General features: G+C 61.7%; 49 protein-coding genes and 1 other RNA gene (1 of these 50 running past the window's edge). 24 read left to right on the top strand and 26 right to left on the bottom strand.

What is annotated here, in order from left to right; translation table 11 throughout:
* Window positions 1-52 precede the first annotated feature (52 nt).
* From AB5Y51_RS17985 to AB5Y51_RS17950, 8 genes are all read left to right on the top strand, one after another.
* Window positions 53-1,203, top strand: a protein-coding gene (locus tag AB5Y51_RS17985) for an IS3 family transposase (protein WP_319903933.1) whose coding sequence is annotated in 2 segments (ribosomal slippage) — window positions 53-290 and window positions 290-1,203 — 1,152 coding nt in all. Because the reading frame shifts where the segments join, the coding sequence is not laid out codon by codon here.
* A 234-nt stretch (window positions 1,204-1,437) separates the two neighbouring features.
* On the top strand, window positions 1,438-2,538 hold the full coding sequence (locus tag AB5Y51_RS17980; protein WP_368178883.1) for a type II toxin-antitoxin system RnlA family toxin: 1,101 nt from the start codon (window positions 1,438-1,440) through the stop codon (window positions 2,536-2,538).
* 5 nt (window positions 2,539-2,543) lie between these two features.
* The gene (locus AB5Y51_RS17975; RefSeq protein ID WP_201880890.1) at window positions 2,544-2,846 is read left to right on the top strand and encodes a type II toxin-antitoxin system RnlB family antitoxin; all 303 of its coding nucleotides are present in this window, start codon (window positions 2,544-2,546) and stop codon (window positions 2,844-2,846) included.
* A gap of 462 nt (window positions 2,847-3,308) precedes the next feature.
* Window positions 3,309-3,866 carry a recombinase family protein gene (locus tag AB5Y51_RS17970; protein ID WP_101346770.1) on the top strand — a complete coding sequence of 186 codons (558 nt, stop codon included), beginning with the start codon at window positions 3,309-3,311 and terminating at the stop codon, window positions 3,864-3,866.
* A gap of 154 nt (window positions 3,867-4,020) precedes the next feature.
* A complete protein-coding gene (locus AB5Y51_RS17965) occupies window positions 4,021-4,326 on the top strand; it encodes a hypothetical protein (RefSeq protein WP_368178880.1) in 306 nt (101 codons plus the stop codon).
* Window positions 4,323-4,814, top strand: a complete 492-nt coding sequence (locus AB5Y51_RS17960) for a hypothetical protein (RefSeq protein WP_368178879.1) — start codon at window positions 4,323-4,325, stop codon at window positions 4,812-4,814. The genes AB5Y51_RS17965 and AB5Y51_RS17960 overlap by 4 nt, the downstream gene beginning before the upstream one ends.
* 168 nt (window positions 4,815-4,982) lie before the next feature.
* Window positions 4,983-5,507 (top strand): helix-turn-helix domain-containing protein, encoded by a 525-nt coding sequence (locus AB5Y51_RS17955; protein WP_368178877.1) that lies wholly within the window; start codon window positions 4,983-4,985, stop codon window positions 5,505-5,507.
* Window positions 5,508-5,779: 272 nt separating this feature from the next.
* Window positions 5,780-6,970: a hypothetical protein gene (locus AB5Y51_RS17950; protein ID WP_368178875.1), complete on the top strand. Its 1,191-nt coding sequence runs from the start codon at window positions 5,780-5,782 to the stop codon at window positions 6,968-6,970.
* Window positions 6,971-7,318: 348 nt separating this feature from the next.
* On the opposite strand, the gene AB5Y51_RS17945 is transcribed toward AB5Y51_RS17950, so the two are convergent.
* The 4 genes from AB5Y51_RS17945 to smpB form a co-directional block, all read right to left on the bottom strand.
* Window positions 7,319-7,675 (bottom strand): hypothetical protein, encoded by a 357-nt coding sequence (locus AB5Y51_RS17945; RefSeq protein ID WP_368178873.1) that lies wholly within the window; start codon window positions 7,673-7,675, stop codon window positions 7,319-7,321.
* On the bottom strand, window positions 7,672-9,405 hold the full coding sequence (locus tag AB5Y51_RS17940; protein ID WP_368178871.1) for a tyrosine-type recombinase/integrase: 1,734 nt from the start codon (window positions 9,403-9,405) through the stop codon (window positions 7,672-7,674). Before AB5Y51_RS17940 ends, AB5Y51_RS17945 begins: the two co-directional genes overlap by 4 nt.
* Window positions 9,406-9,478: 73 nt before the next feature.
* Window positions 9,479-9,838, bottom strand: a transfer-messenger RNA (tmRNA) gene (gene ssrA / locus AB5Y51_RS17935).
* Between the two features lie 122 nt (window positions 9,839-9,960).
* The gene (gene smpB / locus AB5Y51_RS17930; protein WP_010673973.1) at window positions 9,961-10,449 is read right to left on the bottom strand and encodes an SsrA-binding protein SmpB; all 489 of its coding nucleotides are present in this window, start codon (window positions 10,447-10,449) and stop codon (window positions 9,961-9,963) included.
* 248 nt (window positions 10,450-10,697) lie between these two features.
* Here smpB and AB5Y51_RS17925 point away from each other — a divergent pair, with 248 nt between their 5' ends.
* Complete coding sequence (locus tag AB5Y51_RS17925; RefSeq protein ID WP_010673974.1) at window positions 10,698-11,132, top strand: SRPBCC family protein; 435 nt, start codon at window positions 10,698-10,700, stop codon at window positions 11,130-11,132.
* On the top strand, window positions 11,125-11,481 hold the full coding sequence (locus AB5Y51_RS17920; RefSeq protein WP_039039886.1) for an RnfH family protein: 357 nt from the start codon (window positions 11,125-11,127) through the stop codon (window positions 11,479-11,481). Before AB5Y51_RS17925 ends, AB5Y51_RS17920 begins: the two co-directional genes overlap by 8 nt.
* A gap of 67 nt (window positions 11,482-11,548) precedes the next feature.
* Here the strand turns inward: AB5Y51_RS17920 and AB5Y51_RS17915 are convergent, their stop codons facing one another.
* From AB5Y51_RS17915 to yiaY, 3 genes are all read right to left on the bottom strand, one after another.
* Window positions 11,549-12,184 (bottom strand): NAD-dependent epimerase/dehydratase family protein, encoded by a 636-nt coding sequence (locus AB5Y51_RS17915; protein ID WP_263309224.1) that lies wholly within the window; start codon window positions 12,182-12,184, stop codon window positions 11,549-11,551.
* A gap of 100 nt (window positions 12,185-12,284) precedes the next feature.
* Window positions 12,285-12,623 carry an outer membrane protein assembly factor BamE gene (locus tag AB5Y51_RS17910; RefSeq protein ID WP_029314185.1) on the bottom strand — a complete coding sequence of 113 codons (339 nt, stop codon included), beginning with the start codon at window positions 12,621-12,623 and terminating at the stop codon, window positions 12,285-12,287.
* A gap of 133 nt (window positions 12,624-12,756) precedes the next feature.
* Window positions 12,757-13,908 carry an L-threonine dehydrogenase gene (gene yiaY / locus AB5Y51_RS17905; protein WP_277856746.1) on the bottom strand — a complete coding sequence of 384 codons (1,152 nt, stop codon included), beginning with the start codon at window positions 13,906-13,908 and terminating at the stop codon, window positions 12,757-12,759.
* Between the two features lie 392 nt (window positions 13,909-14,300).
* Between yiaY and udp the strand changes: the two genes are divergently transcribed.
* On the top strand, window positions 14,301-15,056 hold the full coding sequence (udp, locus tag AB5Y51_RS17900) for a uridine phosphorylase (RefSeq protein ID WP_010674037.1): 756 nt from the start codon (window positions 14,301-14,303) through the stop codon (window positions 15,054-15,056).
* 107 nt (window positions 15,057-15,163) lie between these two features.
* Here udp and AB5Y51_RS17895 read toward each other — a convergent pair whose 3' ends face one another.
* A complete protein-coding gene (locus tag AB5Y51_RS17895) occupies window positions 15,164-15,928 on the bottom strand; it encodes an RluA family pseudouridine synthase (protein ID WP_236276447.1) in 765 nt (254 codons plus the stop codon).
* A 161-nt stretch (window positions 15,929-16,089) separates the two neighbouring features.
* On the opposite strand from AB5Y51_RS17895, the gene rihA reads away from it, so the two are divergent.
* Window positions 16,090-17,025, top strand: coding sequence for a pyrimidine-specific ribonucleoside hydrolase RihA (gene rihA / locus AB5Y51_RS17890; protein WP_368178869.1), 936 nt, complete (start codon window positions 16,090-16,092; stop codon window positions 17,023-17,025).
* 29 nt (window positions 17,026-17,054) lie between these two features.
* On the top strand, window positions 17,055-17,531 hold the full coding sequence (locus tag AB5Y51_RS17885) for a hypothetical protein (protein WP_167824847.1): 477 nt from the start codon (window positions 17,055-17,057) through the stop codon (window positions 17,529-17,531).
* Between the two features lie 97 nt (window positions 17,532-17,628).
* Here the strand turns inward: AB5Y51_RS17885 and AB5Y51_RS17880 are convergent, their stop codons facing one another.
* The 3 genes from AB5Y51_RS17880 to AB5Y51_RS17870 all read right to left on the bottom strand — a co-directional run bounded on the left by AB5Y51_RS17880 (window position 17,629) and on the right by AB5Y51_RS17870 (window position 20,253).
* Complete coding sequence (locus AB5Y51_RS17880) at window positions 17,629-17,925, bottom strand: helix-turn-helix domain-containing protein (RefSeq protein ID WP_039039881.1); 297 nt, start codon at window positions 17,923-17,925, stop codon at window positions 17,629-17,631.
* Complete coding sequence (locus AB5Y51_RS17875) at window positions 17,922-18,452, bottom strand: DUF1523 family protein (protein ID WP_039039880.1); 531 nt, start codon at window positions 18,450-18,452, stop codon at window positions 17,922-17,924. The genes AB5Y51_RS17880 and AB5Y51_RS17875 overlap by 4 nt, the downstream gene beginning before the upstream one ends.
* A gap of 178 nt (window positions 18,453-18,630) precedes the next feature.
* The gene (locus tag AB5Y51_RS17870; protein ID WP_368178867.1) at window positions 18,631-20,253 is read right to left on the bottom strand and encodes a methyl-accepting chemotaxis protein; all 1,623 of its coding nucleotides are present in this window, start codon (window positions 20,251-20,253) and stop codon (window positions 18,631-18,633) included.
* A gap of 164 nt (window positions 20,254-20,417) precedes the next feature.
* On the opposite strand from AB5Y51_RS17870, the gene AB5Y51_RS17865 reads away from it, so the two are divergent.
* The gene (locus AB5Y51_RS17865; RefSeq protein ID WP_039039878.1) at window positions 20,418-21,050 is read left to right on the top strand and encodes a LysE family translocator; all 633 of its coding nucleotides are present in this window, start codon (window positions 20,418-20,420) and stop codon (window positions 21,048-21,050) included.
* 126 nt (window positions 21,051-21,176) lie between these two features.
* Here AB5Y51_RS17865 and AB5Y51_RS17860 read toward each other — a convergent pair whose 3' ends face one another.
* The 7 genes from AB5Y51_RS17860 to AB5Y51_RS17830 form a co-directional block, all read right to left on the bottom strand.
* Window positions 21,177-22,280, bottom strand: a complete 1,104-nt coding sequence (locus AB5Y51_RS17860; protein WP_266141521.1) for a beta-N-acetylglucosaminidase domain-containing protein — start codon at window positions 22,278-22,280, stop codon at window positions 21,177-21,179.
* Between the two features lie 45 nt (window positions 22,281-22,325).
* Window positions 22,326-24,053, bottom strand: a complete 1,728-nt coding sequence (locus AB5Y51_RS17855; RefSeq protein ID WP_201894913.1) for a potassium/proton antiporter — start codon at window positions 24,051-24,053, stop codon at window positions 22,326-22,328.
* 267 nt (window positions 24,054-24,320) lie between these two features.
* On the bottom strand, window positions 24,321-24,467 hold the full coding sequence (locus AB5Y51_RS17850; protein WP_010674048.1) for a hypothetical protein: 147 nt from the start codon (window positions 24,465-24,467) through the stop codon (window positions 24,321-24,323).
* On the bottom strand, window positions 24,467-25,153 hold the full coding sequence (locus AB5Y51_RS17845) for a M15 family metallopeptidase (RefSeq protein WP_039039936.1): 687 nt from the start codon (window positions 25,151-25,153) through the stop codon (window positions 24,467-24,469). Before AB5Y51_RS17845 ends, AB5Y51_RS17850 begins: the two co-directional genes overlap by 1 nt.
* A gap of 29 nt (window positions 25,154-25,182) precedes the next feature.
* Window positions 25,183-26,310, bottom strand: a complete 1,128-nt coding sequence (gene dapE / locus AB5Y51_RS17840; protein ID WP_042016356.1) for a succinyl-diaminopimelate desuccinylase — start codon at window positions 26,308-26,310, stop codon at window positions 25,183-25,185.
* Between the two features lie 22 nt (window positions 26,311-26,332).
* Window positions 26,333-26,683 carry an ArsC family reductase gene (locus AB5Y51_RS17835; RefSeq protein WP_039039874.1) on the bottom strand — a complete coding sequence of 117 codons (351 nt, stop codon included), beginning with the start codon at window positions 26,681-26,683 and terminating at the stop codon, window positions 26,333-26,335.
* Between the two features lie 363 nt (window positions 26,684-27,046).
* On the bottom strand, window positions 27,047-27,361 hold the full coding sequence (locus AB5Y51_RS17830) for a hypothetical protein (protein WP_010674057.1): 315 nt from the start codon (window positions 27,359-27,361) through the stop codon (window positions 27,047-27,049).
* A 285-nt stretch (window positions 27,362-27,646) separates the two neighbouring features.
* On the opposite strand from AB5Y51_RS17830, the gene dcuC reads away from it, so the two are divergent.
* Window positions 27,647-29,023, top strand: coding sequence for a C4-dicarboxylate transporter DcuC (dcuC, locus tag AB5Y51_RS17825; protein ID WP_368178864.1), 1,377 nt, complete (start codon window positions 27,647-27,649; stop codon window positions 29,021-29,023).
* Between the two features lie 137 nt (window positions 29,024-29,160).
* Window positions 29,161-30,300, top strand: coding sequence for a M20 family metallopeptidase (locus AB5Y51_RS17820; protein ID WP_368178862.1), 1,140 nt, complete (start codon window positions 29,161-29,163; stop codon window positions 30,298-30,300).
* A 70-nt stretch (window positions 30,301-30,370) separates the two neighbouring features.
* On the opposite strand, the gene AB5Y51_RS17815 is transcribed toward AB5Y51_RS17820, so the two are convergent.
* The 3 genes from AB5Y51_RS17815 to asnS all read right to left on the bottom strand — a co-directional run bounded on the left by AB5Y51_RS17815 (window position 30,371) and on the right by asnS (window position 34,250).
* Window positions 30,371-31,027, bottom strand: coding sequence for a hypothetical protein (locus AB5Y51_RS17815; protein ID WP_324046836.1), 657 nt, complete (start codon window positions 31,025-31,027; stop codon window positions 30,371-30,373).
* A 126-nt stretch (window positions 31,028-31,153) separates the two neighbouring features.
* Window positions 31,154-32,497 carry an anaerobic C4-dicarboxylate transporter gene (locus AB5Y51_RS17810; RefSeq protein WP_041215561.1) on the bottom strand — a complete coding sequence of 448 codons (1,344 nt, stop codon included), beginning with the start codon at window positions 32,495-32,497 and terminating at the stop codon, window positions 31,154-31,156.
* A gap of 352 nt (window positions 32,498-32,849) precedes the next feature.
* Window positions 32,850-34,250 carry an asparagine--tRNA ligase gene (asnS, locus tag AB5Y51_RS17805; protein WP_039039869.1) on the bottom strand — a complete coding sequence of 467 codons (1,401 nt, stop codon included), beginning with the start codon at window positions 34,248-34,250 and terminating at the stop codon, window positions 32,850-32,852.
* A 198-nt stretch (window positions 34,251-34,448) separates the two neighbouring features.
* Between asnS and AB5Y51_RS17800 the strand changes: the two genes are divergently transcribed.
* On the top strand, window positions 34,449-34,793 hold the full coding sequence (locus tag AB5Y51_RS17800) for a hypothetical protein (protein ID WP_042016383.1): 345 nt from the start codon (window positions 34,449-34,451) through the stop codon (window positions 34,791-34,793).
* On the opposite strand, the gene AB5Y51_RS17795 is transcribed toward AB5Y51_RS17800, so the two are convergent.
* Entirely contained in the window at window positions 34,781-35,602 is an 822-nt protein-coding gene (locus AB5Y51_RS17795) for a HAMP domain-containing protein (RefSeq protein ID WP_368178860.1), read from the bottom strand. The genes AB5Y51_RS17800 and AB5Y51_RS17795 overlap by 13 nt on opposite strands.
* A gap of 135 nt (window positions 35,603-35,737) precedes the next feature.
* On the bottom strand, window positions 35,738-37,012 hold the full coding sequence (gene bioA / locus AB5Y51_RS17790) for an adenosylmethionine--8-amino-7-oxononanoate transaminase (RefSeq protein ID WP_368178858.1): 1,275 nt from the start codon (window positions 37,010-37,012) through the stop codon (window positions 35,738-35,740).
* A gap of 193 nt (window positions 37,013-37,205) precedes the next feature.
* On the opposite strand from bioA, the gene bioB reads away from it, so the two are divergent.
* The 5 genes from bioB to htpX all read left to right on the top strand — a co-directional run bounded on the left by bioB (window position 37,206) and on the right by htpX (window position 42,055).
* On the top strand, window positions 37,206-38,294 hold the full coding sequence (bioB, locus tag AB5Y51_RS17785) for a biotin synthase BioB (protein ID WP_053288634.1): 1,089 nt from the start codon (window positions 37,206-37,208) through the stop codon (window positions 38,292-38,294).
* On the top strand, window positions 38,291-39,487 hold the full coding sequence (bioF, locus tag AB5Y51_RS17780) for an 8-amino-7-oxononanoate synthase (RefSeq protein WP_368178856.1): 1,197 nt from the start codon (window positions 38,291-38,293) through the stop codon (window positions 39,485-39,487). Before bioB ends, bioF begins: the two co-directional genes overlap by 4 nt.
* Window positions 39,477-40,280 (top strand): malonyl-ACP O-methyltransferase BioC, encoded by an 804-nt coding sequence (gene bioC, locus AB5Y51_RS17775; RefSeq protein ID WP_368178855.1) that lies wholly within the window; start codon window positions 39,477-39,479, stop codon window positions 40,278-40,280. The genes bioF and bioC overlap by 11 nt, the downstream gene beginning before the upstream one ends.
* A 108-nt stretch (window positions 40,281-40,388) precedes the next feature.
* Window positions 40,389-41,069 carry a dethiobiotin synthase gene (gene bioD, locus AB5Y51_RS17770; protein ID WP_319892887.1) on the top strand — a complete coding sequence of 227 codons (681 nt, stop codon included), beginning with the start codon at window positions 40,389-40,391 and terminating at the stop codon, window positions 41,067-41,069.
* A 113-nt stretch (window positions 41,070-41,182) separates the two neighbouring features.
* Window positions 41,183-42,055, top strand: a complete 873-nt coding sequence (gene htpX, locus AB5Y51_RS17765) for a protease HtpX (protein WP_010674070.1) — start codon at window positions 41,183-41,185, stop codon at window positions 42,053-42,055.
* Window positions 42,056-42,135: 80 nt separating this feature from the next.
* Here htpX and AB5Y51_RS17760 read toward each other — a convergent pair whose 3' ends face one another.
* Window positions 42,136-43,938 (bottom strand): MOSC N-terminal beta barrel domain-containing protein, encoded by a 1,803-nt coding sequence (locus AB5Y51_RS17760; protein WP_368178854.1) that lies wholly within the window; start codon window positions 43,936-43,938, stop codon window positions 42,136-42,138.
* A gap of 350 nt (window positions 43,939-44,288) precedes the next feature.
* Here AB5Y51_RS17760 and AB5Y51_RS17755 point away from each other — a divergent pair, with 350 nt between their 5' ends.
* Complete coding sequence (locus AB5Y51_RS17755; RefSeq protein WP_368178852.1) at window positions 44,289-45,935, top strand: NAD(P)-binding protein; 1,647 nt, start codon at window positions 44,289-44,291, stop codon at window positions 45,933-45,935.
* Complete coding sequence (gene nifJ / locus AB5Y51_RS17750; protein ID WP_368178850.1) at window positions 45,932-49,507, top strand: pyruvate:ferredoxin (flavodoxin) oxidoreductase; 3,576 nt, start codon at window positions 45,932-45,934, stop codon at window positions 49,505-49,507. Before AB5Y51_RS17755 ends, nifJ begins: the two co-directional genes overlap by 4 nt.
* Before the next feature lie 160 nt (window positions 49,508-49,667).
* Here nifJ and AB5Y51_RS17745 read toward each other — a convergent pair whose 3' ends face one another.
* Window positions 49,668-49,883, bottom strand: a complete 216-nt coding sequence (locus AB5Y51_RS17745; protein ID WP_005313020.1) for a YdcH family protein — start codon at window positions 49,881-49,883, stop codon at window positions 49,668-49,670.
* A gap of 276 nt (window positions 49,884-50,159) precedes the next feature.
* Window positions 50,160-50,355, bottom strand: partial view of a hypothetical protein gene (locus tag AB5Y51_RS17740; RefSeq protein WP_039039859.1) — the 3' portion only. 395 nt of this gene lie beyond the right edge of the window; 196 of the gene's 591 nt are visible here — the last part of the coding sequence; the start codon falls outside the window, past its right edge; it ends in the stop codon at window positions 50,160-50,162.

The raw sequence follows: 50,355 nt of genomic DNA, 5'->3' as shown, positions 1-50,355 counted from the left end.
CAGTTCCCTAGACACCTCACAGCCTTAAAATGAGGCAACTATTGGAGGTGTTATGACCCGTCAGCGTTATCCAGAAACATTCAAAATCGAAGCCGTTAAACAAATCACCGAGCGCGGGCGGCCGGTGGCTGACGTTGCACGTGCCATCGGGGTATCCAGCCACAGCCTGTATGCATGGCTCAAGCAGTACGGTAAGCCTGCTGACCAGCAAATAGAAGAGTCTGCCTTGCAAGCCGAGATCCGCCGCCTGAAAACTGAACTGCGCCAGGTCACCGAGGAGCGCAATATTCTAAAGGAGGCCGCCGCGTACTTTGCCAGCGAGTCAAGGAAAGGTACGCGTTCATAACCTCCCGACTCGACCGGTACAGTGTCGTTACCCTGTGCCAAACCCTGGGGGTTCACCGAAGTGGCTTCTACGCGTGGTTGAAACAGCCCACATCGCCACGACAGCAGGAGGACGAACGACTGACCGGATTGGTCAAGCAATCCTGGCTGGAAAGTGGTGCTGTCTACGGTTATCGCAAGATCCATCGCGACCTTCGTGACGCAGGGGAAGCCTGCGGCAAGCACCGTGTGGCCAAATTAATGAAGCGGGAGGGACTGCGTTCGCAAACGGGCTATCAACGCCGCAAGGGGCATTATGGAGGCAAGAGCACGCAAGCTGCCCCAAACACGCTGGCACGTCAGTTTAAGGTGCCAGCCCCCAACATCACCTGGGTGACTGACATTACCTACATTCGCACTCAAGAAGGGTGGCTGTACCTGGCGGTGGTGCTCGACCTGTTCTCTCGCCAGATCGTCGGCTGGGCGATGAAGTCACGCATGACGGCAGACTTGGCGGTTGATGCGTTATTGATGGCCGTCTGGCGGCGTAAACCCAAGCAGCCGGTACTGGTGCATTCGGATCAGGGCAGCCAGTTTACCGGTGGTGAATGGCAGGACTTTCTGAAGGCCCACAACCTGCGTTGCAGCATGAGCCGACGGGGTAACTGTCACGACAACGCGGTCGCCGAGAGCTTCTTTCAGTTGCTCAAACGGGAGCGGATCAAGCGCAGGATTTACGCGACAAGAGACGAAGCCCGCAGCGATGTGTTTGATTATATCGAGATGTTTTACAACCCAATCAGGCGTCATGGTTCCAATGATGGGCTGTCGCCGGTAGAGTTTGAAAGGCAGTTTATTTTTCAGCAACAAAGTGTCTAGAAAACCAGGGGCGATTCAGAACATTATTTGGTGGAGCTGGGGGGAGGTGACAACCAATCTTTAGTTTATCATTTCAGATCAATCGGTTAGATGACCTGTTCCAGCGAATCATTTCTGTGACCCTTCACCATGACACCAAATTTTGGACGCCGGTTCAATTCCCATTTTAGTGTTCTTGTCATCACTTGGAACTCACTGATAGCATACAAAAGGTATTTGAATGGGGGATTTACGGTGGCAGAAAGGCAAGAAGAGTATCGCGATTTAAACCTCGACCGGACTTGCATACGGCGTGTGGTTGACGAGTTCATTGAGAAACGTAACCTCAACCTCAGAGGAGTGACGGAACGGCAAAATGGGCAGACAACAATCCAGCTCTACGAGTTTGGACAACCTGGTATTGATAATGCGAAGCTTGAAATTTATCTGAACACTAACGGTACGACTACGCTTCATTATCGTTTGGGTCAGAACAGAGATCTTGGGCATCAGCTTGCACAATGTTTGTTTGAAACGATACACCCGGATGAGTTCAAACAAGTGAATATGGCAATCAAGGGAATAGCAAGTGACCAGATCAACGCAATCATTGATGAGATAACAGGTGATAAACCTGCAAAGTTTACTTCTGATATTCGTCGTAATGATGAGCTTCAAAGTCAGTGGTGCCTTACATCTGTTGAACATAATGACCACATTGTTGTTGTTCATCATAAGACTACGCTTAAGCTTCAGATTCAAGGGAGGCCATTGTCAACATATAGGCATCTCATTTACCTGCTATCAGAATTGTTAGATATGGCGGGGCTAGAGAATGTCCTGAATCGCACCGAAGATGGCAAGAACACTGAGATTGTTCGGACAGAGGTTGCTCTTGACTATCTCAGGACGAAGCTGCCTAAGTCTATCGATACCATACCTGATGGCACTAAAAGATTACTTCTGTCAAGCCTATGTGTTAAGCTTTCGGTCCCTCAGCTTCCTGACTATTCCATGCTTTTATACCCTGAGCTCAGGTCTCTTGAAGGGGCGATCAAATCCGTAATGGCTGATAAAGGCTTCGATGTGGACTCGAATGATGTTGGTTCGTTTTACTACTGCCTAGATATCGGACGAGGAGACTTCGTACTACGACGCGAGCATGAAGGCAAAGTACCTTTAGTACCTGAACGTTCCCTGCTTTCTGATGCGTACTCTTTCTTTCGACGACACCGCCACGGTTTGTTTCATATGAATAGCTTGGTTAACTCAAGCCGATTTGTTAGTGATCTTAATGAAGTTAACAAACTCTCCACAAAGATCTATTCTTTAGTGGATGAGCTACACAGTGTGTGAGGAATATGTACTCAATTAGGACAACTGATGATAAACACTTTGCAGCAGTAATTGTTGCGATGGGTTATCAGAGTCCCCTAGAGCATCTCCCTTCAATTGTGAAGGAGTTGCACGAGAAGAGTATCTCTGGTGAGGTACTCTTCGATTTGTTGTGCTCAAATGGTTATGAATGGAATCGCTTTGCTTCAATGAGATTTAACGGTCAAAATTTTGAACGAAAAACTTTTCAAGTAATTGATTCCAATAAAGTATCATGCTCCCTTGCTAGGGAGCATGAAGTGCTTGTCGGGAACCAATGTCCCGTTTAATTTTTCCTCGTATTTTCGGGTGATAACCCCGATCGGTTGATATGTTATGTTAGATTCTTTTGAGGCTTAGGCCTTCATGGTGTCTATAACTGTTCACTGTTTTCATTGCTAGCTAGACCGCTTATATATCCATGTCTATCCATGGTAAGGCTCCTGCTGGTCACGTTTGCTATCGCTGCCCTGTCTGCCCCCGCAGAGTCATAAACGCTCTAAAAACTTGCCCGAAGGCAAGTAACCTCCGAAAGTATGTTGTTTCCTATACCTTTGGTCCGCGCAACGTTGAACATTGTGTGTGGTTGTTGTTAATCCGAGACTAATCCCTTTCTTGCTTTGGCTCAAAATGTGTACCTTTTGAGCCACCTAAACCCCCCACTGAAAATGATGGCTCAAAAGTGTTGATTTCAATATGAGCTACCACTATATTGCGAGCTATAGTTTTTGAGCTACCTGTGGGGAATTGTTATGGCGGTCATCGGGTATTTGAGGGTAAGCACTGGCGAGCAGAGCGTAGAGGCCCAGCGCCACAGCATTGAGCAGATCCACAAGGTGGAAACGTGGTTTGCAGACGAGGGTATATCTGGTGCAGTGAAGGCATTAGAGCGCCCGGAATTCTCCGAGCTGTTCAAGTTTGTGCGGAAGGGGGATACGCTAATTGTTCCCGCCGTTGACCGTCTTGGGCGTGACACCATCGACGTGTTGAACACGGTTGAGGCGCTGCAATCCAAGGGCGTGTCGATTATCAGCTTGCGGGAGGGGTTTGACCTATCCACACCAATTGGTAAGGCAATGCTGACCATGCTGGCCGCTGTCGCAGAGCTGGAACGCTCAAATATCAAGGCCCGTCAGATGGCCGGGATCGCCAAGGCCAAGGCAGAGGGCAAAGCATTAGGGCGTGAGAAGACCATCGACGATACCGCCGTTGCTATCTGGCGGAAGGAAAACAGCGCAAGCATCCAGGCGACCGCCGAACATTTTGGGATTTCACCCGCCAGTGTGAAGCGAGCCTGCAAAGCAGCGTAATGACGACCCAAACAGCACGCGAATAAAGCAACAACATACCGGCCAAGCGCCGGTATTTTTTTGTCTTGAATATGGTGATCGGTCATCCATTTGTGTAACATGCAATCATTGTAACTTATTGAGATTTATAGGCTTATACATGAAGGTTTCAATATTGAAGCGTCAGCTCGCAGAGCGGATGGGTGAGGATGCGCACTATCTGGAAGGTAGGGACAAAGCGTTTTTAGCAGAGCTTGCCGGTATACCGGTTGAGCAGATTGAAGACGACGAGATCATCACTGGTGAAGAGGAAACCGGCTGGATTGAAGAGCATGAGACCCATCTAGATTTGGCGGACAGGATGCGCATGGAGGTTAAGGAGGAAATCGAGAAGCAGCGTCAGCGCACTATTGAGCGTGGAAGCCTTGGCGGCTCGTATCGTATAGCGGCGGCATTGGCCCGCAATGGAGGTAAAGCATGATCCCGGAAACGCGTTTCGAACAGGCACACGGTGTGACAGCAGGCAAGCTTTCATACGCCCTGGAACTGATGGACAAGGGAGACATGGTGGCGGCCCGCGATGTAATTCGTGAAGTTCAGAAGACCAATGAAGAACAGGCCCGAGTTATTGATGCCCGGCTATATGGGGCTGTCCGCAATCTATGTGAAGCTAGGCGGTTGGATAGCCGGAGATTTTTCGCATTGCAGCAGGTGCTAGGGTTGCGCGAGATCGTCCGCTCCTTGCTCGTATCACCTGCGGGGGTGGATCTGATCTCTATGCATGTGCCAGTAGAAAATGATTTCTTCGTCTCCATGCTGTCTAGGATCCCACAATCGGCGGCAGTAGCCCCCATAGCCAATGACAATGAGCGGGCGGCAACCCTGACATATCAAAATGGGAATGCGCGTTTATGGACGATGTTCTGCGAACAGCAGCAGGGTTTGGAGCATGGAGAGGGGAAAGCATGAAGCCGCAAAAAACAGTCCAAGTAATACGGTTATCCCGTCCAGTCGCGGAACGTGTTGCGATATGGGCCAGTGCTCTGAATATGTCGCCTACGCAAATTGTGGAGCTGGCAATCACCCGGTGGGAGCAATTGACCCCGTGTGATGCGCTCGGAATAGAGGGGGGCCGCGATGCGTCGCACCTCCCCCGCCCTTGAAGCGCAGGTTGCCGCAGCTCTCGCGGCAGGATGGCCGATTGTTGCTATCGCCGAGCAGACGGGAATCAGCCTATCCACAGTGAAACGGATCCGGGGGCGTTCAGGTGTTCGCCCAGACTCGATGCGGGAGGAGTTGATAGAGGAGGCCCGCGCCGGATTGCGGGCCTCATTGTCTTCTGAGTTCGCAGCCTCGGAGGGGGCTCGCCTTGTCCAGTCACAAGTTGCACTTTGCAGCCAAATCCACACCAAGACAGCCGAGCTGTTGGAGAGCCTGACAATTGATAGTGAATGTGACAGGCACCAAGCGGCCAAGATCCTTTCAGCGTGTGCCACAGCCAGCAAGCTAGCCGCTGATGGGTTGCGCCGGGTTCTCACACTGGCAGCGGAGCCGGAAATCGTTGAAGCACTGCCGGAGCTAATTGTTAGGGATTACACCGACGAGGAAATGTTAGCTATCAGGGCCGAGCGCGATGGCTGGAGCGATGCGCCATCAAGGTGATGCAGGTTGACGGCGACCCTGCCCATGCTGCAAAGTAACCCTGTTATTTTAGCCGATGAGTCGGCCCTACCTCTTCGCTAACGCCCATTTCGCGGCGTCCTTTCGCTGGAATCCCTATGAGAATTGACACTGGCCCTAACCGGTCAGGTCGTTGCTGTACGCGCTTCACAGGCGTTCAGGGGGATGAGGTGAACGAGATTTGAAAGAGGGCTTGCCGTTGGCAAGCAGGTAAAAAAGAGCCGCCCAATGAGGCGGCACAAAAGGTTTTAACTATGAAAAGAGTATCATCAGAGAGCTCGGCGCTCAATGACCGGTCATCAAAATTAACGCAGCCTAATGAGTTTGCGCTTGCCCGTCGCAACCTACACTGCGACGACTCCCCATCCCGAGACGAGCGGATTGCTAAGATGCAGATCGCCAGAATCAGGGATGCACTCAAGGGGGGGGTGAGCGTTGATAAAAGTATCCGGCGAGCCACTCACAGAGCTGTATCCAGCATCAGTGAAACAGCCCGCTGGACGCTTTGGCGAGCAAGGTTTCCAAATACAAAAACCGCCGCAAGAACTCTCAAGGTTATGGTGCGTCAAAGCCTTGTCCTGTCTGGCTTAGCGTCCCGACGCGACTACGAGAAAATGATCTCGTCTGTAGTAAATATGTATGATCACTCCTTTGTCCTTATCTCAACACCCAACTGGAAGAAGGAACCCCTTCGGCCCTGGAAAGACTTATCAGACTTGGAAAAGTACGCTTGGATTACATCCGGCATGATGTATGAGAGGTGTAGCAAGCGGTACGTGGCCTTTTCCCTGAATTTATCCATGGAGGACGCAGCTAAGAGCCCCGCTGAACTAAAAGACCCCATCAGGAAGCGTCTGGGTCGTGCGCTAGGACGCGAGGTCGAGCACATGACCATGTTCTGTATAGAGAGAGACAGCGAGGGCCGATCCCACTGTCATGGTATCTACTTCGGAAGCCTCATCGCAGAGCAGAAAAAGAGGCTCAAGAGTGCGGGCGGTGAATGGGATGGTTCAGACTCGCGCCGCCAGCGTCGTACCACTGAGCGCTATGGCATGGGAGAGGCTATCGGATGGGGCTGGTATATACACAAGGACATAGGCAAAGACGCCGAGTTCTACATCCCCCACGAGCTGACGCGCCTAGGGCAAGCCCACTATGGGAGAATGACAGCCCTCCTTCTCCCTCACTTCATTGCCGAACGGGATTCCACGGTCAGCCACAAGGCTACCAGCCCCACACAAACCAAAGTCCTAGAAAAACCAGCTCCCTACTCATCCCCCAGTGAGAACGTCAGCACTGCAATTTTGAAAATTGAGGCCAATGGCTGTGCAGCCACACCCGGACACGCTCATGAAGGCCCACAGGACGCGCCAGAATCAATTTCAAACCCAAAAGCACAAGGGGCAGCACAAGCACCAACAAAGCGGCTAAAAGCGATTATGTGAGCTTTGGCGACATAGAGGATCAACAAGTCCACCAGCCCCGGCTACCTGAAGACAGTGCCCTTGATGCCATGCTCGTAGAGTTGGACAAGTGGGCAGCCACTCACTTCGGAAGGGAAGAGATGCAAGGAGAGCTGACCCGGTAATGGACGGTTAATGACCCGGCATGGAAGCAGAGGTGCGGTGCGTGTCAGGTGTAAGGGGGAGCGTAAACGTGTGAGACAGTACTGGAACGATTTAGAAAACCGCCTAAGAGCTCTTTAGATACCATCCGGCAACCCCACGGCCAATGGCATAGCGACAAAAACGCACTGGGGGCGTTCCAGACCCCCAGAATCAAACCTTTCGCAGCTACGCCACCACCTGACGAGTAACTCCCAGAACATCACGCCCCAGCATCAGGCTCAGATTGAAATCGGCAGCAGACACCGGGAGCGTCCCGTTGTCGCCCTCGTCGAGGTATTCCAGCACGTCAGCGGGTGAAACGTGCTGGATGTCATCGAAGCCACTCTGGAGGAGTAGCGTCCAGAGCGCCCTTTTCCCTGCCTGTGATAATTCGCGCTCGCTCCATTGAAACCACTCACACACGCCTTCGCAGTGATGGATATGGCGACCGTTAGACAAGCGGCACCCACAGGGCAGCGACACGCACAATACCCTAGCCTGTATGGACAGCAGGACGTCCTCGAAGCTGATGTCGGATCTCATTTCAAATTCCCCATTTTCTTGGCTCTTCGCCAGTTCAACCAATTAACCCCGGTCAGGTCACAGCCGAAATCGACACTGTCTATGACGTTGCGCAGCGCTTCACAAGCCTCCTGCATCCGTGGGCTATAATTGACACCCGGTTTGATGTAGGGGGCGGATGACCCCTTGTCTTTAGTAGCTGGCAGGCCGTAGGTCTTGCGCAGGTCTGGTCCGTGGCCGACGATCATCTGCATTGGCTTAAGCTTGATGTCAGTATGATGAGCGGCTGTGATGAAGGTGTGGCGCAGACTATGGAAACTTACCTTGGCATTCTCCTGCCAGATGCCCCGTTTTGAAATAAATCCCTTTCCATCTTCATAGTTGAACCACCTTCCTAGTTTGTTGGAGTAAGTAGGTGTTTTTTTGCCTCCGCTTACAAGCCAATCTGGGAATAGCCGTGAGTTGTCGCCAGCACGTCCAGCCCAATCAACCAGAGCCATGAAACCTGCATTCAAGACTACAAGCGGGAGTGGGATTAGTCGGTCGGCGTTGTTGGTTTTGGTGCCCGGTACGTTGAGCATGACGATTCCGCCCACGTTAACTACGTGAGCTACGGTAAGCCGTCCGATCTCATCGCCACGCATACCCGTTGTCAGGGCAAGTAGGGGAGCCCAGAAATGCCAGTCTTTTGGCTGTTCATGGGGATGTTTGGCATTAGCAAGCCACAGCTCATTAACGAGTTTCTCCAGTTGCTCATTAGTGAAGGGCTGTCCTCCCTCTTCATAGTCGGCATCGTTCTTGATGGGGGTCAGCATGTCGCTGAAATCCTCGGCGACATACCGCTCGGCCTTAAGCCATTTAAGAAAGGGCTTAACGTCATGGAAGTGGGTCATCTGTCCCTGCTCGGATAGGGAGGGCAGGCCCCGCTTGCCTAAGCAGAGATACCAGTTACGCCGCAGCACGGGATCCTCAGGGCGCTCCTTCCAGTTTGCCTTTTTCGGGAGATTCTTGGGGAACGTGCGGATCACCTCCCGGTAGTGAGCAATATCGGCGGCACCAAGCGCCGCGCTGTCCAGCGGGCCGAGAACATCGAGAAAACGTGCAAGATTGCTCTGGCGTTGGCTCAGGGTCTTGGGTGCGTGCTTTTTTACGTGTTCGCTGTGCTCGTTGAATCGGGCCACCAGCCATTCCAACGATTGACCGGGCGCAGAAGGGGCAACCAAGGCACTACCGACGGGTACAGGCTTGGCGTTGATCGTTGTTGGCAACGTGGCGAGAGCGTCAGCCATCCTACGGGATTCTATGAGCTGGCCTTGTGTCCGTTGGGCAATGCCAACTGCTGTACGGGCCAGCTCCTTTGCCTTCTGAGTCACAGCCTGAGCTGTCGCCAGCTCCTTGCGAGAGCGCAGTGCTTCAAGGCGCTGCTCGTTAATCTGGTCTTGCAGTGCGGCCAATTGTTCCCCGAGCCGGATTTGTTCTCTTTTCGCGGCGATCTTCGCCTTCATGATTTCTGAGATTTCAGCCATGTCTACTTCCTGATCGACTTCCTGAACTAATGCCAATAATTCGTCGAGCAGGAGCCTGCCAAGTTGGAAAGCATGGATCCACAATTCTCCCGTTTTAGCGCGACTTTTTGTGCCAAGTGAGAAACGGGTCTCACGAGGAGCGCCGTACTGGCGGAGGGAAGGGGGGAAGATCAGGCGGTAGCAGTAGACACCACAGCGGTTTTTGATGAGACCGGGATAGAGCATATGTGACACCTCAGTGTGTCACTCCCTGACCAGTCATAAAGAAAAAGCCCTGACGAATCAGGGCTTTAGAAGGTGGTGGAGCTGGGGGGATTTGAACCCCCGTCCAAAATTACTACATCCTCGGTACTACATGCTTAGTCACTCTTTACATTCGCCAACACGCTGCGGAGAGACACGCCACGCATTGACTAGCTCGATTGGTTTTAATGCTTCCGCCCCGAGCAGGACTTCCACACGATCCTGTGAAGGATGACCTTCCATTTCCCTAGGACACAGGCAAGCTAGGGGAGAAGGGCTCAGCGCAGGTTATTAAGCTGCGAGTGCGTAGTTTTCGTCGTTTGCGACTATTTTTTTGCGGTTTATTAACGAGGCCTACCGCACCTCGGCATGCACCTTGGGTTTCGTGAATCTTGTCGAATCCAGAATCAGCCCCAAGTTGTCAAAAGGGATTGTACGCAAAAATCCTGTCATGGCAAGGCGTTGATGGCAATCGACCGGCCTTGGCCGGTCGATTGCTGGTTTATTGGTCGCCGCATGGGGGCCGGCGGCGCACAATCAACCGCGGTGCTTGTTCTTCATGATGCGGGCCTTCTCACGGTCCCATTCCCGTGCCTTGGTGTCTTCCCGCTTGTCGTGCTCTTTCTTGCCTTTCACCAGGCCGATCTCGACCTTGACCCAGCACGCTTTCCAGTAGAGGGCCAGCGGCACTATGGTGTAGCCCTGACGAGCGGTCAGGCTCTCGAGCTTGTCGAGTTCACGGCGACTGAGCAGCAATTTGCGGGTGCGGGTCGGATCGCATACCACGTGGCTGGAGGCGGCGTTCAGCGGCAGGAAGCTGGAGCCGAACAGGAAGGCTTCACCCTGCATGAAGATGACATAGGCTTCGCTGATGTTGGCCTTGCCCGCCCGCAGGGACTTCACTTCCCACCCTTGCAGGGACAGGCCGGCTTCCACGCGCTCTTCGATGAAGTACTCGTGACGGGCGGTTCTGTTGAGTGCAATGGTGCTGGACCCGGCTTTGTTTTTACTGTTCTTTTTGCTCATGACGGGGGCCTTAGGCAATGTTTAGGAAGGCGCATTATACGTGGGTGGCGGCGGCTGTAAAACGCACAGCGCTCCGAGTGGCGGCTTTGTGAGCAGTTCGATGACGATTTTGAGGGAAGGGCGGGGCGAGAGCAGGCCACACTGGCCGGAAAGTGTGCGATTGCCCTGCTTGGTGACCCGCGAACAGTTTCGGCGGTGATTTTGGCTGACAAGGTGATAAAATCGGGCCGATTGGATGAGGAAAACCCATGCCCCGTATTACTCGCAGTGCCCTGGTGATGTTCAGCGCGGAACAGATGTTCCGGCTGGTCAATGATGTTGATGCCTATCCTGAGTTCCTGCCTGGCTGTGTCGGCAGCCGTGTTCACGAGTCGGGTGAAGACTACATGATGGCCTCGGTCGATGTGGCCAAGGCAGGTATCGCCAAGACCTTTACCACGCGCAACCAGCTCGATGCCAATCGCACCATCAAGATGGAGCTGGTGGAGGGGCCTTTCAGCAAGCTGGCGGGATGGTGGACCTTCACACCCCTGGACGTGGATGCCTGCAAGGTGGAGTTCGATCTCGACTTCGAGTTCACCTCCAAGCTCATTGAGCTGGCCTTTGGCCAGATCTTCCGCGAGCTGGTGAGCTCCATGGTGCTTGCCTTCTCCAATCGTGCCAAGGTGGTTTACGGTGTCTGAGCTCCTCAATATCGAAGTGGCCTATGCCCTGCCCGAGCGGCAGACGGTGCTGTGCATCCGGGTCGCGCCCGAGACCAGCGTGCTGGCGGCCATCGAACAGTCCGGCATCCTGCAAAAGCACCCGGAGATCGACCTGTCGGTCAACAAGTTCGGTATCTACAGCCGTCCGGTCAAGGGCACAGAGTCGGTGCAGGAGGGGGATCGCATCGAGATCTACCGCCCTCTCATCGCCGACCCCAAGGAGATGCGCAAGAAGCGGGCGGAGAAAGCCAAGGAAGAGGGGCGCGCCGATGTGGTCACCGGCGGGCGACCCGATGTGCACCGCAAGCGAGACGATGCCGGCACCTGACGGGTGATGTGCTGTGACAAGGGGCGCCGTGGCGCCCCTTTGTGATCGTCTCGCCCGGCACGGGGCATCACAGGGTGAGCAGGCGCTCGTTTTCCACCGTCTCTATCCCGCTCTCCTGGATGGCAAGGCGCGCCATGGCGTGCGCCACCTGACTGGCCTCGATGGCACGCCAGCGGCGCAGCGACCCGCGCAGCAGGGGCTTTACCAGCGGATAGATGGCCTGGATGATCTGCTCCGAACGGCGCGCAGGTTCGCGATGGCCGAGCAGCATGGCCGGGCGCAGGATGACGAGCCGCTGCCACTCCTGGGCCAGCAGAGCCTGCTCCATCTCGCCCTTGGTGCGGGGATAGAGGGCAGGAGAACCCGGGTTGGCGCCCAGACTGGAGATCACCAGCAGGCGGCGGCAGCCGTGGCGACGGGCGAGCGCGGCAAAGGCCAGCACATAGTCGAGATCGACCCGGCGAAATGCCTCGGCCGAGCCGGCATCCTTGCGGGTGGTGCCAAGGCAGCAGAAGGCAATGTCCACAGGGGAGGGCAGCGTCAATCTGTCCAGCGCGTCGAACGAGGTGGGTAGCCAGGTGCGTCCCGGAGCGGGGTCGCCCGGTTTGCGGCAGAGCAGGAGGAGGTCGTGCTCCGTCCCCAGCTCGCGCAGCAAGGCTTTGCCAATCAGACCGGTGGCGCCGGCAATCAGGAATCGACTCATGATGATCTCCTCGGGGCAATGAGGCATCCAGAGTGTTGCCCGGCGACATCACCGGGGCCAGAGAGAACAAAACCGGCAGAAGCCGGTTTTGTGATGTCATCTAGAGCGGTGTGGTGAAGGCGGCAGGGAGAGGGAAATCACCGGTCACGGTGGCCAGTCTGTCACCCACGAAGTTGAGGGTCAGCTCCTTGCGCTCCTTGTCGCCCCGACCGGGCTGGAACTCATAGAGGTAGTACCAGGTGTTGGGGTCAAAGCTGTCGCGCAACATGGGAGAACCCAGCACGAACTCGACCTGTTCGCGGGTCATGCCCTGGCGCAGCTTGTCGACCTGCTTTTGTTCCACATAGTTGCCCTGGGGAATATCGATGCGATAGACCAGGCTGCAACCGGACAGGGTGAGGGCGGTCAGGGCCGCGGCAATCAGGTGTTTCATCCGCATATCGGGTTCAGATCATCCATACAGTCTTTTTAGCTCGGCAAATCATACCCACTCCCCGTGCGGAAGTAAAAAGCCATTGATCCATCAGCCAATAAAAAGGGCCGCGTGGCGGCCCCTGGCAGATCTTGCCCCCTTACATGGCGGCGCGGAAGATGGCGACGATCTCCGCGTGAGTCGCCTGCCTGGGGTTGGTGAGACCACAGGCATCCTTGAGCGCATTGGTGGCCAGCACGTCTAGGTCGTCGGCCCTGACCCCGAGCTGCTCCAGACCGGTGGGGATCTTGACGTCGCGAGCCAGTTGCCGGATGGCGTCAATGGCTGCCGCCGCACCCTGCTCATCGCTCATGGCGCTCACATCCACCCCCATATGACGGGCTACATCCTTGAGCCGACCGGCGCACACCCGGGCGTTATAGGCCTGGACATGGGGCAGCAGCACCGCATTGCACACCCCGTGGGGCAGGTCGTAGAAGCCGCCGAGCTGGTGAGCCATGGCGTGCACATAGCCCAGGCTTGCGTTGTTGAAGGCCATGCCGGCCAGGAACTGGGCATAGGCCATCTGCTCGCGGGCATGGAGATCCTCCCCCTGATGCACGGCGGTGCGAAGGTGTTCGGCAATCAGTGCGATGGCCATCACGGCGCTGGCATCGGTGACCGGGGTGGCGGCGGTGGAGACATAGGCCTCGATGGCGTGGGTCAGGGCATCCATGCCGGTGGCGGCGGTGAGGCCGGCGGGCTTGGCCAGCATCAGTTCCGGGTCGTTGACCGACATCAGCGGCGTGACGTGCTTGTCGATGATGGCCATTTTCACCTGACGGGATTCGTCGGTAATGATGCAAAAACGGGTCATCTCGGAGGCGGTGCCGGCGGTGGTATTGATGGCGATGAGCGGCAACTGCGGCTTGGTGGAGCGATCCACCCCCTCGTAATCCTTGATGCTGCCCCCATTGGCGGCCACCAGGGCGATGCCCTTGGCGCAGTCGTGGGGTGAGCCGCCGCCGAGCGAAATGACGCAGTCGCAGCCGTGGGCCCGGATCATCGCAAGACCCGCCTCGACGTTGGCCACTGTGGGATTGGGTCTGGTCTCGTCGAACACCACGGCACCGATGCCGTGCTCGGCCAGGAGGGCGGCAAGCCGGCCCACCACGCCAATCTGGCCCAGGATCTTGTCGGTGACGATGAGCGCCTTGCGATAGCCATGTCCCTGGATATCCGCTGCCGCTTCCTGCAGGCAGCCCGCCCCCATCAGGTTGATTGCGGGAATGTAGAACTTGAATGTCGCCATGATGGACTCCGTATGATTAGCCATTAAGTGGTATGCGGGCGCCAACATAACAGCGTCGGAGGGGATGAGAAGGGGTCAATGGTATCTCGTTTGCAACTTTGTGGACTCGATCGCGCTCTTTAAATGGAGGGTTGATCAAGGCTTGACAAGGGATGGGAGAGCAAAAGGAGCGTAAAAACGTTTTTCAAGAAATTCATCATCTTAGCAAACGTTTCGCGCCATTTTTGTCAGCTTTGAAGCGCAGAAGTGTGAGGCGCATCAAGGAATTGGAAAGCGCTTTCGACCATAGTTGGCGCCTCCCCGGATGAGGGGACACCGGCTTGAAAGTACCGTAAAGAATCACCTTAACTGCACTCGGCTGCCATGCGGCGGGGCGCAACCAGGAGTCCACTATGTCTGATGTATTTCACTTGGGTTTGAAAAAAGCGGATCTGCAAGGCGCCACCCTGGCGATCGTCCCCGGTGACCCCGAGCGCGTGAAGCGCATCGCAGAGCTGTTGGACAACCCGGTGCACCTGGCCAGCCATCGTGAATTCACCACCTGGCGCGGCGAGATGGACGGCAAGGCCGTGATCATCTGCTCCACCGGTATTGGTGGCCCGTCCACCTCCATCGCGGTGGAAGAGCTGGCCCAGCTGGGTATCCGTACCTTCCTGCGCATCGGCACCACCGGCGCCATCCAGCCGCACCTGAACGTGGGCGACGTGATCGTCACCACCGGCTCCGTGCGCCTCGACGGTGCCAGCCTGCACTTCGCGCCGATGGAGTTCCCGGCCGTGGCCGACTTCGACTGCACCACCGCCCTGGTGAACACCGCCAAGGAGCTGGGCTCCAAGCTGCATGTGGGCGTCACTGCTTCTTCTGATACCTTCTACCCGGGTCAGGAGCGTTACGACACCGTATCCGGCCGCGTGGTACAACGTTTCCAGGGTTCCATGAAAGAGTGGCAAGCCATGGGCGTGCTGAACTACGAGATGGAGTCCGCGACCCTGCTGACCATGTGTACCAGCCAGGGCCTGCGTGCGGGCATGGTGGCCGGTGTCATCGTGAACCGTACCCAGCAGGAAATCCCGAACGCCGAAACCATGGCGAAAACCGAATCTGATGCCATCAAGATCGTGCTGGGCGCCGCCCGCAAGCTGATCTGATAGCACCACACCGAGTGGGGGGTGGGGGCCGTTGCGAAAGCGCGGCCCCTATCTTTATCCGCCGTTTGCCCCTTTTGCCTTCCTGGCCCTGCTTTCCCCCTTCTTCGTTACCCCTGTTGCCCCGTCATGGCCGCCAGTGCCTGCGCAAAGGGCGCTTCACAGCGGATCTGTACCGCTTCGCCGCTCACCGGGTGCACAAAACCGAGTTCACTGGCGTGCAGCATCAGTCTGGGGGCCCGTTCGCAGCCGGGCGGGAGCAGGCCGCCATAGAGATCGCATCCCAGGATGGGGTGGCCCAGCCACTGGCTGTGGATGCGCAGCTGGTGGGTGCGCCCGGTCTCCGGTACCAGCCTGACCCGGGTCAATGGCACCGGCTGGCCTGCCCCCTCCAGGGTGAGCCGCTCCATCACCCGATAGCGTGAGCGGGCGGGTTTGCCGCTGGCGGCGCAGATGCTCATCAGCGGGAACAGCGCAGGATCCTTGGCAATGGATGCGTCGATGACGCCCTCATCCGCCGCTAGATGGCCGCAGAGCAGTGCCTCGTAAGCCTTGCTCACGGTGCGCTGGCTGAACTGGTGGCAGAGCAGGGCGTTGATGCTCTTGTTTCTGGCCACCACCATGACGCCCGAGGTGCCAAAGTCGAGGCGGTGCACCAGGGTGCAGCCGGGGTAATCCTGTACCAGCCGGTAATGGACCGAATCGAGGTTCTGCGGATTCTTGCCCGAGAGGCTCAGCAGGCCGCTCGGCTTGTTGATGAGCAGCAGATGCGCATCCTCAAACAGGATCTCGATGGTGGCGGCGCAGAGCGGAGCAACAAAGGTGTCGATGATGGCGGACATGGGGCAACCGGACGATGAAGGGGGAGGGATCATACCCGAACGATGGCGGCGCGGCGAATCTGGGTGTCCGCTCCCAAGGCCTGTCGCCAAGTACTTGATCTCGTTGGTTGAGGCGTTTTGTGACTCCCTCCTGAGTTCATCTGGCCATCTCTTGCTAAGGTATGGCTCCCTGTCATGTTGTAAGGAGTCTGTCCATGGCGTTGCCCGTTATTCTCGATTGCGATCCCGGCCACGATGATGCCATCGCCCTCATTCTGGCGCTGGCGAGCCCCGAGCTGAAGGTGCTGGCGGTCACCACCAGCGCGGGCAACCAGACCCCGGACAAGACCCTCAACAATGCCCTGCGCATCCTGACCCTGCTCGGCCGCGACGACATCCCGGTGGCGGCGGGGGCTGACAAGCCCCTGGCCCGTGAGCTCATCATCGCCGACAACGTCCACGGCGAATCGGGGCTGGACGGCCCAGAGCTGCCGGATCCCGCCTTTGCTCCCCGGGCGATGAGCGCCCTTGAACTGATGGCAAGGTGTCTGCGCGAGAGCCCGGAGCCGGTCACCCTGGTGCCGACCGGGCCGCTTACCAACATTGCCCTCTTGCTGGCGGCCCACCCCGAGCTCAAGCAGAAGATCGCCCGCATTGTGCTGATGGGGGGCGCCGCCGGTGCGGGCAACTGGACCCCCGCGGCGGAATTCAATATTTATGTGGATCCCGAAGCGGCCGATATGGTCTTCAAGTCGGGGCTGCCCATCACCATGTGCGGGCTGGACGTGACCCACGAGGCCCAGGTGATGGACGAGGATATCGAGCGGGTACGCGCCATTCCCAACCCGGTGGCGCAGTGCGTGGCACAGCTGCTCGACTTTTTCATGATCTATCATCGGGATCCCAAGTGGGGATTTGCTGGCGCGCCGCTCCATGACCCCTGTACCATCGCCTGGCTGCTGGCGCCCTCCCTGTTTCACGGGGTGGAGTGCCGGGTCGATATCGAAACCGGCGGAACCCATACCCTGGGCATGACGGTGGTGGATCGCTACGACCTGACCGGCAAACCGGCCAATGCCCTGGTGCTGCTGGGGCTCGACAGGGTCGGTTTCATCGAGTTGCTGGTGCAGCGACTGCGCTCATTTGGTTGACATCCTGGACATCGGATAAGGGGTTGGGAATGTGGAAAGGGACGTTGGCGCTGCTGACATGCATGCAACTGACGGGTTGCGCGACCCCGTTCGAGAAGATGTGGCAGGGGCTGGCGACCTGCGAGCTGGACACCCTTCATCTCGACATCGAGACCGGGCGCCCGGCCAATCCGCAGCTCGCCATGTATACCCCTGACAAGGTGAGCGAGGGCTTTGCCTGGTACAAGGTCCATCAGGAGCTGCACGGCCTGCCCATCGTCGGCTTCCTGGTGCCGGCCTCCACCTTCGAGGTACATGCCCTCTTCGTGGATACCCCCATCGCCAATGCCCGCAGGCTGACCCACAACGCCTATGGCAGCGAATTTTCCGACGAGAGGCTGCATGACGAGGGGATGGCCCCCCTGTTGCTGCGCGACCCCAACAATCCCAAGCGCTCCATCATCGACTGTACCCGGGGTGAGTCGGCGGAGCCGCTGCCGGAAGCGTCTTTCGACGAAGGGGAGTGAGTCCGGGGGAGGGCAACGGGATATCAGGCCAGACAAGAAAGGGGACAGCCGCAAGGCTGGCCCCTTCTCTATGGGAGGCAGAGCAGGGCCCGGGGTGTCAGGGATACCCCAGGGTCTGCCTGATAACGGGAAGCTGCGCGGCAATCCAGGCCGGATTGATGGGCCCCCAGTCACTGATGCGGTAGTGCCCCTGCAGATGGCGAGCCCCCTCGGTCTGCTCGAAGGCGCACTGGATGTCGAGCTCTGCCAGGGCGCTGAGGGTGTCCTGGGCGGTGCGGCGCGGCATGCCGGTTGCCTCCATGATGGCGGGCACGGTGTCCGTGCCCTGACTGATGAGGTGAGCCACGTAGAGCCGGCGATAGAAGCTGGTGCGGGTCTTGCTCGGCTCGCTCATATCTCGTCCTCGAGGCGATCGAAGTAGCGCCAGGTGGCGATGGCCGCCTTGCCCATCACCAGGGCCCAGACACCGAACCAGAACCAGCGGAAGAAGCTCCAGGTGGAGGCATCGGGCTCGGTGCTCGCGATCTTGGTGACGTTGGGGAACATGGAGAACATGTTCACGCGCCAGCCGTAGGAGGTGATGATGGCCAGGCGTTTTTCGAACTCCATGGACTTGGCCTTGGCCTGGACGTCGGCGGCGTTGAATTTGAAGTAGAAGGGCCAGCCCCATTCGGTGTCTTCATTGCGAAACACCCGGATCTTCTCGCCGGGGCGCTCGGTGTAGATGTAATAAACGTCGGTGGTGGGGCCGTCAGCCGGGTTCTTCTGGCTGATGGGGCCATCCTTGTCGGTGCGCTTCACCTCCACCCCGGTGATGGTGGCGATGGTGTGTTCCGGCAGATAGAAATCGAGCCAGAGTGCGGAGAGCAGGGCGATGAGGCCGAGCGTGATAAAAGCGGGTTTCTTGAACTTCAGGCTCATGATGATCTCTCGATGAGGGGGAGTGACGTGCCTCTACCATACCCACATTTGCGAATGCAGCCCAGCCCCCAATGACACCTTGATGGCAAAAACCCGTTTTAAACAGGAGGCGTGAAGGGGGAGGGGCAAGTGCGGGGCCTGCGCCGGGCCCCGCGGTATCGAAGAGACCCTCTCGGGATCAGAGCTGGAACTGGGCGAGCTGCCTGCGCTGCTGCTCGGCGAGCTGTGACAGTTCGTGACTGGCGGCGGCACTCTGGCTGATGCCGGCGGCGTTCTGGTTCACGATCTCGTGGATGTTGGTGAGGTTGCGGCTGATGTCGGCGGTGACGCAGGATTGTTGTTCTGCCGCGGTCGCCACCTGGGCGTTGGCACCGTTGATCTGGTTGACCGCGTCCGTGATGCCCCCCAGCAAGGCCTGTACCTCGGCGGAGAGCTGCCGGTTGTGGCCGAGGATCTCCAGGGTCTGCTGCACGCCGCTGTTGGCGGAGAGGGACTGGCTCTGCAACTGCTCGATGATGGCCTGGATCTCCTTGGTGGAGTCCTGGGTACGGGCGGCCAGCAGGCGCACTTCGTCGGCCACCACCGCAAAGCCGCGGCCGCTTTCACCGGCGCGGGCCGCCTCGATGGCAGCGTTGAGGGCCAGCAGGTTGGTCTGCTCCGAAATGCTCTGAATGACTTCGATCACCTTGCCGATCTGCTCGGACTGGGACTTGAGCCTGGCCACCACAGTCGCGGCATTCTCCAGACTGCCCGCCATGCGGCCGTTGGCCTCGATGCTTTCGGCAAACAGGGTCAGCCCCTGCTCGACCCGACTGTTGGCATCCCGGGCCAGCTCGTCGGCCAGGGCGGCATTGTGGTTGACGTTGTCGGCGGTGCTGGCCAGCTCGGTGACGGCGGAGGCCACCTGTTCGGTCTCACCGCGCTGCTGCTGGGCGTTGACCTCTGCCTGGGTCATCACAGCGGCAAGCTCGGTGGCGGCGGAGGCCACATTGCCGCTGATGCCGGTCAGGGTCTGGATGGTGTTGGCAAGCTGGCTCAGGGTCCGGTTGATATCCCTGGCGAGCTGGCCCAGCTCGTTGTTGCCTTCGGCATTGGCACGCACGTTGAAGCGGCCGAGGGCGACGGCGTGCATCACCTCCTGCAACTGGCCGATGGGCTGCACGATGCGCCCGGAGATCCACCAGCCACCCAGCAGGGCCGCGAGCAGGGTGCCCCCCATCAGCAGCAGGGTGCGCAGCAGGGTCGCGCGGTAGTGGGCCTGCTCCTCGGCAATCTCAGTCTGGGTCAGCTGATTGATGTGGACGGACATGGCATCGATCTGCTTGATGAGCGCCTCCCCCAGATCGCGAAAGTGCAGGCGGGCCTGCTCATAGGCGGCGGGATCGCCACTGCCTTGGTACTTGGCGGTCAGCAGGGGCAGCATGCTGCTGCGGGTATGGCCGAGGTAGGCCTGCAGGGCGGCCGCGACCTGACGGTTGTCCTGCTCGGCTCCGGTGACAACCAGTCTGGTCAAGATGGCGCCAATCTCCAGTTCGGCGGCGGAGAGCTGGGCCGGCAACTGGGCGAAGAGGGCCTCATCGTAGAGGCCGTAGATGGCGTTGGTGCGCAACCGGTAGGTGGCGTGGATCAGGGCCGCGATGTCGTCCTTGTGGCGGGTGACGCTGGCGGTGGTTTCATTCATGTCCTGAATGGCACCGTCGATTTCCTGTTTGCTGATCACGGCCATCAGCAGCATCAACAGGCTGGCGAGCAGGAGAGGGATAAGCACTTGAAGACGAATGGACAGATTATTCAATGACATGAAAGATCCTAACCCGAAAGAGGAGTGAGGCGGCATCTTACACAGGCGCGACAATCCTTGTCACAGGGTTTTTAATGCTGAATTCTTGCTGAATGAAAAGGTTTTTCTTGTGTTAAAAGAGTGTGATAGGCAAGATCATCTGCTTGTTACCCTGGAGGTGTAGTGTGTCCGACTGGATTGATCCCGCCATCTTGGCGCTCTTTATTCCCACGTTCTTTTTTGTCTCAGTAACCCCCGGTATGTGCATGACCCTGGCGATGACCCTGGGCATGAGTCTGGGGGTGCGCCGTACCCTGCACATGATGTGGGGGGAGCTTGTCGGCGTCGGCCTGGTTTCCGTGCTGTCGGTGGTCGGGGTGGCGGCAGTCATGCTCAACTACCCGGCCCTGTTCTCTGCATTCAAATATGTAGGTGGCGCCTACCTGGTCTGGCTCGGCATCCAGATGTGGCAGGCCAAGGGCAAGATGGCCATCCCGGCGGATCTCTCGGCGGGTCAGCAGACCAGCCCCATGGGACTGGCCGTGCAGGGGTTCGTGACCGCCATCGCCAACCCCAAGGGGTGGGCCTTCATGGTCTCCCTGCTGCCCCCCTTCATCAATGCGGCCAAGCCGATGGCACCCCAGATAGGGGCCCTGGTCGCGCTCATCCTGGTCATCGAGTTCTCCTGCCTGATGCTCTATGCCAGCGGTGGCCGCACCTTGCGCCATTTCCTCGCCAAGAGCGGGAATGTCACTCTGATGAACCGGATCGCGGGCTCTCTCATGCTGTTTGTCGGGGTCTGGCTGGCCTTCGGCTAGACACCCGCTCAATCTGCCGCCCTATGTGACGCCATGGGGCACCTGAAGAGAGATCATGCAAAAAGGCCACCTCCCTGCCCGGGAGGTGGCCTTTTACATGGGCCCGTTTTTCATGGACTCATGGGGTCAGTCGGTCAGGCAGTCCGGATCGAACACGTACTCCCCGGCCAGCCAGCGCAGGATCTCGTTCACGCAGGCCTGATCCTGGAACGGCAGGTAGCGGCTCTTGAGGTGGATGACCTGCTCGGGGGTGAGCTGGGCCAGACCGATGTCCTGGAAGAGCGGCAGGTCGGCCTGGATCATGGCGGAGATCTGCGGTCCGCAGGTGGCGTTGAGGGAGGCGTGCAGCGCCTTGTCAGGATCGTACTGCTTGCCGAGCTTGTAGCTCATGGGCAGGGTGGCGAGCGGCAGGGCCGAGAGGGCCGCCTGCTTCATGGGATTGACCGCATGGCCGCTCACGAGATCCGCCAGCTCTGCCGGACGGTTTTCGAAGGCGCGCAGGTGCAGGAAGCTGCTCGCCTTGCTGCCGTCGTTGACCGGATAGTTGTCCCACAGGAAGGGCTTGCGATGGAGCCAGTCGGCGGCCTGTTTGAGGTGGGCAGCCGGATACTCGGTGGAGCAGACTTTGGGGCCGGTCCAGAAGACATCGATGCGCTTGTCGAGCCCCTGACCCAGATCCTGCAGATAGTGGGGGGGCATGGCACCGAACACCTTCTCCAGCACCGGATCCGTGCTGTAGTAGCTGGGGCAGAACAGCAGGCGGCCTGCGTCGGTGTGGGCCGCGATATCGTGGGCGATGGTGAGCTGCCAGTGGGCGAGATCCGGGGTGTCCCCCTTCATGTCGTCAAACAGGATCGCCAGGATATCGGGCTTGAGCGCCTCCTCGATGAGCTTCACTTTCTCCAGCAGGGCGGGTCGCTGGCGTGCATAGTCGTGATGAGCCCCCATGGGGCTCAGGCCCACCCCGAAGGCCAGACCGTTCTCCCGGCACTGGCGGGCGAGCTGGCACAGGGCTTCAAGCTGTTCGGCGGGCCAGGGCGTGGCCCAGTGCTTGCGTAGGTAGCCGTCTTCCTTGGGGGCGTAGAGGTAGAAGCCATAGCCGTGGCGGGGCAGCCACTGGGCGTAGCGGGCACGGGCTTCCCAGCTCCAGCCCTTGCCAAAGAAACCCTCGATGAGGCCCAGCTTGGGCGAGGGAGGATACAGACCGGACAACAGGGTTTGATAAGGCATGGTTCACTCCCTTCTCACACAAATGCGGGCTACGATGGCCGGCGCCTAGACGGGGTCTTCTTCCAGGAAGCGCACCCCTATCTTGCGGGGTTCACCCTCTTCCATTTCCGCCACCGTCCAGAGCAGTCCCTGCCAGGCGACATGGTCACCGACCACCAGATTATCGCCCAACTGGTGGGCAATAAAATCGCCGAGGCTCTGATCCGCCATCTCGCTCACATCCAGCCCGTAGAGCGGGGCGAGATCCACCAGCCTGGCGTTGGCCTCCAGCAGGAAGTCACCGAAGAAGCGCGGGCCCAGATCCTGCTCCGGCGCCTGGCTGAAGAGCTGACCGAGGGCGGGCAGGTCGTGCTCGTGGCCGATGACGCACAGGATGTCATCGGATTGCAGGCAGGTACTGCCCGAGGGGTGGAGCAGCTCCTGGCCGCGGAACAGGGCGCAGATGCGGGTGCCCTGGGGCATGCGCAGCTCCCGCAAGGGAGAGCCGATGCACCACTTCTCGGCGCTCAGGCGATAGACGAAGGTCTCCCACTGGCTGTCGAGATCGATTTCCAGCCCAGAGCGGTTGATGGGAGAGGGCGGTGCGGGCACCTCCACTCGCGCCAGCTTTGATGCCAGCGGCAGCGAGCTGCCCTGCAGGATCAGCGAAACCAGCACCACGAAGAAGGCGACATTGAAGTAGAGCTGGGCATTGGGCAGCCCCGCCATCATGGGGAAGACCGCCAGGATGATGGGCACGGCGCCGCGCAGCCCCACCCAGGAGATGAACCAGCGCTCGCGGGGCGCGAAGTTCTTGAACGGCAGCAGTCCAATCCAGACCGACACCGGACGGGCAAACAGGATCATCCACATGGCCAGAGCCAGCGCCGGCAGGGCGATGGGCAGCAACTTGTGGGGAGAGGCGAGCAGCCCCAGCACCAGGAACATGCCGATCTGGCTGAGCCAGGTCAGGCCGTCCAGCACGGAGAGGGTGGTACTGCGGCTGCGCAGGGAGAGGTTGCCAAGCAGCAGGCCGGTGAGGTAGATGGCGAGGATGCCGCTGCCCCCCACCGCCGTGGTGAGGGCGAAGATGAGCAGGCCGCCGCTCACCGTGAGCAGGGGGTAGAGACCGGGGGCGAGCTTGGCACTGTTGATGAGCTTCCACAGCAGCCAGCCCCCGGCAAGGCCGATGCCAGCGCCCAGCCCGAACTGCTTGACGAGTTGCAACAGCAGGAAGCCGGCATCCAGCCCCTGCTGGGCGGTGGCCAGCACCTCGATCAGGGTGACGGTGAGAAAGACCGCCATGGGATCGTTGCTGCCCGACTCTATCTCCAGGGTGGCGCTGACCCGCTCGTTGAGGCTGCGCCCGCCGAGCAGGGAGAAGACCGCCGCCGCATCGGTGGAGCCGACGATGGCACCGATGAGCATCCCCTGCATCAGGTTGAGGTCGAACAGCCAGGCGGCGGCGAGGCCCGTGAGGCCGGTGGTGATGGCCACCCCGACCGTGGCCAGCGAGAGCGCGGGCCAGAGTGCGACCCGAAAGGAGGAGACCCGGGTGCGCATGCCGCCGTCCAGCAGAATGATGGCCAGTGCCAGGTTGCCCACCAGGTAGGCGACCGAGTAGTCGGCGAAGTGGATGCCGCCGGGACCATCCTCACCCGCCAGCATGCCGACGGCGAGGAAGATGACCAGGATGGGGATGCCGACTCTGGAGGAGAGTGCGCTCAACAGGACACTGGCGCCCACCAACAGGGCACCGATGAAGAAGAAACTGTTGACGGTGGTGGCATCCAATGGCGAACTCCTTATGGCGGGCTGCAAAACAGGCACATTATATGCAGATTGACCCCCTTTGTGTGGCTTAATTGTGCATTGTTTTGCAGTTTTTTACGTTTGTTGCGCAGTTTTCAAGCAGGGCAAGGGCGGAGTGCCCGCGCGGGAAAGCGAAGGGAAAGGGGACAATGGATGGGGCTTTCAGGGCCGGCTCAGGGGGCGGCAGAGGGCGAAAAAATGCCGTGGACGGGAAGGGGGCAGGAGCGCCGACGGGCTCCTGCGAGGGGGTCAGTCGTCCTCGTCGTCCTTGACCTCCCGGATCTTGTCCTTGTACTTGGGCAGCTGTTTCTCGAGCTGCTTCATGTCCTTGATGGCGTTGAGAAACAGGCCGAGCAGAAACAGCAGCGGCAAGCCTATCCATAACCACAAGCTCATCAGAATCTCCTTTCGTGGTGTGCCGGGGTGACATAGCGGGCCAGGATCTCGTCGAGATGAGCCAGGATGCACTCCTTGCCTTCAATATCCGCCCGTTCCAGACAAAGCGCCAGCGCCGCCGGATCCAGGGCCAGCCCGTCGGATTCGGGCGCGAAGCTCAGGTGCCAGGGCTCGTAGGCCACCCCCTGATCCGGTTGCTCCCCTTTTGCATAGGGCAGGAAGAAGCCGAAGTCGTTCATGTGATCGTCCAGCCACTCGCGCAAATCGGCAAACCAGCCGCCCGCCTCGTACTCCCAGGGTTCCAGCGCGAGCCGGGTGCCGGCGGGCAGGCAGTCCGGATCGTAGATGTCGAGATCCGTGCCCCAGTGATGGCGGCTGGTGCCGGGCAGGGCACTCCAGTGCAGGATGGCGTGCAGTCGCTCGGTCTCGCCCAGTTGCAGGGCATCGAGGGGCTGGTTGTTCGCATCCAGCAGAGGGCGCTCCCCGCGCCATTTGCCGTTCCAGATGGCGAGCTGGCGCTCGAAGCCGCGCCAGCTGGAGGCCGCCTGCAGGTTGAAACCAGCATGGGCGGCAGCCACCTGCATGTCGTTGAAGGCCGCCGCGGTGGCGGCGGTCAGACGATGGGGGCCGCGCCCCACCAGGATGAGGTGGCTCTCATCCAGCCCAAGCAGTTGATCCTGATTCATGGTCTGGTCTCTCTTGTCCGGAGCGCCGCTCATGCCAGCAGTCGTGCCAGCACCCCTTGGTACATGTCCGCCAGCAGATCCAGATCGTCCGCCTTCACGCACTCGTTCACCTTGTGGATGGTGGCGTTGACCGGGCCGAGCTCGATGACTTCCGCCCCGGTGGGAGCGATGAAGCGCCCATCGGACGTGCCCCCCGTGGTGAGCAGGGCCGGCTGCTGGCCGTTCACTGCCGCCACGGCGGCGACAGTGGCGTCCAGCAGGGCGCCGGTGTCCGTCAGGAAGGGCTGGCCGGAGAGGGTCCACTTCAGCTCGAAGTCCAGGCCGTGACGGGTCAGCAGCGCCTCGACCCGCTCGCGGATAGCCGCATCGGTGAGCTCGGTGCTGAAGCGGAAGTTGAACTGGACCTGCAACTCCCCCGGGATGACGTTGGAGGCGCCGGTGCCGCCCTGGATGTTGGCGATCTGGAAGCTGGTGGGGGGGAAGTAGGCGTTGCCCTTGTCCCACTCGATGGCGGCGAGCTCCGCCAGCGCCGGGGCCGCCTTGTGGATGGGGTTGTCCGCCAGATGGGGGTAGGCGACGTGGCCCTGCACCCCGCGCACCAGCAGATCGCCGGTGATGGAGCCGCGACGGCCGTTCTTCACCACGTCCCCGACCTGGGCGGTGGAGGAGGGTTCGCCGACGATGCACCAGCGGATCTTCTCGTTGCGTGCCTCCAGGGTGTCGATGACGCGTACCGTGCCGTTGATGAAGGGCCCCTCTTCATCCGAGGTGATGAGAAACGCGATGGAGCCCTTGTGGTCCGGGTGCTCGGCCACGAAGCGCTCGGTCGCCACCACCATGGCGGCCAGGGACCCCTTCATGTCGGCGGCGCCCCGGCCATGGAGCATGCCGTCCTTGATGGTCGGCTCGAATGGCGGGGTGTCCCACTTCTCCAGGGGGCCGGCGGGCACCACGTCGGTGTGGCCGGCGAAACAGAAGAGGGGGCCCTCGCTGCCACGGCGTGCCCAGAGGTTGGTGGTGTCCTCGAAGATCATGGGTTCGATGACGAACCCCAGGCGCGCGAGGCGCTCCGCCATCAGGGTCTGGCACCCTTCATCCAGGGGGGTCACGGAGGGGCGGCTGATCAGATCCTTGGCCAGTGTGATGACGTCCGACATCGGTGTTCCTTAACAGAAAAAGTTAACGGGAGAAGAGGGATTGATAGAGGTCTGCCTTGAAGCCCAGGGTCAGGGTGCCGTCCTGGTCCAGCAGCGGGCGCTTGATCATGGCCGGGTGGGCCAGCAGCAGGTCACGGGCCTTGGCGGTGTCGAGCCCCTGTTTTTCTGCTTCCGGCAGGGCGCGGAAGGTGGTGCCACGGGTGTTGAGCAGGGCTTCCCAGCCCAGCTTGGCGAGCCAGAGATCGAGCTGCTCCGGGCTCAGACCGTCGGCGCGGTGATCGTGAAAGCGGTAATCGATACCCGCCTCCTCCAGCCACTTGCGGGCCTTCTTGATGGTGTCGCAGTTCTTGATGCCATAGAGGGTGGTGGCCATGGGGGATCCTTTGTCTGCGGGCCGGCGGCCCTGAAATCATGCAAGGGCCCGATTCTGGCATTGTGGCCCCCCCATGGCAACGCTCATGGCCGGATGGGCTGGTTTTACCAGTCAGGCCGAATGGAGAAGGGAGGGAGCCGCGCGCCAGCACACGCTGGTCTGGGACGGGATGCGCTGCGGTATCAAAGGGGGAGACCGGGGGCAGGAGGCCCTTATGCTGCACGCCTGGCCGGATAGGACGACAGGGGGCAGGGCGCCTCACAGGGACACACACCTGGCCTGGGGCCGGGGAAGAAACGGTGGGGGCCAAAAACCAGAACGCGCCTGCTGGTATGGGCGCGTTCCGGATTCAGGGGGCGGCACTCAGTGCAGGGTGGTCCACTCGTGATCGAAGACCCGTGCCCGCTCCCAGGGGGCATCCGGCAGGCTGGAGGAGAGGCCGGCGTACTTGCCCACGTCATCCATCACGATGGCGGAGAGAATGGGCAGGTGATTTTCGGTGCAATACATGCGGATGCGTTGCAGCAGGGTGCGCAGTTCATCCTGGCACTGCTCCAGCCCGGCCTGCCTGGCCAGTTTGGAGTAACGAATGGTGGTGCGTTCCTTTGCAGACTCGACGAGGATGTCCCACAGCTTGCAGTCGCAGGTCGGGGTGCCTGCGGTGGCTTGGTTTGTCATAACTCTCTCCGGTGCGAAATGGTCGCTCTGTGTCGACGGGCATCTTGGCCAGTTCACCCTGGCGGGATGTTGATCCAACGCAAACAAAGTGGCGGTTGTCGGTCAGGGATACCCTGGGGAGCATTCTAGATCCAGTTCTGTGATGTTAAGTGTCGTTTTTAATTTCATTTTCGGAATAAAAATCTGCAACCGTTTGCTTTTTCCATCTTTATTGATGGTGATCAAGAGGAAAGGGGAGATCCACCACTAGATTGCGCTTCTCGATAATTTTGTCAGGAGTGCACCTTGGAACTCGTCTTCGTCTTGCTCGTGCTGATCGCCGTGGTCTACGGCATCATCAAGGATTACAACCCGCAGGCGGTGCTGGCGCTGGCGGGCATGGCCCTCTTTGCGGTGGCCTACTGGCTGGGACTGCACCCCATACTGCCCGCCGACAAGAGCACCGGGTTTGCCCTGTTCGATCTGTTTGAGGTGTTCAAGGGGATCTTCTCCTACCGGGCGGCCGGGCTCGGCCTCACCATCATGGCGGTGGCGGGCTTTGCCACCTACATGTCCCACATCGGCGCCTCCCAGGCCCTGGTGCGGGTGGCGGTCAAACCGGTGGCGGGCATCCAGTCCAGCTACCTGATGCTGGCCATCTGCTACCTGGTGGCGGTCTTCGTCTCCCTGTTCGTCACCTCCGCCACCGGCCTCGGCCTGCTGTTGATGGTCACCATGTACCCTGTGATGCGCAACCTCGGCATCAGCCCGGCTTCCGCCTGCGGCGTCATCGCCACCTCCCAGGCGTTCGAAATCGGCCCGACCCAGACCAACGCCATCTTCTCCGCCGGTCAGTCCGGCTTGGATCCCACCAGCTACTTCGTCGACTACCAGATCTGGCTGGTGGCCCCCATGTTGCTGGTGACCATGGTGCTGCACTTCTTCTGGCAGCGGCACTGTGACCGCCAGGAGGGCTGGGATCCGGCCCTGCATCGCGGCGAACACGCGGAGCTTGACGAGCAGGGGGCGGACGAGGTGGCCGCGCCAACCTGGTACGGCCTGCTGCCCATCATCCCCTTCGTGCTGATGATGACCTTCTCCAAGCTGCTGGTGACCACCATCAGCGTCAGCGTGGAGGTGGCCATGCTGCTGTCGGTCTTTATCGGCATGCTGTGCGAGCTGCTGCGCACCCGCTCGGTGCGCACCGCCTTCGCGGGGCTGTCGAGCTTCCTCGACGGCATGGGCAAGGTGTTCGGCCCCGTGGTGGCGCTGATCGTCTGTGCCGAGCTCTTCGCCGAATCCCTCAAGGCCATCGGCGCCATCGACACCCTGCTCCATTCGGCCAGCAATGCCGGCATCGGCAGCGGCCTGATGACCCTGGTGATGGTGGGGCTCATCATGGTGGCGGCGGTCATCATGGGCTCGGGCAACGCGGCCTTCCTCAGTTTCTCCTCCCTGGCCCCCGCCGTGGCGGCCAAGTTTGGCGTGCCGGCGGTAACCATGCTGCTGCCGATGCAGCTCGCCTCCAGTATCGGCCGCACCGTCTCCCCCATCGCGGCGGTGCTCATCGCCTGTGCGGGCATCGCCAAGGTCTCTCCCTTCGTGGTGGTCAAGCGTACCAGCGTGCCCATGGCGGGGGCCCTGGTGACGGCGCTGCTCCTCAACTATCTGCTGTTCATGTAAAGGCTCTGGTGTAGAGGTGGCGGCCAGTTGATCCACGCTGGCCGACCGCCGTTGACGAGGCGGCGCCGAGTGCCCGCCCACTCTTATCGTTGCAAAAACAGTCTGTGTTTTACGCAGATTGTTCCATGGAGAAGACAATGAACGACCTCAAGCGCCCGTTTTCCCTCGATACCTATCTGGCGGATCTGGCCCCGCTCATCAACCTCGACTGCGGCACCCGCACCCCGGCCGGGGTGGCCCGGGTCGCCGATATCATGACCGAGAAATATGAGGCCATCGGCTGGCAGGTGACCCGCCACCAGTTCGCCGCCGAGTGCGGGCCTTGCCTCGAGGCAACCAATGCCCCGGGGGCGGATCACTACGACGTCATGCTGGTGGGCCACATGGACACCGTCTTCCCCGAGGGGACGGCGGCCAAACGCCCGCTGAAAATCGAAGGCAATCAGGCCTTTGGCCCCGGCGTCTCGGACATGAAGAGCGGCCTGCTCTCCACCTGGTATGCCTTGAAAGAGCTGGACCCGGCCGTGCTGGCCAGGCTCAAGGTGCTGGTCTGCTGCAACTGCGACGAAGAGATTGGTTCCCCCTGGTCCAAAGAATGGCTGGTGAAAAAAGCCAAACAGAGCGGCTGCGTGCTGGTGGCCGAGGCGGCCCGCCCGAGCGGGGATCTCATCAGCGCCCGCAAGGGCAATGCCAAGTACCGCATCACCTTCCACGGCAAGGCCTCCCATGCAGGCTCGGCCCTGGCACAAGGGGTTTCCGCCATCACGGAGCTGGCCCACTGGGTGCTCGCCATCAACGAACAGGTCAACATGGAAACCGGCACCACCATGAACGTGGGGGTGGTGCAGGGGGGCACTGGCGTCAACGTGGTGCCCGACTTTGCCGAGGCGATCGTGGATTTGCGCTTCTGGCGCAACGAAGAGGCGCAGGCGGTGCACGACCGGCTCACCTTCATGGCCAAAAACCCCTTCCTCGCCGGTTGCCGGGTCGAGGTGGCGCGCCAGAGCTTCAAGCCCGCGATGCGCCCGAGCGGCGACACCGAGGCCCTGATGGCACTGGTGGAGGCGGCAGGCAGGGAGGAGGGCGTCCCCTTCACCTGGCTGGAGGCCGGTGGCGGCTCCGATGCCAACTTCACCGCGGCGGCCGGGGTGCCGTCGCTGGATGGCTTCGGCCCCATGGGGGGCGGCTTCCACTCGGAGGGGGAGTTCCTGCTGCTGGAGAGCATCGAGCCGCGCATCCGCCTGCTTAAGCGGGTGCTGGGCAAGCTGGCCAAATAGGTCAACGTTAAGGACAAGCAAAACGGGAGGCCAGCGCCTCCCGTTTTTTATGTGTCGCCCTCGTGAGAGGTCATTCCTCGTCCTCCAGCAGATAGGCAAGGTGCTCCTGGCGCGCCACCTGCCAGTGGCCGAGCGTCAGCGGCGCCGCAAACCCGGGGCCGTCGGTCACCATGGTGTGGTACTCCCCCTGCTCGCCGCAGGCATCGAAGCCCCGGGTTGTCGCCAGTTGCTGCAATTCGGCCAGGGTGGCCGCATCGAGCCTGCGCCCCACCCACTCGGGGGCCAGTACCCGGGTATCGACGCAGGAGAGGTGGGCGACGATGCCGCGGGCCAGCATGTCCGCCAGCAACGCCTCGCGGGGTTGTTGCCAGAGCGGGGTGTGAACGGTGAGCCCCAGGGAGCGACAGCGCTCGCGGATCCAGTTCGGCGCGCCCCCCACGCTGTCGATGTCGCCGGTGACGACCCCATCGAGTTGCCACTCCTCTTTCAATGCCGCCAGGGCCCGCTCATAACCGAGATCGAAGGGCGCTTCGATGGTGACCAGCCGATGGGGCAGTGCGAGGGCCGCCGCCTGACGGCGAACCTGTGACAGGGGATGGGCGAGAAAGCGGGGCGCTGGCGGGGCAAAGGTGATCAGGGCCACCACCTGATGGCCCGCTTCCCGGGCGTGGCAGAGGGCCTGCATGGCATCTTTGCCGCCGCTCCAGAGCAGGATGACGCGAGACATGGGGGATTTCCGCAAAGAAAAGAGGGGTCATGCTACCCAGAGTGGGGGGCGATGGCAAAGCGCGGGTCGGAGATGCGGGGATAAAAAAGCGGCTCCCACGGGGGAGCCGCTCGCACTGGATGTCTGTTACAGCAGGATGCTGGTCAGGATGAAGCCCAGGGTACAGGAGGTCACCACCCCGATGAGGCCCGGAATGATGAAGCTGTGGTTGATGATGAACTTGCCGATGCGGGTGGTGCCGGAGCGGTCGAAGCCGATGCAGGCGAGATCGCTCGGGTAGGTCGGCAGCACGAAGTAGCCGTAGCTTGCCGGCAGGAAGGCGATGAGCAGTTTGGGTTCGACCCCCAGCGCCAGCCCCATGGGGGCGATGGCGGTGAGCGCCGCGGCCTGGCTGTTCACCAGCTTGGAGATGAGGAAGAGCACCAGGGCGTAGGTCCAGGGCTGGGCCTGTACCACGTGGGCCAGGGTCTCCTTGAGCAGCGGCATGTGGGCCTGGAAGAAGGTTTCGCTCATCCAGGCGACCCCGAACACGGAGAAGATGGCGACCATGCCCGCCTTGAAGACGGCGCCGTTGGCGATCTCCCCCGGCTTGACCTTGCAGCGCATCAGGATGATGGCGCCGGCGATCAGCATCATCATCTGGATCACCAGGTTCATGGAGAGGGGGCCCGTCTTCTCTTTGATGGTGAAGACGGGGCGCAGCGCCTCATCGGCCCCCAGCAGCACCACGGCAGCGATGGCGGCAAAGAAGATCCAGGTGGACCAGTAGGCCTCTTTCGGGAACTTGGTGTTGAGCAGGGTTTCACCACCGCCGTAGATGAAGTCCCGCTGGGCAGGGTCCTTGATCTTGGCCTGGAACTCCTCGTCCTTGTCCAGATCCTTGCCGCGGCGCAGGCTCCACAGGGCCGCCATCATGACACCCATGAGAGAGGAGGGGATGGCGACCATCAGGATGTCGAGCAGACCGTAGGCCTGACCCACGCCGTGAGCCGCCGCCAGGATGGAGACCATGGAGACCACGGCCACCGAGACCGGCGAGGCGCAGATGGCCATCTGGGAGGCAACGGACGCCACTGCCATGGGGCGCTCCGGGCGGATGTTCTTCTGCAGCGCGATGTCGGCGATGATGGGGAACATGGTGTAGACCACGTGGCCGGTGCCGCACAGGAAGGTGAGGGTCCAGGTAGTGAGCGGCGCCAGCAGGGTGATGTACTGGGGGTGACGGCGCAGCAGACGCTCGGCCACCTGCATCATCAGGTTGAGACCGCCGGCGGTCTGCAGGGTGGCGGCGCAGCCAATGACCGCCAGTATGGTCAGCATCACTTGCACCGGCGGCTCGCCCGGCACCAGGCCGAAGACGAAGGTCAGCAGGAACAGACCAATGCCGCTGATAAGACCCAGCCCCATGCCCCCGAAGCGGGTACCCAGCAGCAAGCAGCCGAGTACCACCAAAAATTCCATCAAGATCATTCCATTACCTCGTGTGTTTTATCCATGTCCCCATCGGCCAGCTGCCCGGGATCCGCTGTCATCAATTACCCCTGAAGGGTTAATGGATATTTTGTCACCCCTAAAGGGGTAAAAAATTGCGTTGCTTCAACAACCGGCTTTTTTCCGATTTAAGTGCATAAAAACTACGGTTCAGCCCTTGAACAGGGGGCCGCGTCCTGGCGCACACCAGATAAATGACGGGAAAGATGGGGGAGCGCACAGGGTTGGGCATGCAAAAGGCGGGAATAACGGGGGCAGGAAGAGCGAGGCGGGCATAAAAAAAGCCGACCCCGGGGGTCGGCTTTTGCACGGTGCGAGTGGGCGGGTCGCCTTAGAACTCGGCGGTGCGGGGAGTACGGGGGAAGGGGATCACGTCGCGCACGTTGCCCATGCCGGTCACGTAGACCACCAGGCGCTCGAAGCCCAGACCGAAGCCGGAGTGGGGCACGGTGCCGTAGCGACGCAGATCGCGGTACCACCAGTAGTCTTCCTTGTTCAGACCCATCTCGGCCAGACGGGCATCCAGCACCTCGAGACGCTCTTCACGCTGGGAGCCGCCGATGATCTCGCCGATCCCCGGGGCCAGTACGTCCATGGCGGCAACGGTCTTGCCGTCGTCGTTGAGGCGCATGTAGAAGGCCTTGATGTCCTTCGGGTAGTTCTTCACCACCACCGGGGACTTGAAGTGCTCCTCGGCCAGGTAGCGCTCGTGCTCGGAGGAGAGGTCGATGCCCCAGGAGACCGGGAACTCGAAGCTCTTGCCGCAGTTTTGCAGCACGTCGATGGCGTCGGTGTAGTCAATCTGGGCGAAGTCGGAGGCGACGAAGCGCTCCAGACGGCCGATGGCGTCCTTGTCCACGTGCTGGGCGAAGAACTCCAGATCGTCGCGGCGCTCGGTCAGCACGGCGTTGAAGACGTACTTCAGCATGGCTTCGGCCAGGGCGGCGTTGTCTTCCAGATCGGCAAAGGCCACTTCCGGCTCCACCATCCAGAACTCGGCCAGGTGGCGGCTGGTGTTGGAGTTTTCGGCGCGGAAGGTCGGGCCGAAGGTGTAGACCTTGGACAGGGCGCAGGCGTAGGTTTCGACGTTCAGCTGGCCGGACACGGTCAGGAAGGTCTCCTTGCCGAAGAAGTCCTTGTCGTAGTCCACCTTGCCTTCGGGGGTGCGCGGCAGGTTTTCCATGTCCAGGGTGGAGACGCGGAACATCTCGCCGGCCCCTTCAGTGTCGGAGGCGGTGATGAGGGGCGCCGCGATCCAGAGGTAGCCCTGTTCGTGGAAGAAGCGGTGAATGGCCTGGGAGAGGCAGTTGCGCACCCGGGTCACGGCACCGACGATGTTGGTGCGGGCACGCAGGTGGCCCTGCTCGCGCAGGTACTCGATGCTGTGGCGCTTGGCAGACATGGGGTAGGTGTCCGGATCTTCGACCCAGCCCACCACCTTGACCTCGGTGGCCTGCAGTTCGAACGCCTGGCCGCTGCCCTGGGACTCGACCACGGTGCCGGTCACTTCGACGGAGCAAGCTGTGGTCAGACGTTGCACTTCATTCTCGTAATTGGCCAGGGTATTGGGGGCGACAGCCTGCACCGGATGGAAGCAGGAGCCATCGGAAACGGCCAAAAATGAGATCCCCGCCTTGGAATCGCGGCGGGTCCGGATCCACCCTTTCACAGTCAGGGTGGTGCCGACCGAATACTTACCGGCCAGCACATCAACTACGGATGCGTGCGTCATCGAAATATTGTCTCCAGCTTGTTCTTGCAGCGCTATTTGCAACACTAGGGGTCTGGCCCGGGCGCAGTTGGCCCACCATGGCAGACTAAGCCGTTCATCTTACCCGCGCAGGTTTGATAAACAAGCAAAAATGTCGGACCCTTGCGGGGATTTCCCCATGCATCGTGCATGGATCATGGCGGCTGGACGGGGGTGAGGGTGAAGGAGCGCAGGCGGGGGCCGGATGGCTGGATACGGGTGTTGCAGGGGCTGGTGATCCTCTGCTGGGGCGGCTTTGTCGCCCTGCTCTCCCTCTATCACTTCGCCCGGCCAGAGGTGGCTTACGGCTTTCTGGTCTATGGGGGCGTCAAGGTGCGCCAGAGCTGGGACCCCCTGCTTACCCCCTGGCTGGAGCGTGGGCTCTGGGGTTGCTGTCTGCTGACCCTGGTGGTGCTGGTGCTGGCCCGTGGCCGCAGCCGTCGGCAGGAAGATGCCCGCCACGTCAATCTCTTCATCCTGCTGCTGATCCTGGTGGCCTGCCTGCTGCTTTACTACCGGGGCTGAGGGCGGTCGCCTTCATCCAGCCCCTGAGAGGCGGGGCGCTTGCCTATCTGGCGCTCCACGCTGTCGAGCATCTGGTTGTAGGCGAGCGCCACCCGGCCAATCTCGTCCCCTTCATCCCCCTCCAGCCTGTGGCCGAAGTCGTTGCGATCGGTGGCCTCCTCCATGGAACGGGTCAGCTGGTTGAGGGGGCGGACTATCCAGGTGCGGATGACCCAGAGGGTGAGCAGGAGTCCCAGCCCGAAGATGAGGGTGAGACTCAGGGCCGAGGTGAGGATGTTCTGCTCCACCCGGGTAAACAGGGTGTCGAGGGAGTAGTCAAAACGCACCGCTCCCAGCACGGTGTTTTCCGGCACCTGGTGGCAGCTGGTGCAGTCGGTACCGCGAAAATCCTTTCTGGCCAGCAGCGGGCGGGTCACCACCAGCCGGCTGTGCATGCCGTCATGCTCTACCTCCAGGCTCCCCTTGCCCGCCAGCGCCAGGGCATCAAACCTGTCCTTTGGGGCCTCGTCGTCACGGCCCGGCCCGTACTGCTTGTTGACCGCCGCCCCGCGCACGATGCGGGCATCTTCCACGTGGGCGTGATCGAGAAACTTGGCGCGCAGGGTGTTGCGGGCGTCCATCTTGCCGGTCAGCATCAGCATGTTGAGGCCGTCGAAGTAGGCCTCGGTCTGCTCGCGGCTCTGTTCCTTGATGAGGGTCAGGATGAGGTCACGCTCGCGCACCGCCTGATAGGCCGCGGAAAACACCAACACCATGGAGAAGATGAAGAGCAGGAAGAAGTTGATCTTGGCAGCAATGGAGAGGCGCATGGGACTGGTACATCTGTTGGGTAAAACCCGCGCAGTCTACTCTCCTCGCCGGACGGGTTTTGGTGTCTTGCTCACATTCTGATGAAAAAGCGCCGAAAGGCCCTGCGTTCTCATGCAGGGCCCGTTCATCCGGACTCAATATTCGCCGCTGGTGATGGCCTCGTGGATGGCGCCGGTCAATACCCGCAGCTCTTCAGGGGTGATGACGAAGGGGGGCATCAGGTAGATGAGCTTGCCAAAGGGACGGATCCAGGCGCCCAGTTCGACAAATTTGCGCTGGATGCGCGCCACGTCCACCCGCTCCTTCATCTCTACCACCCCGATGGCGCCGAGCACCCGCACATCCGCCACCGCCGGGTGCAGGGTCAGCTCCACCAGTTCGGTTTTGAGTTGGTGTTCGATGGCTTGCACTCGCGCCTGCCACGGGGAGGCGAGCAGCAGATCGATGGAGGCATTGGCCACCGCGCAGGCGAGCGGGTTGCCCATGAAGGTAGGGCCGTGCATGAAGACGCCCGCCTTGCCGTCACAGATGGTGTGGGCGACATGCTCGGTGGTCAGGGTCGCAGAGAGGGTGAGGTAGCCGCCGGTGAGTGCCTTGCCCAGGCACATGATGTCGGGGCTGATCCCCGCCCAGTCGCAGGCAAAGAGCTGGCCGGTGCGGCCAAAGCCGGTGGCTATCTCGTCGGCAATCAGCAGCAGGCCGAATTCGTCGCACAGGGCGCGCACCCACTGCAGGTAGCGGGGGTGGTAGAAGCGCATGCCGCCCGCCCCCTGGACGATGGGTTCGAGCACGATGGCGGCAATTTCCTCGTGATGATCCGCCACCAGGGTGGCCAGCTCCACCACGCTCTGCTCGTCCCACTGGGCGTGGAAGCGGCAGCTGGGCGCTTCGACGAAATGGTGTTCGGGCAGGAAGCCCTGGTAGAGCTCGTGCATGCCGCCATCCGGGTCGCACACGCTCATGGCGCCGAAGGTGTCGCCGTGATAGCCGCCCCGAAGGGCGACAAATTTGGCGCGGGGCGTCCCCTTGGCATGCCAGTACTGCTGGGCCATCTTGAGGGCTACCTCCACCGCCACCGAGCCGGAATCCGCCAGAAAGACCCGATCCAGCCCCTTCGGGGTGATCTCCACCAGTTTGCGGCAGAGCTCGACTGCCGGGGCATGAGTCAGGCCGCCAAACATCACGTGGGACATCTTGCCGAGCTGGGCGGTGGCGGCCGCGTCCAGTTCCGGCACCTGATAGCCGTGAACGCAGGCCCACCAGGAGCTCATGCCATCCACCAGCTCGCGCCCGTCCGTCAGGGTGAGGGTCACCCCTTTGGCGCTGGCCACTTCATAGCAGGGCAGGGGATGGGTGAGGGAGGTATAGGGATGCCAGACGTGGTGCAGGTCGAATTCTTGATTGGTCATTTTGTGTTCTGTTGTCAATTGATTTGATCTGGTCGGTGTTGACAGTCTACGCGTGCTCTCTACACTAGCCAACAATTTCAGCCACTTGGCTTCGCGCACGCCCTTGCGTCGCGCTGTCCAGCTGGCGGGTCTTGCGGCGAACGCTCTCTTGAGCGCGGCGCAGGATCCCACCAATAACAACCGGAAGCCATGTATGAATGCTCTCACCGCGGGTGCCCACGCCCTTCGTCACGACTGGACCCTGTCCGAGGTTCAGGATCTCTTTGCCCTGCCATTCAACGATCTGCTGTTCCAGGCCCAGACGGTGCACCGCGCCCATTTCGACCCGAACGAGGTGCAGGTAAGCACCCTGCTCTCCATCAAGACCGGTGCCTGCCCGGAGGATTGCAAATACTGCCCCCAGAGCGCTCGCTACCACACCGGGCTCGAGACCGAGCGGCTGATGGAGGTGGAAAAAGTGCTGGAGCGGGCCCGGGAGGCCAAGGCCAACGGCTCGTCCCGCTTCTGCATGGGGGCGGCCTGGCGCAACCCGAAAGAGAAGGACATGCCCTACATCCTGCGCATGATTGAAGAGGTGCGCGGGCTCGGCATGGAGACCTGCATGACGCTGGGGATGCTGACCGCCGATCAGGCGGCGCGTCTCGGGGCTGCGGGGCTCGATTACTACAACCACAACCTCGACACCTCGCCGGAGTTCTACGGCGACATCATCACCACCCGCACCTATCAGGACAGGCTCGACACCCTGGAGCATGTGCGCGGCGCCGGCATGAAGGTCTGCTCCGGCGGCATCGTCGGCATGGGGGAGCAGGCGAAAGATCGGGCGGGCCTCCTGATGGCGCTCGCCAACCTGCCGCGCCACCCGGAGAGCGTGCCCATCAACATGCTGGTCAAGGTGAAGGGGACGCCCCTGGAGAACCAGGAGAACCTGGACCCGTTCGAATTTGTCCGCACCATCGCCGTGGCGCGCATCATGATGCCGGCCTCCCACGTGCGCCTCTCCGCCGGGCGGGAGAAGATGAACGAGCAGATGCAGGCCATGTGCTTTATGGCCGGGGCCAACTCCATCTTCTACGGCTGCAAGCTGCTGACCACCCCCAATCCGGACGAAAGCAGCGACATGCAGCTCTTCAAGCGCCTTGGCATTCGCCCCGCCCAGCGGGCCCAGAAGCCGGATCAGGTTCAAGAGGAGGAGCTGCTGGCCGAGGTGAACCGCCAGAGCGAGCCGAGCGAACTCTTCTACGATGCCACCCGTTCCCGCGCAGATGTCCTCCGTCCATGATGACGCCCGTTGTTACCGGCCCCTTTGCCCTGGGGCAGGCGCTGGCCGAGCGTGAACAGGCCACCCTGCTGCGCCGACGCACCCCGGTGGATGTGGCGAGCGGCGGGCGGATCCGGGTCGGGGGGCGCGATTACCTCAACGTCTCTGGCAACGACTACCTGAGCCTCGCCGGTCATCCCGCCATCAAGGCCGCCTTCACGGCGGGGGTGGCGCAATATGGCGCGGGGGCAGGTGCCTCGCCCCTGGTGACCGGTTACAGCCGCGCTCACCAGCAGCTGGAAGAGACGCTTGCCGACTGGCTCGGGGTGGAGGCGGTGCTGCTGTTCAACTGCGGCTTCTCCGCCAATCAGGCGGTGCTCAAGGCGCTGCTCGGCAAGGATCACCTGCTGTGGCAGGACAGGCTCAACCACGCCTCCTTGCAGGAGATGGGGAGCCAGCTACCTTGCAAGATGAAGCGCTTTTGCCACAACGACATGGCGGCCCTTGAGCGGCTGCTTGAGCCAAACCGGGGCCTGATCGTCTCGGAAGGGGTCTTCAGCATGGACGGGGATCAGGCCCCCTGGGCTGAGCTGGCCACACTCGCATCCCGAAGCGGCAACTGGCTGATGATTGACGATGCCCACGGCCTCGGCGTGCTGGGTGCCGAGGGGCGCGGCACCCTGGCGGCCCAGGGGGTTGCTCCTGCCAGCGTGCACATCCAGATGGGGACCTTCGGCAAGGCGCTCGGGGTGGCCGGCGCCTTTGTGGGTGGCAGTCGCGAGCTGGTGGAGTACCTGGTCAATTTTGCCCGCCACTATGTCTACAGCACCCATATGCCCCCCGCCCAGGCGTGCGCCGTGCGCCAGAGCATCGAGCTGGTACGCGTAGCCGACGAGGCCCGTGCCCACCTGGCTCGCATTGTCGCCCGGTTCCGGCAGGGGGCGCAGGCGCTCGGCTGGCGGCTTGGGGCAAGCGATACCCCCATCCAGCCGCTGCTGGTGGGGGAGAGCCTCGCTGCCCTGCAACTGGCCGAGCGGCTGCGGGAGTGCGGTGTCTGGTCCGGCGCCATCCGCCCGCCCACGGTGCCGGTCGGCACGGCGCGCCTTCGCATCACCCTGTGCGCCGCCCATGGCGAAGATGACGTGGATCGCCTGCTCGAGGCCCTGGGATCCCGCCCATCCACTGACGAGAGAGGGGGCGCCCATGGTGCATGAGCGTTTCCAGTCGGTGGACAAGGCGCAGCTCGCCCGCCGCTTCGGGGCGGCGGCCCGCCACTACGACGCCCACGCCCGCTTCCAGCAGGAGGTGGGGCAGTCGCTGCTGGCGCGCATGGACGAGGGGGGCGTGAAAGAGGTGCGCTCAGGGGCCGGGCTGGATCTGGGCTGCGGCACCGGTTTCTTCCTGCCTGCCCTGGCGCCGCGCTGCGAGACGCTGACCGGGCTGGATCTCGCTCCCGGCATGCTGGCCCAGGCGGCCCTTCGCGGCAGCGGAGCCCGCCTGGTGTGCGGCGATGCGGAGGGGCTGCCCTTTGCCGACCAGAGCCTGGACTGGGTTTTCTCCAGCCTGGCCCTGCAGTGGTGCGAGCGGCCGGCCCAGGCCTTTGCCGAGCTCAACCGGGTGCTCAAACCCGGTGGACAGGTCTTCTTCTCGACCCTGCTTTCGAGGTCACTGTGGCAACTGCGGGAGGCCTGGCGGGCCGTGGATGGTCGTGACCATGTCAATCGCTTCCTGACGTTGCCCCAGTTGCAGCAGGCGGCCCGTGACGGGGGCTTCGAGGCCCCAACACTCTGCCCGCTGACCTGGTCCCTCGCCTACCCGGCGCTCAGCGGACTGCTGCGCGACCTCAAGGGGATAGGCGCGAGCCAGGTCAACGACGAGCGGTCTGCGGGCCTGGGTCATCGCCAGCGCCTGGTGCGACTGGGGGAGGCCTACGAGCGCCACCGTCAACCGGACGGCCTGCTGGCCGCCAGCTACGAGGTCTGCCTCGGGCGCCTGGTGCGGCGCTGACACAAAAAGACTCGGCGCACCCACCCCTTCAGTGGCAGGACGCGCGCCTGCCTTTCACCATGGATATCGGGGCTCCTCTGCGCCCCTGCACTGCATCGAGGAATCATCATGGGGACATCCTATTTCATCACGGGCACGGACACCGACGTGGGCAAGACCCTGGTGGCCCGCACCCTGTTGCTGGCGCTTGCCGCCAGAGGCATTCGCTGCGCCGGGTACAAACCGGTGTCGGCGGGCTGCACCCGCACCCCGGAGGGGCTTCGCAATCTGGATGCCTTGCTGTTGCAGCAGGCGGCCACGGTTGCGCTGCCCTACGAGCAGGTCAATCCCTATGCCTTCGAGCCGCCCATCGCCCCCCATATCGCCGCCCGTGAGCGGGGGGCGAGCATCCCCTTCGAGGGGCTGTCCGCCGGCTTGCGGGAGATTGAGGGAGCTGGGGCCGAACTCGTGATCGTCGAGGGGGCGGGGGGCTGGTTCCTGCCGCTGGATCATCAGCGTCTGCTCTCGGAGTGGGTCGTCCAGGAGCGGCTGCCGGTGATCCTGGTGGTGGGGGCCAGGCTGGGCTGCCTCAACCATGCCCTGCTCACCGTCAGCGCCATTCGCCAGCAGGGGTTGACCCTGGCGGGCTGGGTCATCAACCGGGTGGATCCGCACATGAGCCGCTACGAGGAGAACCTGGACACCTTGAAAGCCATGTTGCCGGCCCCATTTCTGGGGGAACTCCCCTTCGTGGACGCGGTGAATGAGGTGGATTTGCACCACTGTCTCGATGTGTCGCCCTTGCTCTGAGGCCAGACATTCAGCAAACATTCATCGAGTCTGTCTATTATCTGGGGCAAGTGTGGCATCGGTCGCCCCTGGGGCGCCCAGAACCATGCATCCATATCTCACAAGGAGTCAATATGAAGCGAATTATGCTATTCCTGGTGACCAACCTGGCCGTCATGCTGGTGCTGGGGGTGGTACTCAATATCCTGTTCTCGGTTCTGGGGATCAACAAGTCCAGCATTTCCGGTCTGTTGGTGTTCTGCGCCGTGTTCGGTTTTGGGGGTTCCTTTATCTCCTTGCTGATGTCCAAGTGGATGGCCAAGCGCAGCTATGGCGTCCAGGTCATCGAGCAGCCCCGCAACGAGACCGAGCACTGGCTGGTGAGCACTGTTGCCCGTCAGGCCCGTGAGGCTGGCATCAAGATGCCGGAAGTGGGGATCTACGACTCCCCCGAGATGAACGCCTTTGCCACCGGCGCCCGCCGTGACGACTCCCTCGTCGCCGTCTCCTCCGGTCTGCTCTACAGCATGAGCCGCGACGAGGCGGAAGCCGTGCTGGCCCACGAGGTGAGCCACGTGGCCAACGGCGACATGGTGACCCTGACCCTGATCCAGGGGGTGGTGAACACCTTCGTGATGTTCTTCGCCCGCATCGTGGCCGGCGTCATCAGCAACTTCTTCAGCTCCAACAACGAGGAAGAGAGCAGCAGCACCGGCGGTTTCGCCTACATGATCACCGTGTTCGTGCTGGAGATGGTGTTCGGCGTGCTCGCCTCCATCATCGTCATGTGGTTCAGCCGTCAGCGCGAGTTCCGTGCCGACGCCGGTGCCGCCAAGCTGGCCGGCCGCGACAAGATGATCGCCGCGCTCCAGCGTCTCGCCCGCGGTGCCGAGCCGCAGATGGAGGGTTCCATGATGGCGTTCGGCATCAACGGCAAGCGCTCCATGAGCGAGCTGTTCATGAGCCACCCGCCCATCGAGCAGCGCATCGCCGCCCTGCGTGGCTGATAGCCAGTCATCTAAAGAAAACGGCTGCCCTCGGGCAGCCGTTTTGCATTCCGGGGACGGGGTTTTGCCCCCCGATCACCCTATTTGATCACCAGATCCGTCAGGGGCACGGCGCAGCAGGCGAGGATCTTGCCCTCGGCCCGCTCGGCGGCGCTGATGGCGGGGGCATCGGGGTGATCCACCTCGCCCGAGACCAGGGTCTGCTTGCAACTGCCGCAGATGCCGGCACGGCAGCTCCAGGGCAGCTCTACCCCCTGCTTGTTGGCCTGATCCAGCACGGTGCCCTGGTTGTTGCCCGCAAACTCCCGCTCGCCGATACGCAGTTGCACCGCCTGATGGGGGCGGGCCACCGAGAGCAGGGCCCCGCCAAAGCTCTCCTGGCGGATGCGCCCGGCCGGTACGCCGAGGGCGCTCAACCGGTTGGCTGCATCGGCCATGAAGCCGTGGGGGCCGCAGATGAACACCTCCCGCTCCTGCAAACCCCGGATCCGGCCCAGATGATCGTCATTCAGACGGCCGCTGAGTCCCTGCCAGTGTTTGTCAGGCTGGCTCAGGATCAGGGTGAGGGTCATTCCCTGCTGCGCCATGGCGTGCAGCTCGCTGGCGGCAGGGATGTCTGCCTCGCTGCGACACAGGTGCATGAAATGGACGTCATCGAGCTCCCCCCGTAGTGCCAGAGTGCGGGCAATGGAAAGCATGGGGGTGACACCGGATCCCGCCGAGAGCAGCAGCAGCCTGCGCTCGGACCCTAAGTGAAACTCGCCGGCCGGGGGGGCGGCCAGCAACCGGTCGCCCACTTTCAGCTCATGGTGCAGCCAGGGGGAGAGTCGGCCATCGGCCAGTTTCTTGACGCTGATGCTGTAACGCTCGGGCCGCTCCGGCGTGGAGCTCAGGGTGTAGCGGCGCTGAACCCGTGTGTTTTTGATATCGAGGCTGATGGGCAGGTGCTGTCCAGGCAGGTAGTCGGGCAGGGGCTCGCCGTCGGCGGCCTCGAACCAGAAGGTTTCCAGATCCCGGGCCAGGGGTTCCCGGGCGACGCACACCAGCTCCCGTTTTTTCGGGGCCGCGTTGGGGTAGACCGGCGCCCGGGCCCGCTCCAGCACCTCGATCTCGCTGCCCGCGTCAATCCAGCCCTCGTTCAGGGCCACCAGATTCTGGCCGAAGTAGACCTCACTATCTTCGCCACGGCGGTAGCGGGTGAGGGTGGCCAGCGGCTCTTTCAGGGCATTGAAGCGCTCCGTGCCTGCCTCCACCGTGGTCATGATGCAGCGGCTGCACGGCTTGTCCACCCGAAACTCCACCTCGCCGATGCGGATCCGCTTCCAGCCATCCTCTTCGAAGGGGCGGGTGCCGCTCGCCACCAGGTTGGTACGAAACTGGCTCATCTGGTGCAAGGCATCGGATCTCAGGTTGAGATCCTCAAGGGAAGCCTGGCTGATGAGCAGCAAGGGGTAGCCGTCAGCAAAGCTCACCCGGGTGCCGGTCTTCTCCCGAAAACGATCGGATGCCTCCCCGAGCCAGAGCAGGCGCACCGGCTCCCTCGCCACCCGGCTCAGCCACTCATCGGCGTCGGGCCTGGTGTGCAGGGCGGTAAAGCGATCCCCCCAGACACCGGTGTGCTGAGGGGCGCGACTGAACGCCACCTCCATGAGGGCAAGGGGGGGCAGACCTGGATAGCGCAGTTGCAGCCCCCCCTCGACGGGGGTGGCCACCACCTGCTGCAACTGGGGATGGGTGCGGGCGGTGATAAAGGTGCCATCCGGTTTGACCACCATGTAGCGGCGATCCCCGGCAAGTCCCTCCTGGGTCACCCGGGCGCGCTCCAGCGGCATGCCTGCCGTCGATTTGATGGGGTAGAGATGTATGCTGGCGAGGGTCGGCATGTCCTGGTCCTTGTGCTGTGGCGATTCCTGTGAAGAGGGAAAGATAACGATTCCTGCCCCGGGCGGCAATCTTCTCCTGCTGCCCACGTCGAGGGCGGCGAGGGGGCTCGGGCGACAGGCCCGAATGGCTGCGGGGTGTGACGGGGATCCGGTTGTGAAGGGGGCGACCCATAAAGCGCAACATTTATTGATCCTGATCCACCATGTCGTACAAAAAACGGCCCATCATCGGGCCAGCTTCCAGTTTCTGACGCTTTCGCTTCTTCCCCCTCCAGCCACCGTCTGCCCAGGCAACACGGTATCAAGCGCATTCGGATGGGGCCTGTCACACAAAAAGAAGAAAGCAATGTATGAGCAAACAACTGGATATGACCCCACAGCCGGATCTCTCCCAGAAAACGGGAACAGGCCCGGTCCGCACCCGGCTGCCCGTCTGGCGGCCGGCCCTGCCACCTTGCAACCACGCCTGCCCGGCTGGCGAGAACATCCAGGCCTGGCTCGCCCTGGCCGAAGCGGGCCGCTTTGAGGCGGCCTGGCAACGACTGATCGAAGAAAATCCCCTGCCTGCGGTCCACGGGCGGGTCTGCTATCACCCCTGCGAAAGCGCCTGCAACCGTGCCCAGGTGGATGATGCCGTCTCCATCCACGCCATCGAGCGCTTCCTTGGCGACGAGGCGCTGGCCCGGGGCTGGCTGCCTGTGCCACCTGCCCCTGCCAGCGGCAAGAAGGTGCTGGTGATCGGTGCCGGTCCCTCCGGCCTCTCCTGCGCCTGGCACCTCAATCGGCTCGGCCATCAGGTGGAGATCCGCGAGGCAGGGCCGCTGGCCGGCGGCATGCTGCGTTTCGGCATTCCCGCCTACCGCCTGCCTCGCGATGTGCTGGATCGGGAGGTGGCCCGCATCGTCGCGGCCGGGGTGACGCTGACTCTCAACCACAAGGTGGAGGATGTGCTGTGCGAGCGCGACGAGGGGGGCTTTGACGCCGTCTTCATGGCCATCGGCGCCCATCTGGCCAAGCGGGTCGATATTCCGGCCCGGGAGGCGGGCAAGATCCTCGATGCGGTGAGCTTCCTAGAACAGGCGAGTCTGGCCGAAGAGAAAGGACTACCACCGCCCAAACTGGGGCGGCGGGTGGCCATCTACGGCGGTGGCAATACCGCCATGGACGCGGCTCGCACCGCCCGCCGCCTCGGTGTGGAAGAGGCGATGATCATCTACCGCCGCGACCGGGACCATATGCCGGCTCACGCCTTTGAAGCCGATGAGGCCGAGGAGGAGGGGATCAAGATCAACTGGCTGCGCACTATCCGCCAGCTCGACAGTACCAACATCGAGGTGGAGGTGATGGCGCTGGATGCTGAGGGCAAGCCGGTGCCCACCGGCAAGTTTGAAACCCTCGAAGCGGACTCCCTCATTCTGGCGCTGGGTCAGGAGGTCGACCTCTCGGTGCTTGAGAGCATCCCCGGCGTGCGGGTCAACAAGGAGGGAGTAGTACAGGTTGGCGAGAACCTGATGACGGATGTGCCGGGCCTCTTTGCCGGTGGCGACATGGTGCCCTCCGAGCGCACCGTCACCATCGCCACCGGCCACGGCAAGAAGGCGGCGCGCCATATGGATGCCTGGCTGCGCGGTCGCCTCTACCACAAGCCGCTCTCCTATTCATTGGTGGGGCCCGAGCAGTTGCAGCTCTGGTTCCAGACCCATGCGCCGGCCAGCAGCCAGCCGGTCAAACCGCCCTCGGCGCGGGACGACTTTGGCGAGATCATCGGCGGACTGGATGAGGTGGCCGCCCGCTACGAGGCGGCGCGTTGTTACTCCTGCGGCAACTGCTTCGAGTGTGACGGTTGCTATGGCAGCTGCCCCGAGCAGGCCATCGCCAAGCTGGGGCCGGGTCTGGGGTATCAGGTGGATGCCGAGCGTTGCACCGGCTGCGGTGCCTGCCACGACCAGTGTCCCTGCCACGCCATCGAGCTTCGCCAACCGGAGGAGTCCCAATGAAACATGAATTGATCATGGTCGACGGCAACGAAGCCGCGGCCCGGGTGGCGTACCAGCTGAGCGAAGTGTGTGCCATCTACCCTATTACCCCGAGCTCGACCATGGCCGAACTGGCCGATGCCTGGGCGGCAGAGGGGCAGACCAACCTGTGGGGCAACATCCCCACCGTGGTAGAGATGCAGAGCGAAGGAGGAGCGGCTGGCACGGTACACGGCGCCCTGCAGGCGGGGGCGCTCGCCACCACCTTCACCGCCAGTCAGGGACTGATGCTGATGCTGCCCAACATGTACAAGATCGCCGGTGAACTGACTTCGGCGGTGTTCCATGTGGCGGCCCGATCCTTGGCGGCGCAGGGGCTGTCGATCTTTGGCGACCATCAGGACGTGATGGCGGCGCGCAGCACTGGCTTTGCCATGCTCGCCTCCGGCTCGGTGCAGGAGGCGCAGGACCTGGCCCTGGTCGCCCACAGTGTCACCTTGCAGTGCCGGGTGCCCTTTATCCACTTCTTCGACGGGTTCCGTACCTCCCACGAGGTGAACAAGATCACCGCGCTGCACAAAGATGAGATCCGGGCCCTTATCGACAACGACTGGGTGCGGGCCCACCGTGCCCGGGCGCTCAACCCGGATCATCCGGTGATGCGTGGCACCGCCCAGAACCCGGATACCTATTTCCAGTCCCGCGAGAGCGTCAACCCCTTCTACGAGGCGGTGCCGGCCCGGGTGCAGCAGTGCATGGAGAGCCTCGGTGAGCTGACTGGCCGCCACTACCAGTTGGTGGAGTACCACGGCGCGCCCGATGCCACCGATGTCATCGTGCTGATGGGCTCGGGGGCCGCCACCGCCCTCACGACGGTGGATTGGCTCAACCAGCAGGATCGCAAGACCGGGGTGCTGGTCATTCGCCTCTATCGCCCCTTCCCGGTACAGGCGCTGCTCGATGCGCTGCCCGCGAGCGTGCGGCGCATGGCGGTGCTGGATCGCACCAAGGAGCCGGGGGCCGGTGGCGAGCCGCTGCTGCTGGATGTGCAGAGTGCGCTGATCGACGGTTTGCAGCGCGGCCTTATCAAGCGGCTGCCCTGGCTGAGCGGCGGTCGCTACGGCCTCTCTTCCAAGGAGTTCACCCCCGCCATGTGCGCGGCCGTGTTTGAGGAGCTGGCCTCCGATGCGCCGCGCCCGCGCTTTACCGTGGGGATTGTGGATGATGTGTCGGGCCTCAGTCTGGCCTGGCACCCCATCGGCGATCTGGAGCCCGCCAGTCGGGTGCGGGCGCTCTTCTTCGGCCTCGGTGCCGACGGCACGGTGGGCGCCAACAAGAACAGCATCAAGATCATCGGCGAGCTGGAGGGCTTCCACGCTCAGGGCTACTTCGTCTACGACTCCAAGAAGTCGGGCTCGCGCACCGTCTCCCACCTGCGCTTTGGCCCCGAGCCCATCGATGCCCCCTGGCTTATCGAGCAGGCGAGCTTTATCGGCTGCCACCAGTGGGGCTTTGTCGAGTCAGTGGATCTGCTGGAGCATGCCGCCGAAGGGGCGACCCTGCTGCTCAATGCTCCCTATGAGCCTGAGCGGGTCTGGGCCGAGCTGCCCGAGCGGCTGCGCGCCCGCATCCGCGCCCTCGATATCCGCCTCTACTGCATCGATGGGGGTCGGGTGGCCGAACGCAACGGCATGGGCAATCGTATCAACACCATCATGCAGACCTGCTTCTTCGCGCTGGCTGGCATCTTGCCGCGGGATGAGGCGATTGCGCTGATCAAGGAGAGCATCGAGAAGAGCTATGCCCGCAAGGGGCCCGAGGTGGTCGAGCGCAACTTCGCGGCGGTGGACGACACTCTGGCTCATCTCCATCAGGTGGCCATCCCGGCCGGTGAGGAGCAGATCAGCGACTATCCGCTGCCACTGGCACCGGGTGGCAGCGAATTTGTCCAGCGGGTCACAGGCCCGATGCTGGCAGGGCGCGGCGATCGCATCCCGGTCTCCATGCTGCCGGTGGATGGCACTTACCCCACTGCCACCAGCCGCTTCGAGAAGCGGGATATCGCCCGCGAGATCCCCATCTGGCATTCGGATATCTGCATCCAGTGCGGCAACTGCGTCTTTGTCTGCCCCCATGGGGCGCTGCGGGCCAAGTTCTACCATCAGGACTGGCTGGCAACGGCCCCCGAGGCCGCCCAGTCGGTGCCCGTCACCGCCAGGGGTTTCCCCGACAGCCGCTACACCTTGCAGCTCTATCCGGAGGATTGCACCGGCTGCGGCCAGTGCGTGCAGGCTTGTCCGGTGCGGGCTGGGGCTGATGAGGAACACGAGGGCGAGCGCGCCATCACCATGATGGACAAGGCGCCGCATCTGGCTGGTCAGAAGCAGGCGCTGCGCTGGTTCGAGAGCCTGCCCTGGCCTGCTCGCGAGCGGGTGGACTTCTCCACGGTGCGCGGCACCCAGTTCCTCGAACCCCTGTTCGAGTTCTCCGGTGCCTGCGCCGGCTGTGGCGAGACTCCCTACCTCAAGCTGCTGACCCAGCTGTTTGGGGATCGCATGCTGGTGGCCAACGCCACCGGTTGCTCCTCCATCTACGGCGGCAACCTGCCGACCACCCCCTGGGCCAAGAACGGTGAAGGGAAGGGGCCGGCCTGGTCCAACTCCCTGTTCGAGGACAACGCCGAGTTTGGCTTTGGTTTTCGCCTCACCGCCGATCAGCATCACGGTCAGGCGGTGGCGGCTCTCGAAGTGATGAAGGGGGAGCTGGGCGCAGAGCTGGTCGATACCCTGATTAGCGCCCCCCAGCGGCTGGAGTCTGAGATCCGCGCCCAGCGTACCCGGGTCGCGCAAGTGCGGGAGCGGCTGGAAGAGGTGAAATCCGGCAAGGCTCGCGAGCTGCTCTCCTTGATTGATCAGCTGGTGCGCCGCTCGGTCTGGATAGTGGGCGGCGATGGCTGGGCCTACGACATCGGCTCGGCGGGGCTCGACCATGTGCTCGCCTCCGGGCGCGATGTGAACGTGCTGGTGATGGATACCGAGGTCTACTCCAACACCGGCGGCCAGATGTCGAAATCGACGCCGCTCGGCGCCGTCGCCAAGTTCGCGGCGGGGGGCAAGACGCTGGCCAAGAAGGATGTGGCGTTGCAGGCCATCTCCTACGGCAACGTCTATGTTGCCCGCATCGCCTTTGGTGCCAACCCGCAGCAGGCGCTACAGGCCTTGCGGGAAGCGGAAGCCTATCCGGGCCCGTCCCTTATCATCGCCTACAGCCACTGCATCGCCCACGGCATCGACATGGAGCAGGGATTGGCCCAACAGAAGCGTGCGGTCGATTCGGGCCACTGGCCGCTGATGCGCTACAACCCGGTACTGCGCAGCGCTGGGCAGAACCCCTTCAGCCTCGACAGCCTGCGCCCCTCCATCCCCCTTGCCGAATACCGGCAGGAGGAGACCCGTTATCGGGTGCTGGCCCAGAGCCATCCACAGGAGGCCGAGCGGCTGATGCAGGTGGCGCAACAAGTGGCGTGGCAGAAGTGGGCCACCTACGAGGAGATGGCCACCCGCGAGGCAAGCCATTTCCATCCGCTGGTGTGATCATGGGATGAAACAGGTAAGACAAAGCGGGCCATTGTCCCGCTTCGTTTTCCGGTGCCAAGGGAAGTGGCCGTTGCCGCGCCTTGGGGCGGCCAACAAAAAGCCCGGCGTCGGCCGGGCTGGCAGGATAAGTTGCTTATCCAGGTATTCGTCGAGGCGTCTAGTGTGGATGTTGTTTGAGGATGTCGTATATCTCCTCTTTCAGTTTAAGTTTCTGTTTTTTCAGATCCTTCACCTCGGAGCTGTAGTCGCTGGCGTGGTGTTTCTCCAGCTTTCTGATCTCCGCATCCAGGTCGTTGTGCAAGTCAAACTTCTTCTGGAAATGGACATCACTGCTCTTCAGTTTCGAGATGAGATCTCTGTACTCCGGAAACATGTAATGAAGCCTCCTTGTTGTCGTTTGATTGTGCCTGCAAGACCAAAGTACCCCTTACTGCCGGGGAGAAACGTGATCCCGATCCAATTCGGGGCCACGGAATTGCTGCATGGGAAGGGTGATTTTTAACTGTTTGAATTACATGATGATTGCCTGCTGACCCTGGGGCAGCAGAGGAAAGAAGCGGGATCCGCTTCACATTCGGGAGAGAGGGTCTGCAACGGGGCGGGCAACAGAAAGGGGCACGAGGCCCCTGACTGGAAACGGGTGAGCCGTTTACTCTTTTTTCTTTTTCTTCTCGGGCAGGGGCTTGCCGTCTCTGGCAATCACCTTGCCCGCCTCGAAACCGATCTGCGCCGCCAGCTCTTCCAGATCCGGCGCCTTGGCCTCGTTGCCGATGGCGTACTGGTAGTTGGCGATGGAGATCTTCTCCGCCACCGGTGTGCCCGGCACGATGGGTTCGCGCCAGCCC

The organism is Aeromonas sp. R7-1, assembly GCF_040908115.1.
Taxonomy (GTDB): Bacteria; Pseudomonadota; Gammaproteobacteria; order Enterobacterales; family Aeromonadaceae; genus Aeromonas; species Aeromonas caviae.
The sequence above is the reverse complement of the archived record's forward strand: the minus strand, read 5'-3'. Positions and strand labels throughout refer to the sequence as shown.

Bases quoted from the DNA above. Each gene is read 5' to 3' on its own strand.
- AB5Y51_RS17975 (WP_201880890.1), top strand. From the start codon at position 2,544: ATGTACTCAATTAGGACAACTGATGATAAACACTTTGCAGCAGTAATT.
- AB5Y51_RS17970 (WP_101346770.1), top strand. From the start codon at position 3,309: ATGGCGGTCATCGGGTATTTGAGGGTAAGCACTGGCGAGCAGAGCGTA.
- AB5Y51_RS17960 (WP_368178879.1), top strand. From the start codon at position 4,323: ATGATCCCGGAAACGCGTTTCGAACAGGCACACGGTGTGACAGCAGGC.
- AB5Y51_RS17955 (WP_368178877.1), top strand. From the start codon at position 4,983: ATGCGTCGCACCTCCCCCGCCCTTGAAGCGCAGGTTGCCGCAGCTCTC.
- AB5Y51_RS17950 (WP_368178875.1), top strand. From the start codon at position 5,780: ATGAAAAGAGTATCATCAGAGAGCTCGGCGCTCAATGACCGGTCATCA.
- AB5Y51_RS17945 (WP_368178873.1), bottom strand. From the start codon at position 7,675: ATGAGATCCGACATCAGCTTCGAGGACGTCCTGCTGTCCATACAGGCT.
- AB5Y51_RS17940 (WP_368178871.1), bottom strand. From the start codon at position 9,405: ATGCTCTATCCCGGTCTCATCAAAAACCGCTGTGGTGTCTACTGCTAC.
- smpB (WP_010673973.1), bottom strand. From the start codon at position 10,449: ATGAGCAAAAAGAACAGTAAAAACAAAGCCGGGTCCAGCACCATTGCA.
- AB5Y51_RS17925 (WP_010673974.1), top strand. From the start codon at position 10,698: ATGCCCCGTATTACTCGCAGTGCCCTGGTGATGTTCAGCGCGGAACAG.
- AB5Y51_RS17915 (WP_263309224.1), bottom strand. From the start codon at position 12,184: ATGAGTCGATTCCTGATTGCCGGCGCCACCGGTCTGATTGGCAAAGCC.
- AB5Y51_RS17910 (WP_029314185.1), bottom strand. From the start codon at position 12,623: ATGCGGATGAAACACCTGATTGCCGCGGCCCTGACCGCCCTCACCCTG.
- yiaY (WP_277856746.1), bottom strand. From the start codon at position 13,908: ATGGCGACATTCAAGTTCTACATTCCCGCAATCAACCTGATGGGGGCG.
- udp (WP_010674037.1), top strand. From the start codon at position 14,301: ATGTCTGATGTATTTCACTTGGGTTTGAAAAAAGCGGATCTGCAAGGC.
- AB5Y51_RS17895 (WP_236276447.1), bottom strand. From the start codon at position 15,928: ATGATCCCTCCCCCTTCATCGTCCGGTTGCCCCATGTCCGCCATCATC.
- rihA (WP_368178869.1), top strand. From the start codon at position 16,090: ATGGCGTTGCCCGTTATTCTCGATTGCGATCCCGGCCACGATGATGCC.
- AB5Y51_RS17885 (WP_167824847.1), top strand. From the start codon at position 17,055: ATGTGGAAAGGGACGTTGGCGCTGCTGACATGCATGCAACTGACGGGT.
- AB5Y51_RS17880 (WP_039039881.1), bottom strand. From the start codon at position 17,925: ATGAGCGAGCCGAGCAAGACCCGCACCAGCTTCTATCGCCGGCTCTAC.
- AB5Y51_RS17875 (WP_039039880.1), bottom strand. From the start codon at position 18,452: ATGAGCCTGAAGTTCAAGAAACCCGCTTTTATCACGCTCGGCCTCATC.
- AB5Y51_RS17870 (WP_368178867.1), bottom strand. From the start codon at position 20,253: ATGTCATTGAATAATCTGTCCATTCGTCTTCAAGTGCTTATCCCTCTC.
- AB5Y51_RS17860 (WP_266141521.1), bottom strand. From the start codon at position 22,280: ATGCCTTATCAAACCCTGTTGTCCGGTCTGTATCCTCCCTCGCCCAAG.
- AB5Y51_RS17850 (WP_010674048.1), bottom strand. From the start codon at position 24,467: ATGAGCTTGTGGTTATGGATAGGCTTGCCGCTGCTGTTTCTGCTCGGC.
- AB5Y51_RS17845 (WP_039039936.1), bottom strand. From the start codon at position 25,153: ATGAATCAGGATCAACTGCTTGGGCTGGATGAGAGCCACCTCATCCTG.
- dapE (WP_042016356.1), bottom strand. From the start codon at position 26,310: ATGTCGGACGTCATCACACTGGCCAAGGATCTGATCAGCCGCCCCTCC.
- AB5Y51_RS17835 (WP_039039874.1), bottom strand. From the start codon at position 26,683: ATGGCCACCACCCTCTATGGCATCAAGAACTGCGACACCATCAAGAAG.
- AB5Y51_RS17830 (WP_010674057.1), bottom strand. From the start codon at position 27,361: ATGACAAACCAAGCCACCGCAGGCACCCCGACCTGCGACTGCAAGCTG.
- AB5Y51_RS17820 (WP_368178862.1), top strand. From the start codon at position 29,161: ATGAACGACCTCAAGCGCCCGTTTTCCCTCGATACCTATCTGGCGGAT.
- AB5Y51_RS17815 (WP_324046836.1), bottom strand. From the start codon at position 31,027: ATGTCTCGCGTCATCCTGCTCTGGAGCGGCGGCAAAGATGCCATGCAG.
- AB5Y51_RS17810 (WP_041215561.1), bottom strand. From the start codon at position 32,497: ATGATCTTGATGGAATTTTTGGTGGTACTCGGCTGCTTGCTGCTGGGT.
- asnS (WP_039039869.1), bottom strand. From the start codon at position 34,250: ATGACGCACGCATCCGTAGTTGATGTGCTGGCCGGTAAGTATTCGGTC.
- AB5Y51_RS17795 (WP_368178860.1), bottom strand. From the start codon at position 35,602: ATGCGCCTCTCCATTGCTGCCAAGATCAACTTCTTCCTGCTCTTCATC.
- bioA (WP_368178858.1), bottom strand. From the start codon at position 37,012: ATGACCAATCAAGAATTCGACCTGCACCACGTCTGGCATCCCTATACC.
- bioB (WP_053288634.1), top strand. From the start codon at position 37,206: ATGAATGCTCTCACCGCGGGTGCCCACGCCCTTCGTCACGACTGGACC.
- bioF (WP_368178856.1), top strand. From the start codon at position 38,291: ATGATGACGCCCGTTGTTACCGGCCCCTTTGCCCTGGGGCAGGCGCTG.
- bioC (WP_368178855.1), top strand. From the start codon at position 39,477: ATGGTGCATGAGCGTTTCCAGTCGGTGGACAAGGCGCAGCTCGCCCGC.
- bioD (WP_319892887.1), top strand. From the start codon at position 40,389: ATGGGGACATCCTATTTCATCACGGGCACGGACACCGACGTGGGCAAG.
- htpX (WP_010674070.1), top strand. From the start codon at position 41,183: ATGAAGCGAATTATGCTATTCCTGGTGACCAACCTGGCCGTCATGCTG.
- AB5Y51_RS17760 (WP_368178854.1), bottom strand. From the start codon at position 43,938: ATGCCGACCCTCGCCAGCATACATCTCTACCCCATCAAATCGACGGCA.
- AB5Y51_RS17755 (WP_368178852.1), top strand. From the start codon at position 44,289: ATGAGCAAACAACTGGATATGACCCCACAGCCGGATCTCTCCCAGAAA.
- nifJ (WP_368178850.1), top strand. From the start codon at position 45,932: ATGAAACATGAATTGATCATGGTCGACGGCAACGAAGCCGCGGCCCGG.
- AB5Y51_RS17745 (WP_005313020.1), bottom strand. From the start codon at position 49,883: ATGTTTCCGGAGTACAGAGATCTCATCTCGAAACTGAAGAGCAGTGAT.